This window comes from Novosphingobium sp. (genome assembly GCF_024642085.1).
Classification (GTDB): domain Bacteria; phylum Pseudomonadota; class Alphaproteobacteria; order Sphingomonadales; family Sphingomonadaceae; genus Novosphingobium.
Map to the genome: position 1 here is coordinate 57,672 of NZ_JAHEBV010000006.1, position 45,626 is coordinate 103,297.

Genomic DNA, 45,626 nt, shown 5'->3' on the forward strand with positions numbered 1-45,626 from the left:
GCAAACGATCGGTGCACGCCACGGCCTGGGTCTGATGGCGCGCAACGTCGCCTCGAATCTGGCGCGCAGCCTGTGGTCGGAGCCGCATATCGATCGCCGCGGCCGCCTTGCCGGCAATGCAATCGGGTTCGCCGATCTGCTTCGCGGGCGCGTAGATCCAGGCCGGGTGGAGCGGCTCTGACCCCGCCATCCCCGGAACAAGTGGCGCCGCGCAGTCAGGTTCTGATCAACGGGCGCTTCTTGACCAAGACCCTCGCCGGAGTCGACCGGACGGCGCAAGAGCTGGTCAGGGCACTGGCCCCGCTAGCGTCGGGCAGGGGCTGGTCGCTTGTCTGTGCAGTTCCGGCGAACGCTCCTGACGATGCCGAAATCCGGGGCCGGCTGGGTTTGGGCGATGAAAGCCCAATCCTCCGCTCGGTTCTGCGCGGATACCTGTTTGAACAAGTCGCCTTATCCCGTGCGATGCCAAGCGCAATCCTGCTGAGCCTGTGCAATATGGGCCCGATCCTGCGCCGACGGCAGCTAGTGATGCTTCACGATGCGCAGGTATTCGACGTGCCGCGAAGCTATCCGCTGGCTTTCCGCCAGGCCTATCGCTTTTTGCAGCCGCGCCTTGCCCGCAGGGCTGGCGCAGTTGTGACGGTCTCGGAATATTCACGGACACGCCTGCGCGCGAACGGAGTGACGACAGGTGTGCCGGTAGACGTCGTCCATAACGGCACCGATCATTTCGGCCGGGTCGAGCCGGATGACGCCATTCTCAATCGCTTCGGGGTGGCGCGAAAAGGCTATGCTTTTGCGCTCGGCCACCCGGCCTCGCACAAGAATCTGGGCGTGCTGCTACAAGCATATTCCTGCGCTGACATCACGCTGCCCCCGTTGGTACTGGCAGGCCACGCCCCCGCAGGCCTGGCTGCGGGTGATCAATCTGTCATCGCGGTCGGCCGCGTCAGCGATAGGGAATTGAAAGCGCTGTATCAAAATGCGCGAATGTTCCTGTTCCCGTCTTTGACCGAAGGGTTCGGTTTTCCGGCGCTGGAAGCGATGGCTTGCGGCTGCCCGGTGATTGCAGCAGACGCGGGTGCAATTCCCGAAGTCTCCGGCGCTGCGGCAATTATGGTCGATCCGGGCAATGTGCGCGCTTGGCGCACGGCAATCATGCGGTTGCACGCGGACGATGAAGAACGGGGGCGGATGATCATTGCCGGAATTGAGCAGGCGAACGAGTTTACCTGGGACAGAGCCGCAAAGAAATTGGCCGACATTATCGGGCGGCTTCACCAAGCCATTTAAATGGGGCTTGCCGACAATCAGAGCTGTGTCAGCGCCTTCATCTTTTCCGCAAAGTGATGCGGAGCAAACTCGCGGGCTCTGGCAATCGAATCGCGCGGATCGAAATCTGGCAGGAAGCGCTCAAGCCGCTCCGCCGCATCGACCACTGCGCTCGCGCTCTGCTCAGCAAAATAGAGCCCGGTCTGACCATCGATTACACTATCGAGCGCGCCGCCGCGCCCATAGGCGATGACCGGGCGGCCCGATGCCATCGCTTCAACCGGGGTGATCCCGAAATCCTCCTCGGCAGTCATCACCAGCGCCTTGCACCGGGCATAAGCCTGTCGCAGCTGGTTGAAATCCATCCGGTCAACAAAGGTGATATTGGGACCGGCCCTTTTCATTAGCGCGGCAGCCATACCACCTGCGCCGACCATCACCAGCGGCAGTCCCGAGCGGGTGAAGGCATCGACGGCAATATCAGGGCGCTTGTAAGGGACCAGCTGACCCACCCACAGATAAAAATCGCCGGTTTCGACCGATGGGGTAAACAGGTTCGTTTGGACCGGCGGATGGATCACTTCGGCATCGCGGCGCCAGACTTTTTCGATCCGTTGCTTCACGAAATTGGAGTTGGCGGCAAAGCGATCAACGCGCGCGCTGGACGCAAAATCCCATTGCCGCATCCGGTGATACATCGCCGGCATCACGGCACGGGCAAGCAGGTTCGCTTCACCCTTGTACTGGTGATAGTGATCCCAGATATAGCGCATCGGCGAGTGGCAATAACACACGTGCAGGCTGCCGGGCCGCGTGATCACGCCCTTGGCAGGGCCGGATTCGCTACTGATCACCAGATCGTAATCCGACAGATCAAACTCTTCGAGCGCGATCGGCATGAGCGGAAGATAGTATTGGTAGAACCTCCGCGAAAAAGGCAGCCGGTTGATGAAGCTTGTCGTCACCTTTGCCGCCCTGATGCGCGGCGCCATGCGATCTGCATCAATCACGTGGGTGAACAGGTCCGCCCCGGGATAAAGGTCGAGCAAGTGTTCGACCACCCGCTCGCCGCCGCGCATCGCAACAAGCCAGTAATGGACAATTGCCACGCGCGGCTCGGAAAACTTCAGTCGCCTGTCCAGCGGCGCATGTGTGACGCCGGCGGCTTCGATCACGCGTAATACTCGCTGTATTGCTTGTAGTAGTAGGCCGGATCGTAACGACCGAAATAGGCGCGGCGGCGCAGATCAACCTGATTGAGAGCGATGCCAGCAATCCGAACGTGATCTTCAGGCAGACGGCGCAGCGCAGCCTTGAGCGCGAAGGCCGAAGTCTTGCGCCAATGGGCAGCGATGATGGTCGCATCGGCGCGGCTAGCCAGAGTGCGAGTATAAGCTACCGGCAGGACCGGCGGAAGATCGAGCACTATGCGGTCGAACTGGGTGCGCAATTTGTCGAGAAGTGCGGTAAACTCAGGACCTGACAAGAGGTGCTCGGCATCTTCCGATCCGGGCAGCAGCGGCAATGTCCAAAAAACGTAATCGTCGCTGTGCAGACTGGTAAAGTTGAGCTTGGCATTGCCCTCGAGCACCTCGATCAGGCCGCTCTGTTTTTCGTCGATATTCAGCAGGCGGCTAATCCCGTGGCGGCGCAAATCACAGTCAATCAGGATCGTCTTGAGCCCGCTGGTGGCATAGATGTGCGATAGGCAGCACGAAATAACCGTCTTGCCTTCGCCGGGCAGCGCGGACGTTACCGCAACAACCTGAGCGCCCCCGTTCGTCGCCATATCGACCGAGGTACCGAGTGAACGGAACGCCTCCGTAAAGATGGAGAACGGCTCATCGCGCACAGCCGCCATGGCCCCAACGTGGTTCGAATTGATCGACGAAAGCAGCGGGATCGACGTGAGGAATTGTTCACCAGTCAGGTTTTCGATCTCTTCCGGCGTTGTCAGGCCCTGGAACATAGCCTCGGCAACGTAGGCCCCCAGTATCCCAAGACCCAAACCGATCACGGCAGCCAAAGCTAGATTTAGCTTCAGGTTGGGGCTGATCGGGTTCTTAGGCAAACTTGCCAGGGTCAGGATTACCGCGCTGGGTCGTTCGCTTCCGCGCGCCGCCAGCAGCTGTTTGTAACTGTTGAGATAGGTTTCATAGATTGCCTGCGATGCTTCCGAATTTCGCTCCAACTCACTCAAACCGACCATCGCTACGTTGTTCTGGGTAAGTTTCGTTTTCGCCCCGCCCAGACTTGCAGAAAGTGAACCAAGGCGCTGATTCGAAACGTCAGCCTTTGCCTTGAGGTTCGATACGACCCGACCGATTTCGGCCTGGATTTGCTCTCGCACCTGGTCAAGCTGACTGCGGGTACGGATTAGTTCGGGGTGATTAGGGCCATAGCGCGATGCCATGTTGGCGACTTGTCCGGCAAGTTCGCTTTCCTGGGTCCTCAGATTTGAAATCACCTGCGAGCCGAGGGCCTCGCCGACATCGTCACCGTTCGATCCGGAACGCAGCTGTGCCAGCGCCGTATTGAGGCGCGCCTGATCTTCGGCTGCAGAGGCCTTGGCGGCTGCAACCTGCTGGTTGAAGTTCGATATTTCCTGCTCGGTAAGCGAACTGCCCGATGTCGACAGGAGGTTGTTCGCGACACGGTATTGTTGCAGCGCTTCGGTATCTTTCTGGGCTTGGGCGCGCAGCGCGCTGAGCTGAACTTCGGTTTCACGACGTGCCTGGTCGTTGCGGTCCTGATCGGCATGAAGCTGCCATTGGGTAAACTGCGTGGCAAATGCATTGGCCATCCGTACGGCATCGCCCGGCGATGAAGCGTCATAGGAAATGGACAGCGCATAGCTTTCGCCGCTTCGCTGGGCACTGACGCGGCGCTGAATGTCTGACAGCAGGTCGTCGCGATCTGACGGCGAAAGTTTGTCGCCAATACCCAGAGCCGTGACCACGCGGTCTGCCATGTCGCGCGATTCGATAACCTCGGATTGTGTCTCGACCAGCTGATTGCTGATCGCGGCCTGGCTGTTCTGGGTGGTCGCGGTCTGCCCGGCCGCACTTGCATCGTTTGTCAGCATTACCGCTGACCGCGCGCGGTAGGTCTTGGGCATAAGCATCGAGGCGACAAGGACGATCGCCATGATCGCGGCTGTGGTTGCAAGTATCAGCAGGGCATGACGCCGAAAGAACGAAAACGATTCGGTCAGATCCAGGCGATCCTCGCTGGGCATGCGATTGCCGCCCAGGTGAGCCAGTTCGCGGCTGCTGGTTACAGCAGGCACTGCGCTTTTTTGCGTCATGTCAGGCGTTCTCGTTTGATCGGTGCGTCCGATGGAAAAGGATGGGCGGTGCGGGTCATCCGACGACCTTCACCCCTATACCGGCCGCAAATCCGTTGAACGAGCGGCCGAGCAGGCCACCGTCCTGCTTGCGATACCCGGCATCGAATGTGACCCCGATGTTGCGGGTCAACCGGTAAAGCGCGGTTGCATCGACTGCGTAGCGCGAATCCACCCGGCCCAGGCCGCGGTATTCTTCGCGCACATGGCCGGCCTTTACCCCGACGAGCAATTTCGGCGTAATCAAGTGCTTGGCTTCGAGCGTGAACGAAGTTCGAAAGATTGCCGGAGAATTGATCAACGGGCTGGGATCCACATTTCGCGATGCTCCGGCAATAAGCTGCCAGGTTGGTCGCGGAAGCCACGAAGCCGTCAAAGCAAAGTTTACCGCATTCAGGTTGCGAAAGGCGGGGTTGTCGAAACTGCGGTGGATCAGCCCGAAGCCGGCCTCTAGATCGATCAGGCTGGTAACCCTGATCCGTCCTCCGGCCAGGGCGTCGTATCCGGACGAGTTCAACTGCCTGGCTGCGGGATCGCGATAAGACAGGCTGCTCAACCGAAAACGCGAATATACCTGGATCCGTGATCCGAGATTGTAAGCCAGACGGGCAAATGCCGAACGATCGATCACGTTGCGCTGGACCAGCGATACGGGCACGCCCCCAATCGAGGCGTTCTCGTAGTCGGTCTGGCTCAGCTTTCCTCCCAGCGCGATTTCAAGTTGATGTTCACCGCGCGACACCTCGATCCCGTATTCCTTGCGGTTGAATGCGACCGGACGATCGGTCAGAAACTGGTCTCCTGCGGTGCCGCGCTGCTCGATGCCGCGCATAAGGACCACTGATGGCCGCACGTCGATCTGGCTCGCCAGCTCCAACAGACCCCTGAGACCCAATTCGCCAGCTTCGCTGTTTTCACCGGTATTGCTCGCATAGCGGCGCAGATTTGCGGCGCCGAACAATTCAATCTGGTGACGGGAAAAATCGGTCGAAAGGGTGAAGCGCGGCTGCAAGTCAAATACTGCATCGCTGCGTTTGGGCGCAGCAATGTTGTAAATGTTGCTGTCGTACCTGCCCTCGGCCAAAAGTTCGGGGTAAAGCACCAGCCCGCCACCAATACGGATGCCATCGGCCTGCACCGGATCAAGCAGGGTTACCGGGGTGGCCACATCGGCCTCCTGCGCAAAGGCAGCCCGTCCGCTTAACGAAAGGGCGACCAGGGCGACCCGTATCACCCAGCCTGGCGCTGCTTTGCCAGTCCGGCCAGGCCGCGCATCGCCCATCCGGATAATCGCTGCAGCCTGTGACCGGCTGTCCATGTCCCTGCTGAACGCCAGCACTATAAGACGCAGCGACGCGAAGATCGTGCCGAGCCAGTTGGCATGGTGAAAACTGCGATTTTGCAACCGATCGGCAGGTCGCGCGTTGGCACCTTTGGCCAGCTTGTTCAGGCTATGGCCTTTTCTATCCGAAAGGGGTAAGGAATTACCTATTGTGAGTAGCGCAGCGACGATGAAGCGGATCGATTCCCACAAGGCGAAGGCCCCTTGGCCGCGGCGCAGCTTTGCTTTGGGCCTGGTTATTGGCCTGCCGCTTTCTGTGGCGGTGTGGTTGGCAATTTTCTGGCTGATCTGATTTTGCCTGGGCATCTTAGCAGGATCCTTCAGCGCTAAGGACGGCTGGCAAGGTGCCCAGCAGTATGCGGGTATCCAAAAGGAAAGAGCGGGACCTGACATAATAGACGTCCGCTGCGACCCTGCGGCGATACGTCGTCATGCTTCGTCCCGATATTTGCCACAATCCGGTCAGGCCCGGCCTCACACTGAAATAGTGCAGAGCATAACGGCCATAGTGATGCAGCTCCTCACGCACGATCGGTCGCGGGCCGACAAGCGTCATGTCGCCGCGCAGCACGTTGACGAGCTGCGGAAGCTCATCAAGGCTGGTCGCACGCAATATTCGGCCAAAGGGGGTGACGCGCGGATCGTCAGCCAGCTTGTGATCGCGTTCCCATTGCTCGCGCAAACCGGGATTGCCGGCAAGAATGCAGGACAGGGTCAATTGCGCATCGTCGCGCATGGTGCGGAACTTGAGACAGTCAAAGGTCGTGCCGTCACGCCCCAGACGTTTATGCGCAAAAATGACCGGGCCCGTGCTGGTCATCGCAACCATCAGCGCGATGATCAGAAGCAAAGGGGCCAATATTACCAAAAGGATGATGGAACAGATGATGTCCATCAACCTGCGGACATCCTGCCGGCGTCCTTCGTGCACCACGGCCGACACCATCGCCGGGCGCTCCGTTACCGTCAGCGCAGCTTCCACGTCCGTCGCCATCGGCATCGCAATCAACGCTTTCGCGCCCTCTGCCTGGTTGTATTCAAGTCCGCCATCAAGCTTTTGCATCGCGCTTTCGCTAAGAACCGTCCAAAAAGATGTGCCGCCACGAACACGGTTTCCACGTGTCCCTGTTAGCTTCAGGATTTACGATTTCCGGCCCGGTCACAACCGAGCATTGGGCTTATCGGCCGACTACTCGGATGAGTTAATTTATCGTTGCCACGCAGCGGTTTTCACTCATCTGGGTAATAGGACGATGGCCATCGGAGCCCTATTTTCGAAGTCTGTGCAGTGGCGTGATTCGCCTCGCGCGAACCTGGAACCGGGAGCCAAGTCATGTCGCATGCAAGAACCAGACTATTCGCTGCGCTGGCGGCGACAGCGCTGGGCACCGCAGGTTTGCTGAGCGGACCGCTGGCAGCGCGAGAGCCCACTCTTCTGGCGTCACAGCTGAACCATGATTTTGCAGTCGGTTACCGGGTCGCTGCCGGTGACAAGTTGAAAATTACCGTTTTCGATGAAGCAGCGCTGACCGGCGAATATCAGATTGGCGGAGCCGGCGAACTAGCAATGCCGCTCATTGATCCGATCGCGGCCCAGGGCCTGACGCCAAAAGAAGTGGCGGCAGCCATTGCGGCAAAATTGCAGGCAGGCGGCTATGTGCTGGTCCCGCGGGTGACGGCAGAGGTCGTCATCAACCGCCCGTTCTATATCCTAGGCGAGGTCAAACTGCCGGGCGAATATCCGTACAGCGGTGACATGACCTTTGAACAGTCCGTCGCGCGGGCTGGCGGTTTCACCCCGCGGGCGAACCGTTCGACGATCCTGCTGCGCCGGCAAAATTGGGCGAGCGCACAGAGGGTCAAACTGGATGGACCGTCGCTGAAGATAGCCCCGGGCGACACCATCACCGTGCGCGAGTCGTTTTTCTGAAGGCTTACGCAAGCGCTCCTTTGAACCGCTGGCAGGCGCTGCCGAAACAAGAAATCCACATCATTTTGTACCGTTCTGGGTCGGTGAGCCCCGGCACGCCGTTAGACGTGTTGATTAATCCGTTAGGTTGAGGCAGCTTACAGTTCTGACCCCAAGTCAGTGAGTCGCACCCGTCTCGTTGAAAGCCATAAGGCTCTGCAAGACCAAGATAAATCAGGGGAGCGACAATTGATTTCAGGGGATGATCATGTGCAATCAGGTACAAATTCTTAGTTCCAGCGACATATCACGCGAAGGACTGGCGCATTTCCTGCGCAGCGACGGATTCGAGATCCTCGCTTCTGGTCGCGTAGCTGGCGATGTTTCTTCTACCGAGAAAAGTTTTCTTGTCGTGGTCGACGAACCCGACACGACTCTGCAATCGGAAACTGTGGGTGAAATAAAGGCCAATTCAGCCTCTGCCATGCCCGTGGTTCTGGCCGAGCGGTTCGACCTCAACTCCATGACCGAATGCTTTATGGCGGGCGCACAGGGTTACATTGTCAAGTCGATCCGGTCACAGCCGCTTGTTACCGCGCTGCGCCTCGCGGCCCAGGGCGAACGCGTCATGCCGTCCGATCTTGTTGATGCGCTTGATTTCCGGTCGGCCTCCAAGGTTAGCCAAGCCCGATCGTCGAGCGAGATGAACGCTGCCAACCTGTCACCGCGTGAGCGCGATGTGCTGTGCTGCCTGATGGCAGGTTATCCCAACAAGACCATCGCGCGGCAGCTCGACGTATGCGAAGCGACGGTCAAGGTTCACGTCAAAGCGATCCTTCGCAAGCTCAAGGTACGCAACCGCACCCAGGCGGCTATCTGGGCCAGCTCGAACGGCATGATCGAGGCGGCTGGCGAAAGCCATTGATTGGCACGGCAGATTTCTGGGGAACGCGGGACAGCTGATCTGCAGCTGACGTTTTATTCTCTTCTGGCCGCTCCCTCATGCCAGACCAAGCCTTGGCCGGCGCAGAGCAGCCCATTTCCCGCCTTGCCCGCCTGCGATTGCATCGCAAAGACGTAGCCGGCGGACAAGCGGCAGGCGGCCGCTTGATTGCAGCCAGCTAACAGCCCAGCGTTATGGCCGACGGCGTTGTTCCCCCCCTGGGAACCTGGGCATTCGCGTGCCGCGCCGCGGTGGTGACTGGATCGCGCCGTCAAACCGTCGAAAACGAAAGTCTCGGTCAACGCCATCGCGCCGGAAATGGCGATGCGCGTCGCGGTGATAGCGAAGCTCGTTATCGCGTAACCGGAAATAAAAGACGTTGTCGGTCCCCCAGTACCCGTCGAATATCGAGCCATAATACCCATCGTACCAGCCGCTGTAAGGGTAACTGGTCCAATTCAGCCCGCTGCGGCCATAGCCATCATCGGCGCAAGCACTGAGCGGCAAGCCCGCAATCACCAAAGCGAGAGGCGAAAGAAGTCGTTTCATGGTCTTCTCCATTCCTTATGGCCCCCAAGTGCAGCACTCGTTTGCTCTGAAGATCGACCTGCGGTTGGCTTCACGTGCGGTTGGCTTCACGAGCGGTCGTGGCGGACATTCGCTAAGCGCAGCCGATGCAGCGGGTAGCTGTGGGGAGAGCGTCAAGCCGGGCGGCGCCGATCTTGCCGCCGCAAACGACGCAAATGCCGTAAGTGCCGTTTTCGATGCGCAGCAGCGCGTGGCGAATGTCTCGAATCTCTACACGCAAGACCTCGTCGACACCGGCCAAAGTCTCGTCATCGGACAAATCGATCGCCTGCTCCGACCAGTCTGCATCCAGTGGCTGGCGCAGGTCATCTTCAATCGCACCGGCGCGCCGGGTAAGCTCTACCAAGCGTGCGCCGAGTTTTTCCGCGAGTTTTTCATGTTCTTCCATTCTTGCGGCTCCTGCCCGTAAACCTGATCCGTCCGGGCCACACGAAGAATGTAGGGTTCCAACCGGCCGTGCCGCATTGACTTTGGTCAAGCGGCGATGCGGATGACGGAGTAAAGCTGCTTGGGAAAATGAGCCGGGGAATGGAAGGTCCTTGATGAAAGTCGCTGTGTTCAGCGCCAAAGACTACGACTGCGACTTTCTGACAGCAGCGAATGCGTCAGACGGCAGCCGCCAGGAACTCAGCTTCTTCGAAACTCGGCTGGACCACACAACTGCAGCCCTCGCCAAAGGAGCGCAGGCAGTGTGTCCGTTCGTCAACGATAGCTTGCAGCGGCACTCGCTCGAAGCTCTGTCGCACTTGGGCACTCGTCTTGTCGCGCTGCGTTGTGCCGGTTTCAACAATGTGGACCTGGTCGCTGCTGCCGATCTTGGAATCGCAGTTTGTCGGGTTCCGGCCTATTCGCCAAGTGCTGTGGCGGAACATGCTGTTGCTTTGATCTTGGCCCTGAACCGCAAGACCCATCGCGCCTTCGCAAGGGTGCGTGAAGGAAACTTCGCCCTGGAAGGTTTGCTCGGTTTTGATCTGCAAGGCCGAACTGTCGGACTGATCGGCACTGGACGGATCGGTTTGGTGGTCGCCCGGATCATGAACGGTTTTGGATGCAAGGTGATTGGCCTCGATCCGATCGAAAGAAATGAGTTCAGGTGGTTGGGAGGTCAATACACTGACTTTGCAGAGCTGCTGTCCGATGCAGATATCATCAGCTTGCATTGCCCGCTCAATCCGCAAACGCATCACCTCATAAATGCTGCCGCGGTCGACCGGATGAAACCTGGTGCTATGTTGATCAACACCAGCCGCGGCGCCGTGATCGATACCAAAGCCGTGATTTACGGACTTAAGTGCGGCAAGATCGGTTATCTTGGGCTCGATGTTTACGAGGAAGAGGGCGACCTTTTTTTCGAGGATCTTTCATCACAGGTCATTCAGGATGATGTATTCGCCCGACTGCTGACTTTCCCCAACGCGCTGATCACTGGCCATCAAGGTTTTTTCACGCAAGAGGCAATGCAGGCCATCGCAGAAACGACGATAGGCAATATCAATGCGTTCGAAACGGTCGGGATGCCGTTGTACCCGATCTGTCTACATGCCAATCAAGGGTCAGGTTCATATGCGCCCAGGCCGTCCTGACGGACTCGTCAGCCGGTTACAAACCTGTTCTTTCGCCTGAGGCCACAAAACAGCTAAGTGAAGCGGCGGAATACACAGCAAGTCAGCGCTCATGCCCCGACCTATGGTTGCGCTCATCGCGAAAATCGGCGTAGTCGTCGAGGATCCTGCGCATGTCGGCAACTGCTTTTTGCCGCGCCGCCGTATCCTGAATTGTTACTCCAACTGAAGCCGGTCAGACTGCGGCTCGATTAAGCCTCAAAGCGTTGGCCACCACGCTGACCGACGAAAGCGACATCGCCGCCGCAGCGATGATTGGTGAAAGCAGTATCCCCGTGAATGGATACAACGCGCCCGCCGCCACGGGAATTCCTGCGGCATTGTAGGCAAAGGCCAGGAACAGGTTCTGGCGAATGTTGACCATGGTAGCGTGACTGAGCCGGCGAGCACGAATAATGCCCGTCAGATCGCCGTTCAGTAACGTCACCGCGGCGCTCTCGATTGCTACGTCAGTGCCCGTGCCCATCGCTATGCCGACATCAGCAGCAGCAAGTGCAGGGGCATCATTGACCCCGTCCCCAGCCATTGCGACCGCCCGGCCTGCGGCCTTGAGCCGCAGGATTACTCGGACCTTCTCATCCGGCAGCACATCCGCCTCGATTTCGCCGATACCCAGTTTGCCGGCCACAGCAGTTGCAGTTGTGTGATTATCGCCTGTCAGCATCACAATCCGCAGGCCTTGTTTGCGCAGGACCGCAAGGGCTGCTGCCGCAGTCTGCTTGATCGGATCCGCGATTGCGATGAGGCCCGCAACCTGGCCGTCAACGCCGACATAGATCGCTGCGCTTCCATCCCGGCGCATCACGCTGGCCCTTTCATTCCAGGCGTTGCAGTCGATTCCGAGTTCACCGAGGTAACGTGCATTGCCCACCACGACGCGCTTGCCCGTAACGATACCTACGGCACCTTTGCCAGCAGGGGCGTTGAAAGCAGTAGCTGCCGCGAAACCGAGATTGCGCGCGTCAGCCGCTGCAACGACTGCGTGCGCAAGGGGATGTTCGGACAGGCGTTCAACCCCTGCGGCGAAACGGAGCAAATCGTCCTCGTCCAGCCCGCTAGCCGAAATGATGGCCGCTACTGCGGGCCGTCCCTCGGTCAGCGTGCCGGTCTTGTCGATTACCAGCGTGTCGACTTTTTCGAGCACTTCGAGCGCCTGGGCATCCCGGATCAGGACACCCAGGCCAGCAGCCCGTCCAACGCCAACCATGATCGACATGGGCGTTGCCAGGCCAAGGGCACACGGACAGGCTATTATCAACACCGAAACAGCTGCAATCATGCCATGACCCAACCGTGGCGGCGGCCCCCACAGGCCCCAGGCGAAAAATGCAGCAACCGCTATGGCAAGCACGGCCGGCACGAACCAGGCTGCCACCCGATCTGCCATTCGCTGGACCGGTGCGCGTGAACGCTGTGCCCTGGCCACCATTACCACTATCCGCGATAACAAGGTTTCCTGTCCGACCTGCTGTGCTTGCATGATCAGAGCGCCGGTTTGGTTCATCGTCCCGCCGACGAGATGGGCGCCAGCCGCCTTGGTCACAGGCATCGATTCGCCTGTAACCATTGATTCATCAAGAGACGAACGACCATCTACTACCAGACCGTCAACCGGTACTGCTTCCCCGGGACGGACTCGCAGAAGGTCTCCGACGGCAACATGCGCGAGTGGTACGTTCTGATCGGAGCCGTCTGGAGCGACCCGGTGCGCCGTTTTGGGCGTGAGGTTCAACAGTGCTTTGATCGCTCTCGATGTACGCTGACGCGCACGCAGTTCTAGCACCTGGCCAAGCAGAACCAACACGACGATGACGGCGGCGGCCTCGAAATAGACGGGAACTGTACCCATGGCGTTGCGGAATTGCGTCGGGAATGACCGCGGAAAAAGCGTCGCGGCGACACTGTAGACCCAGGCAACTCCGGTCCCCATGGCGATCAACGTGAACATGTTGAGCGTGCGGTTCAACAGCGAAGTCCAAGCCCGCGTGAAGAACGGCCAGCCCGCCCCAAGCACGACCGGGGTTGCGAGCGATAATTGTGTCCAGGTCGAAGTTGCGGGATCGATAACCCGGTGCAGCGATGAAAAAACATGGCCGCCCATTTCCAGAACGAAAACCGGTAACGCCAGCATCAGGGCGAAGAAGAATCGCCTCCGCATGTTGATATATTCCGCACTGGGACCGCTTTCGCCCGAGACCAGCTCGGTTTCCAAAGCCATGCCGCATAACGGGCAAAGGCCGGGGTTATCCTGCCGCACTTGGGGATGCATCGGACAAGTCCAGATCGCGCCTTCGACCGGTTGAGCTACTTTCGGCGACAGCTGCGATAGGTAGCGCAGCGGATCGGCTGAAAAGGCATTCAGGCAGCCTGCACTGCAAAAATAGAACACCTGTCCATCGTGCTTGGCACAAGACGCAGAATGCAAAGGATCGACCCGCATGCGGCAAACTGGATCGCGCGCATCTTCGCGGCCTGCGGCATCACCGCGGCGCCGAGACGGATCACCAGTCGTTGCCGTCACCAATCAAGACTTGGCAACCAAGCGATAGAATCGCTTGATATCCGCAGCTTGGCTAAGGCCTGTGCCTGGATTAAGCACAGCGGCAGCACCGGCAGCAATTCCATAGCGAAAAGCCTCGACCGGATTGCACCCGTTCGACAGTTTGAAAACCATTGCGCCTAGAAAACTATCACCAGCGCCAACGGCGCTGCGGGCTTCAATGCTGAGCGCTGGCAAGCGCACGATGCCTTGGCGGCGAGCCAGAAGTGCTCCCTCCGCGCCAAGCGTTACCGCGACCGTTTCCGCTCGTCCGCTGCTTACTAGTGCCAATGCAGCAGCGCCAATCTCCTCTTCGCAGTCGAGTGGCTCACCGGAAATCTGCCGCAGTTCTGCCAGGCTTGGTTTGACCAGGAACACGCCGCTACCCTTCTCCGCGGCAGCGAGCCCGCCCTGCAGACCTGCGCCCGAACTGTCGAGCACAAAGCGAAACCCGTTGCATTCGGCGATCCTGGCAACGCGGGCATAGAAGTCCGCAGGCACCCCAGGCGGGAGCGAACCGCTGGCGACCAGGTAGGTGCATGATGCTTGGCCGATCTGCTCCAGACATGCCTGCCATTCGTTTGCCTCAACGGTCGGGCCAGCCGGGACGAAACGATATTCCTTGCCGGATTCAATTTCGAACACGTTGGTACAAATCCGCGTCTCACCTTGAATGGTGATCCGGCTGCAAGCCAGTTGGTGCAAGTCAAGCAGCGCGTCGAGTGCTCGTCCGGTAGCGCCACCTGACAGGTAATAACACCGCGCAGCGCCGCCCAGCCGGGCAACCACTCGCGCGACATTGATACCGCCGCCGCCCGGATCGTAATGCTCTGCATTGGCACGGATCTTGTCGGTATGCCGCACCCGATCAACGGCATATGCAGCGTCGATGGTGGGGTTGAGCGTCAGCGTGGCTATGGCAGGCATAACGCACGCTCCGCTGCGGCTATCGCCGTCAAGGTCCTCACGAAACTGTCTGGATTGAGGGAAATCGAGTCGATGCCCTCATGCACGAGGAAGGCAGCAAACTCGGGGAAATCGCTTGGCGCCTGGCCGCAGATTCCGATTTTGATACGGGATTTGTGCGCTTTGATAACAGCATCTGCGATGGCAATGGTCACGGCAGCGTCGCGTTCATCGAACAATGAGGCGATCAGCTCTGAATCGCGATCAACACCCAGTATCAATTGGGTCAGATCATTGGATCCTATCGAAAATCCGTCAAAGCGCTTGGCAAACTCTTCGGCCAAAATGACGTTCGACGGAATTTCGCACATCATGTAGACCTCAAGGCCGTGCTGGCCACGCTTCAGACCGTTGGCCGCCATGGTTTCCAGCACCTCGTCAGCCTCGGCAGGCGTCCGGCAAAAGGGCACCATGATCACAACGTTGGTGAAGCCAAGATCTTCGCGCACACGCCTGAGCGCGCGGCATTCTAGTGCAAAGCCCTCGCGGTAGCGCTCGTCATAATAACGCGATGCGCCGCGCCAGCCGAGCATCGGGTTTTCTTCGGCTGGTTCAAATGGTTTGCCGCCGATCAAATGGGCATATTCGTTCGTCTTGAAATCGCTCAGTCGGACAATCGCGGGCTGCGGATGATACGGCGCGGCCAAACGGGCAATGCCTTGTGCCAGTCGCTCGACGAAATAGTCAGGCGGCGATGGATAATCGCTTGTCATCTTGGCGATTTTCCGCCGTTCATCCCTGTCCAGACGGTCCGGATGCAGCAGGGCCATCGGGTGGATCCTGATCAGCGTATTGATGATGAACTCCATCCGGGCAAGGCCGACACCTTTTGCCGGCAGTCGCCACCATTTGAAGGCGGCCCCGGGTTCGGCCAAGTTGACCATCACCTGCGTGCGGGTTTCTGGCAGCGAACCCAGGTCGATCTCCTCATGTTCGAACTCCAGAAGGCCGGCGAATACTTTGCCTTCTTCGCCGGCGGCGCAGGAGATCGTGATTTCCTGCCCCTCGTGCAGCATTGTGGTGGCCGCGCCCGTGCCAACGATCGCAGGCACGCCCAGTTCGCGGCTGACTATGGCCGCATGGCTCGTGCTGCCGCCGTGATCGGTGACGATACCGGCAGCACGTTTCATCACCGGCACCCAGTCCGGGTCGGTGTTGGCGGTCACCAGGATCGCCCCTTCAGGGAACCGGGCAATGTCCGAAGCGTCCCGGATTACGCAAGCCTTGCCCGCAGCGACCGCGCTGCCGACGGCTGCGCCAGTAAGGATCGGTACGGCGTCTGTCTTCAACGTGTAATTCTGCAGGACAGATGCACCAAGTTCTGACTGCACCGTTTCGGGCCGGGCCTGCAGAAGATAGAGATAGCCTGTGTTCCCATCCCTTGCCCATTCAAGGTCCATGGGACAGCCATAGTGTTTCTCGACAGCGACCGCCCAGCGGGCCAGTTCCAGCACCTCGTTATCGCCAAGCACCAGTGTTCGGCGCTCAGCGCTGCTGGTATCGGTGATGCGCGTGTGTGTGCTGCTGACCTGATCGTAAACCATCTTGATCGCTTTTGCGCCGCAGGTCTTTTCTATGATCGGGCTGATGCCGGGCGTATCCAGCAATGGCTTGAACACCACATATCTATCCGGATCGACTGATCCCTGGACCACAGTTTCACCCAGTCCCCACGCAGCGCTGATTATGGCAACCCGTGGAAATCCGGTTTCGGTGTCGATCGTGAAGATAACCCCCGACCCGCCAAGATCCGCGCGCACCATTTGCTGCACGCCGATCGACAGGGCGACATCGAAATGATCGAAGTGGTTGGCGTCGCGGTAACTGATCGCCCGGTCGGTAAAAAGCGAGGCATAGCAGCGCCGACACGCATCCAGCAGGGCGCCGTGGCCAGTCACGTTCAGAAAGGTCTCGTGCTGCCCGGCAAAACTGGCGCCGGGCAGGTCCTCTGCCGTAGCGCTGCTGCGAACAGCTACCGCTAAGGTGTCTACTCCGACCCGCACAGCCAGTTCTTCGTAGGCGCCGCAAATGGCATTGTTTAGTTCCTCTGGGATCGGCGCGCCGAGAATTAGGTCTCGGATGCTTCCGCCAGCCTGCTGCAGGCTCGCCTTTCCCATATGGTAGCGCTCTATCTGCTCCCGCATCGCAGGCTCTATGTTGCTTGCCGAAACAAAGCTGCGAAAGGCGGCAGCGGTCGTGGCAAAGCCGAATGGAACGCGGACCCCGGAACGTGCCAAAGCGCGCACCATTTCGCCCAATGAGGCATTCTTCCCGCCGACCGAGGGTACATCCTCAATACCGATGTCTTCGAACCAGAGGATTGCGGAGTTGGCCATGGACACAGTTACTGGTCTGGATTGGCGAAAACACCTTGATTGTGATCAATGTGCATCCGCGATGACAAGCCGACAATCCGCAGGTCCTATCGAACAAAAGGTCCAGCCCCGTGACGGTCCACAAGCGCATCCGCATTCAGGATGCCGATCTCTCCCGCAATTTACGCGCTGCAGCCGAGCTTTTGCCCAATCCCGACGATCCCGGGTTCGGTAAGTTCTTTGACCGCTTCGGAGACGCCCGCATCGTCCTGCTGGGCGAAGCAACACATGGCACGCACGAGTTCTATACCGCCCGTGCGGCCATCACACGGCGCCTGATCGAACAGCACGGCTTCTCCATCGTTGCAGTGGAAGGCGATTGGCCAGACATTGCGCGCATTGACGACTATGTCCGTCATAACGCCCCGCGCCCGCGCAAGGGTCAGGCCTTCGTGCGGTTCCCCACCTGGATGTGGCGAAACGAAGAAGTGCTTGCCTTTGCTGACTGGCTGAACGGGTGGAATGCGGCACTGCCAGGTGCAGAACGGGTCAGCATTCGCGGACTTGATGTCTATTCATTGGGCGAATCCATCCATGCCGTTACCGCCTATCTTGACACGCATGATCTGCGCGCGGCCGCATTGGCGCGCGAACGTTACGGCTGCCTCTTGCCGTGGCAGGACGACCCCCAGACCTATGGACGTGCAGTAGAGTTCGGAGAGCTGGCCGGGTGCGAAGCTGCCGTGGTTGCGCAGCTCGGCGCGTTGCTGGAAAAGCGCATGCAATGGATCGCCGATGATGGCGAAACCTTTTTCGATGCCGAGCATAACGCGCGCATCGTCCTCGCTGCTGAACGCTACTACCGCGCCATGTACCGCGGATCGGCGGCTAGCTGGAATCTGCGCGATCGGCATATGTTCGATACGCTTCAAGCCCTGATGGCACATCATGCCGATGCCCGCGCGATAGTCTGGGCGCATAATTCGCACATCGGCAATGCGGCCGCGACCGCAATGGGTTGGAACGGAGAGTTCAATATCGGCGAGCTTACCCGCCGCAGCTATGGGGATCAGGCGGTGCTGATCGGCTTCGGCACCGATCGCGGCACCGTTGCAGCGGCATCGGACTGGGGTGGAACGATGCAGGTGATGAAAGTGCAGCCAGCTCGTGATGATAGCTGGGAAGCAGCATTCCGGCACACCGGCTATGCCCGCTCTCTGACCGACTGGCGAGGGACCAAACGGCGCGATTTGGGAAGCCTTGTCTCCCAGACTTTGCTCGAACGTGCGATCGGGGTAATCTACCGACCGCAGTCCGAGCTGGCGAGCCACTATTTCGAAGCGGTCATTGCCGATCAATTCGATGCTTATGTCTGGTTTGAAGAGACTCGTGCGGTCACCCCGCTTGGCATTGAGCGCCCGCACGGCGCGCCGGAAACGTGGCCGTTCGGGCTATGAGTTTGCCGCTTTCCGATCCCCCCTTACGCGATCTGGCCATTGCCGGTTCACCGCCGCTCAACGCAGTTCTTGGCATTCCGGATAATGCACAAGGCATTGTCATCTTTGCCCATGGCAGCGGCAGCAGCAGGCGAAGCCCGCGTAACACCTACGTCGCGCAGCAACTCCGCGAAGCAGGACTGGCGACATTGCTTCTCGATCTGCTTTCGCCCCAGGAAGAACTGGACCGGCGTAACGTCTTTGACATCGGCCTGCTTGCCTCTCGGCTGAAGCGGGCGGCGCAATGGGCGTCTGTTCAGCCGCAAACCGCCGGGTTGCCGCTCTGCTATTTCGGCGCCAGCACAGGCGGCGGCGCGGCGCTTCGGGCGGCGGCGGGCGATCCGCACGTTGCCGGCATAGTATCGCGCGGCGGGCGGCCCGATCTGGCCGGAGGCGATGCGCTGGCGCGGGTGACCGCGCCGACTCTGCTTATCGTCGGCGAGCACGATAAATTGGTCATCGAATTAAATGTCGCGGCGCGGGACGCCATGCAATGCGAATGCTCGTTAGTCATCGTCCCTGGCGCAGGGCATCTTTTCGAGGAGGCCGGAACGCTTGACGTGGTAGTCAGCTTGGCGAGGAACTGGTTCCTAAAGCATGCGGGAAGCCAGCTATGACCGGCTTGAGCGCCCGATTTGCCAACCGCCGCGACGCCGGGCGGCGGCTTGCTGCTGCTTTGAAGCCCTTGGGCCTGGGGGATGCAGTGGTGCTGGCCCTGCCGCGCGGCGGAGTGCCGGTGGCGTTTGAAGTTGCCCGTGCGCTCGGCGCGCCGCTTGATATCCTGATGGTGCGCAAAATCGGAGCGCCGGGACATAGTGAATACGGGATAGGAGCATTGGTCGATGGCGCTTCGCCGCAAGTGGTCATCGACGAACCGGCTGCCCGAATGGTGGGTGCAGACAGGGCCTATATCGAACGGCAAGTCTCCCAGCAGCTTGCCGAGATCGAACGCAGGCGCGCAGTTTATCGAACGGGCCCTGCCGAGCCGCTGTTCGGCCGCACCGTAGTCGTTGTCGATGATGGCATCGCCACCGGCGGGACAGTCAAGGCGGCGCTAAAGGCGATTTCCATGACAAATCCGGCACGGATAGTTCTGGCCATCCCGGTCGCTCCGCGCGAAGCGCTGCCCGAACTGCGCGCTTTGTGCGACGATCTCGTTTGCCTGTCAGCCCCGCAGCCGTTCTTTGCAGTCGGCGCGCACTATGACGATTTCACGCAGACTGAAGATGATGAAGTCATTCGCCTCCTTTCAGCGGCCAAGGCAATGGTATCGGGTGACTGATTGCCGCCTATTTCCAGGCAAACAGCAGCCTTCCTGGTCCAAGTCGTTCCATCATCTCGCCGATGTCCGTTTGCGACACGGCAAAGCACCCCTGGCTCCTGCCAACCCGGCCTTGCGTCTTCGCAATAGCGTTGTTGACGTAGCTTGCCGCATGAATGACGATGCCCCGACTGTCCGCCTCATCATTCGACTGATCGAGGCCGATCAGGCGCTGCGACCTGCCGTGTTTGCCAAAATAGATATCACCGGTCACAAAACTGCCGTTGCACGAAGCGTTCGAACCGGGAAGATTGGAAAAGCGTTCGACCATGCCGACATTTGCTGGGTCCGAACCGCAGCCGTGCGCGACAAGAATGGTATCCATTATTCGGCCGCCAGCGATATCGACAAGATGGAACCGCGGCTGGTCCGAAGCCATACTGAAATCGACCATGCCAACGATATCGCGGTGGGCGATCCGCGAGTTATGCGTTTGAAGGGCATCCATTGCACGCGGCAGCAGTCCTGGCCTTTCGCCGATCTTGATCTCCGCGAAACCCGGCGGTGCGGCCAAACCTGCTGTGCCAGCAGCAACGACACCGATAAACCGGCGCCTGCTGAAGTTCATTCGATGTGTTTCCCGAATAGCTTTGACACGGATGTAAGTTAGGCGTCCTGATATGCAAAGGCGGTGGACAAAAATGTGGATGAAGCGTTGCCTGCTTGCGATAGCCCTGATCGCTTACTCTGCACCCGTTACTGCGTCGGTGTCCCGATGGACGCCGGGACAATTGGCCAGTCTCAGGCATTGGATCGCTGCTGCACCGCAGGACGCTCTGCCGCTGCTGGATAGCAAATCGCTGGACCGTGCAACTGCGAACAGCGACACCGCCGCCACTGATAAAGCCGCAAATGATCTCGCCCTTGGTCTGGCACGCCTTCACCTGCTCGGATGCGCTACGGCTGCACAGCGGAACGGCTGGACGATCGCAGATACCGACACGTCACTCGATCTTTCAGCCATGCTAACCCGGGCGCTCGCCTCTAACAGCCTTGACGCGTTTTTCGCGGGGCTTCGTCCGCGCCATCCCGACTATGCCGTGCTGCGCGCGGCTTACGAAAATGAAGGGGATCAGACCCGGAAGCTGACATTGGCCCGCAACCTGGAAAGGTGGCGGTGGATGCCGCGATCGCTCGGCCCCGATAATGTGCTGGTCAATGCCGCCGCTTTCGAGGTCCAGCTTTGGCGCAATGCCACAAAGGTGGGAATCTGGCCAGTGATAGTCGGCAAGCAAGCTACGCCGACGCCTGTATTCGCCGCGACTATTACCGGTGTCACGCTCAATCCGTGGTGGTTCGTTCCGCAAAGCATTGTGCGAGAGAGCGTCGGTTCGTTTGTACGCCGCAATCCGTCGCTGGCGCGTAAACGCGGCTATGTATGGGCAGGTGGCAGTTATCGGCAGCGCCCTGGTCCGGGCAATGCACTTGGTTCGATGAAGCTGGCAATGGCCAATCCGTTCAACGTCTATATGCATGACACGCCAAGCAAAAACCTTTTCGAGCGCCAAACCCGGGCGTTCAGTCACGGATGCATCCGTACGGGCAATGCGCTGGGGTTCGCCGCGACATTGCTAACGGGCGTCATGACGCGCGAACAGATTGACCTTATCGTGGCAACACGCACCACAACCGACGTCGCGCTTGCGTCCAGCTTGCCTGTCTATGTCACATACTTCACCGCTACCGCCGGTGCGGACGGTTCGGTAGCCTACCATCCTGACATCTATGGGCGCGATGCGCAGGTCGGTTTCATGTCCAATCCCAGCCGGGCCTGCGGGGCATAGTTCAGAGAGACATCGCCTTGCGGTATCGCAATTTGAGACTGGCCAGCACGATGGCCAGGATAAGGACCATCGTGATGATCGCTGCCGACCCTTGCCATCCAAATGGGGCAAAGCGAAACAGCCGGGCAAACCCGGGTGCGCAAAAAAGCACAATGAACACCAGCGCGACCAAAGCGGTTATGACCAGAAGTGGCAGATTGCGCCACATAGCCGATGAGGCTGCCGCTCCGCCGTAGGTCAGGTCCGTCGCAACAAGAACCAGCACTGCCGCAACCAATCCGGTGAACGCGATCGAGCGCATTTGGGGCTCAGTCATGGCGGATTGGCCGTGCGTCCATATCACTAGGCCGACTAGCAGCGCGATCGTCACCGTCCCTTGGAGGGCCGACCACAGCAGGAGACGACGCGGGAACAGGGGTGCCGCGGGATCACGCGGCTTACGGCGCATAATGTCATTCTCTTCAGGTTCCGCTTCAAAAGCGACCGCGCAAACAGGATCGATTACCATTTCGATCAAGGCGATATGCGCGGGACCAAGAATGATCGGCCATCCGGCCAGCAGCGGAGCCAATGCCAATCCGCCGATCGGAATGTGAACGGCAAATATGAAAATCATCGCCTTGCGAACGTTGTCATAAATTCGGCGGCCCAGCCGAATTGCATCGGGAATTGCGCCAAAGTCATCATCCATCAGCACGACCGACGCCGCCTCGCGAGCAACGTCGGTACCGCGCTGGCCCATGGCTACGCCGATATGAGCAGCCTTGAGTGAGGGAGCATCGTTCACGCCATCACCGGTCATCGCGACAATCTCGCCAGCGGCCTTTAAAGCCTTGACGATCCGCAGTTTTTGCTCAGGCATGATGCGCGCAAAGACTGCTATCTTCTGCACACTTTCCGCAAGGCCTGCATCATCAAGCGCAGCAAGCTGTTGTCCCGTCATGACTTCGCCCTCGCCGATGCCGGCTTGCGCCGCGATGGCCCGGGCTGTGACCGGATAATCTCCGGTAATCATTGCCACCCTTATTCCCGCCGTCTGCAGGCGCTGCACCGCATCGGGCACGCTTGGACGGATCGGATCGGCCAGGCCTGCCAGGCCGCGAAACCTGAAAGCGAATTGCTGCTGGCTTGAAGGTAGTGTCAGGCCCGGCCACCTTGCTTCGGCAATGCCCAAAACACGCATGCCGCTGGCCGCCATTTGCCCAACGCACCGTTCCATCGCGGCGTATGATTGCTCGGTCATTCCGCAAAGTTGCCCGATTGCTTCGGGAGCGCCCTTGGCCGCGACCAAAAAGGGTTTTCCCGCCATGGCCCAGACATGCGTGACAGCGAGCAGATCTGCGCTCAACCCATATTGACGGCGCATCGTCCAGCCGCAGTGCTGGCGCCACTTCATGTTTTCGCCGCGGTTTTGTGCGCTCAGCTCATGAAAAGCCTTCTCCATCGGATCGAAGGGCTGCTCGTCGCAGGCAAGCAGGCCCAGACCGGCAAGATCGGCAAAGGCTGGTGGCAGATCGAAGGAAGCCTGACTGCCGGGAGCAAAAACGTTGCCGCCGGGCAAGCGCAACTCGGCAATCTCCATTCGGTTTTGAGTCAACGTGCCGGTCTTGTCAGTACACAATACGGTTGCCGCACCGAGCGATTCGATGGCCGACCCGCGTCGTGCCAGCACCCGCACCCGCGCCATTCGTAATGCGCCCATGGTCATAAAGACCGTCAGCACCACGGGCAGTTCTTCGGGCAGCATCGACATCGCCAAGGCAATCCCGGCTAGCAGGGCATCGATCCAGCTGCCCCGCAAAACACCGAACAGGATCGTCGCCAGCACGCTGACACCTAATCCAATCAGGGCAAACCAACCGACCAGGCGACGTGTCTGCGAAGTTAGGCGTGGCGACTGCGTATCCAGTGCAGCAAGTGATTGACCGATAACACCAATCCGGGTGCGCATGCCGATCGCATCGACCAGGATGATCGCATGGCCGCGCACCACGAGCGATCCGGAAAACACATAGGGCAGACCGTCGCCACCCGGCAGCGGGGGTTCAAGGGAATCGTCCTGCGTTCGCGCGCGTTTGACAACGGCGATCGATTCGCCAGTCAGCGTCGCTTCGTCCGTCTGCAACCCTCCAGTTGTGACGATCCAGCCGTCCGCCGCGATACGGTCACCTTCGGCAATCACCAGCAGATCGCCGCAGACCAATTCACGGGCTGGAATCCGCCGCCTTGCATTGCCGCGGATGACAAGTGCGAGCGGCGCTGCAGAATCGCGCAGGACGTCGATTGCCCGCTCGGTCCGTCTGCCCTGCACTATGGTTATGACGATCGACAGCCCCGCAAAGACAAGCAGGACCAGCGCGTCACTAAGTTCGCCCAGCACCAGATAGATGCCTCCTGCTACCAGCAACAACAACAGCATCGGTTCGCGAAGGACGTCGAGTATGAACACAATTACGCCGCGCCGGGATGCAGTGGGGAGTTCGTTGAATCCATCGCTAGCTAGTCGCGCCCGCGCATCCGCTTCGGTCAGTCCTGTCAGGGCTGCGAGTGCGTCTTGGGCGGCCATGCGGGCACTCTACAGGCATTCGGCATTGGTAAAATGACATGGGTCAATCAGGTTCGGCGCCGTAAGACTAAGGTAACGGGTGGTCCCGTTCGCATGATCCTGGACCAAATTGGAACGCCTCCCGATGATCCAGCACCGCCCACTGCCGCAACGTAATGAAATGATCCTGCTGACCGCAGCCCTTATTCTGGGGTTCATTATCTGTTTTTATATGACGCGCCCTTTCCTGCCCGCTCTGGTCTGGGCAATAACGCTGGCGATGCTGTTCGCCCCGATTGAAGCACGGCTGCGCCGCAAGTTTGGCAAGCCTACGCTTTCTGCGTCGCTGGCGATGGTTCTGGCAGCGGTAATCGTGGTTGCTCCAGTGCTTTTTATTGTCGGAGCGCTGCTGAACAAGGCGGTGGAAAGCACCAGCTTGCTGCATGCACTTCTGTCGACTGAAAATTGGCCTGGCCTTACTCGCGATTACCCTGAAATTTATCCGGCAATGACATGGATCGCTGCTCATCTGGACCTGCCGAAGATGATGCAATCGTTGAACACGCAGTTCACACAATGGGTAGCCAGCCTGGTGCAAGGATCACTGTCAGGGGCTGTTACGCTGCTGCTTACGTTCTATTTTCTGTTTTACCTGCTGCGCGATCGGAACACCGCAATCCGGGCAATAGAAAGGGTGCTGCCACTATCGGACACCGAGTTTGCTATGGTCCGAACCCGTCTGCGCGAAACAGTCATCGCGTCTGTTTATGGTCTTGCCACGGTGTCAGCTTTGCAAGGGTTTCTGGGCGGGTTGATGTTTTGGTGGCTCGATTTGCCGTCACCGGTATTCTGGGGAGTTATCATGGGGCTGCTAGCAATCGTGCCCTTCCTGGGTGCATTCGTAATCTGGTTGCCCACCAGTCTGGCCCTTGCATTCGCGGGGCAATATGTCCCGGCAGTTACGCTTGCGCTGTGGGGTACGCTGGTAGTCGGGTTGGTGGACAACATTGTCTATCCTGTCTTGGTTGGCCGGCGGCTGGCCCAGCATTCGATCATGGCGTTCATTGCCATCGTCGGCGGCTTGGTGGTTTTCGGGGCGCACGGAATCGTTCTTGGGCCGATTGTCCTGGCCGCCTCTCAATGTCTGCTGGAAATATGGCGCAGTCGCATGGATCGAATACCCATTGCACAACAAGGCAAAACGCAAGCGCCCGCGATTTGATGATCCCTGTACCAAAGCGTGGCGGTTTCTTCGCGGCAAGATCGCGCTAAGCGATGGTGCCTGTCAGTCCGTCGGTACGGGGAACCGGGTGTAAGCCGCGCGAGGCTCGTGCCGAACTAGCAGGCCGGTGATTTCATCAACCGGAAGCCCGGTGTAATCCTTGTCGATTTCAGCAATCAGCCGTTCCTTGATGGCCGCGTCGTAATGCTGGCGCATGACACCGAGAGAGCCGGCTGGCGCAACCACGACCAGATCTGCATCATTGTCCCTGGCGGCCTGTATCAGCACCTGGGTGACGGCGGCGGCAAACTTGTCTTCACGTTCCTGATGCCGATCCGGCTGCTCATAGGCACTGCGCTCTGGGCCCTGGCTGGAAAAGCTGATCCCGGGCGCGTCGGAAAGCTGTTCGCGATTGGGCGGATTTTTCAGGGAGTCCTGACCGATCACCTTGAGATCTGGGTTGACCGCGTTGCCATCGTTGCGGAGCAGCATCATCCGCGCACCATCTGCAACGATCACGATCGTTCCTTTTGCCAGTTTCATAGGTTTCGCCTTTTCTCTTGTTGCGATCAGGGTCAATCCGGTCCGGCAATGATCCGTTCTGGCCAGATATGCGTAGTGTGCAGCGTCCTGTCGAAAACCACGGGGCCGGTCGAACTTATTGTCACGCTCCGTAATTTTCACCGCGGATCGCCTTACAATAGGCCGGTAATCAAGCGGCGCTCTAGGTAACCTTACGGATCGGCTGGCGCGCCGGATTGGCGCTCAAACATGGCAAAGATCGCGCGCGGAAGGATAGTGTCACGCGAACGGCAGTAACTGCTGCTTTCTGGGAAAATGGATCGCCAGAGCTTGCCGGGGCTCGACCTTTCGGCACGACTGGACTGACCAGCACCGAAGCCAACGCACGATTAGAGCGCGATGGAGCGAACCGGATCGGAAAGTCCGGCCAATCTGGTATTTTCCGGCTTCTGTTAAGTCAGCTGTCGAACGCGTTGGTGATCGTCCTTGTCATCGGAGCCTGCATCGCTTTCGTTCTTGGCGAATGGATCGACGCGTCGATCATTCTTGCGATCATCACGGGTAGCGCCCTGCTTGGCATGGCGCAGGAAGCCAAAGCATCACGCGCGATTGCCGAACTTGCGGCAGGCCTCTCGCTTAAGGCCCAGGTGTGGCGCGACGGCGCCCTGGCCAGAGTGATTTTCGATCAGATCGTACAGGGTGACCGGATTTTCCTGGCACCAGGCAGCATAATCCCGGCGGATGGGATCATTCTGGAAAGCAACACGCTTTTTGTGAGCGAAGCTGCGCTCACCGGCGAATCCCTGCCGATTGAAAAGCACGCATGGACGCAGGCCTGCTCAGACCGGTCTTCCGCTCTGTTCATGGGCACATCTGTTCGAAGCGGCACGGCAACCATGATCGCCTTGGTAACGGGTTCCCGGACCCAGATCGGTTTTATTGCCGGCGAACTTGGCGAGGCACTGCAACAAACTGAGTTCGCCCGCGGCATCTCGGATTTCGGTTACTTGCTGGTCAAGATCATGGTTGCGGTGAGCGTGCTGGTATTGGTCGCCAATCTGGTCGCTGCGCGGCCTTTGGTCGATTCGCTGCTTTTTACCGTGGCGCTTGCAGTCGGGCTTTCACCAGAGCTTCTGCCGGCAATAGTCAGCGTAACGCTGGCTGCCGGTGCGCGTGAAATGGCAGCGCACGGCGTGATCGTCCGGCGCCTCCAGGCGATTGAGGACCTGGGCAGCGTTGATATCCTGTGCACCGACAAGACTGGCACGCTGACGCACGGATCAATCGCGCTCAGCGCCGCGCTGACGCCTGAAGGCATCATTGCGCCGGCAATCATCGAAGCGGCTTTGATCAATGCAGACCATCAGCGCAAGGGTGCCAACCCGCTTGATGAGGCCATCATCCGGTCGGCTGGGGCGGCTGGCTTGGACAGCAGCCACTGGGAACTGCTGCGCGCGGTGCCTTATGATTTTGAGCGCAAGCGATCGATGGTAATTGTCCGCGAGAGTCTTACTGGAACGTACTGCGCAATTGCCAAAGGTGCATTCGACAGCATTCTTGCCATCTGTGACCGGATCGAAATGTGCGATGGCATCGCGCGCCTCCGACACAGTCGCCGCAGGCAGCTTCAGGACTTTTACCGGCAGAAAGGCGAAGACGGGTTTCGTGTGCTGGGATTGGCGCGCCGCATACTATCACAAGGGCAGGCCCCCGACACAGTTGCGGAGGAGCATTTCGCCTTCGCCGGCTTCCTGTTGTTTGTAGACCCGATCAAACGCGGAGCGCGTAAAGCGCTGCGCGAGCTTGCCCAAATCGGCATCGAGACGCGAATGATAAGCGGCGATAACCGGTACGTTGCAACCTATGTTGCGCGCAAGGTCGGACTGGCCGGCATCCTGGTGCTGACCGGCGATGCCATAGCCGAACTGGATGATTCCGCACTTGCCCGGGCAGCGGAAAAAGCGACCGTCTTTGCCGAGATTTCACCGCAGCAAAAAGAACGGCTGGTTATCACGTTGCAGCGCAACGGGCACGTGGTTGGCTACCTTGGCGACGGCATCAATGATGCTCCCGCACTGGCATCGGCCGATGTCGGAATCACCGTAGAAAGCGCTGTCGATGTTGCGCGCGAAAGCGCGGATTTTGTGCTTTTGCGCCGTGATCTGCACGTCATCCGCCAAGGCGTAGAGGACGGCCGCAGGACCTTTGCCAACACGATGAAGTATGTTTCGATCACGATCAGCGCCAATTTCGGCAACATGATCAGCATGGCCATCGCCACGCTCTGGCTGCCGTTCCTGCCGCTGCTTGCCAAGCAGATCCTGTTTAACAATTTTCTTTCGGACATACCGGCTGTCGCGATTGCCGGAGACCATGTCGATGCTGAAAATGTGCTGTCCGCCCAACGCTGGGACATTGGTGAGATCACTCGCTTCATGATCGTATTCGGGCTGCTCAGCACCGCGTTCGATCTTGCTGCCTTCGTATTTCTGCACTTTGTGCTGAATGCCGATGCCCAGACTTTCCAGACGACCTGGTTCACGCTTTCGCTTTTGACAGAACTGGGCATTGTCTTCGTGCTTCGAACGCGCCGAAGCTGTTTTTCAAGCCGGCCGGCATTGTTGTTGACTGGGCTCAGCGTGGCCGTCGCAGTGATTGCCTGTGCCCTTCCCTATTCCGGCGCGGTGGCCAGATTGTTCGGCTTCGTGTCTTTGGCTCCGGCAACATTTGTTGCCATCGGCTTTGTACTGACTGCCTACCTGGCCGTCAGTGAAGGGGTGAAGCGTGTGTATTACCGTTTTCTATGGCAACGCCGCTGATCGCCGACCCCGGCTGACCGGCTTGACTGGCAACCTGGCCCTGCGCGATCACCCGCCGGGCCGCGTTGAACGCAAAACTGCGGGCAATATCGCCAGCGACCGCCCGGTTGTTTTCATGCAGCCGCATGTCGTCGTTCGGCTTTGATACCCAAAGTGATCGCGTATCGCGCAAATCCGCACCGCTGCGGACCAGCGCCTTGATCAATTTCTGCCGGGCCCGTTCTGTCGCTCCGCCGCCAGCCATGATTCCGATTGTCGGCACACCGTTAAGGTCCGACCTGTTCAGATAGCGCATGGTAGGCCAATCCGGCTGCCAGAAGAAGGTGTTCGATACGATTGCTATGATCGCATAGTTCCTGGGTTTGACCGGAGTATCTTTGGTCATGGTCTGGCGGTCCACAGACAACCCGGCATCTTCGAATCCGCGCGCAATAGCAAGGGTCAGATCATCCGAAAACTGCGCGTCGCGGCTAGGGTGGTAAAGGATTAGGGCGCGCTTGACGCCTTTGGCGCCAAGGCTATCGCTGCGAAACGGCGCCTCACGCTGTACAAAAATCGTTACTGCCAACGTTCCGATTAGCACGCTGATAATCAGAGCCAGAATGATCCATTTCAACATGACCATTTCCATCTATGCTGATCGTCCGGTCGCCTCGTCGCTGCGGCTGGACAAAGCGTGCACTATGCGTCCTGCCCGCAGCGCCCGGTGCAGCCTGTTTGCCTTTCGGCAAAGCACCAGACGCCAATCACTGCGGGCATAGTCAGACGGGTCTTCGCTGTTCAGCTACGCAGTCTCGGGATGTTGTTGCTTCGACTGGCAGTTGGCGACCCACCATCTGACGGTTTGAGCATCGCGTATGGGCGCGCCTGCTTGTTGACGCCTTTCAAGTGTGATGTGCGGAAACTGCCCGCAAAGTTTCGCTGCACAGCGACGGCGCGGCCTTGCTGGCCACATCGCCTAGGCTGAGCATACCGACCATGCGCCGGTTTTCATCAATCACTGGCAGGCGGCGAACCTTGTTGCGCTCCATAATCCGAACCGCATCCTCGATATCTTCGTTGGCATTGCAAAAGAAGATTGGCTTGCTCATCACTTCGCGAGCCGTCAGCTGCAGCGGATCATCCCGGCCGCTAAGGCCCCGCACGGCAATGTCGCGATCGGTGACCATGCCGATAAGTCGGTCATTTTCGCCAACAGGGATGGCGCCGATATCCTCTTTCTGCATTCGCTCGGCCAGATCGGCAAGCGGCGCTTCGGGATTGGTCCAGCTTGCACCTTTGTGCATGACGTCTTTGACTTTCATGGCAAACCTCCATGCTCGGGAACGACCGCAATAGGCGGTGTCGGCCATTGCTGCCTTGAGCATCGTCAAGCGCCCGAGTTGGTTGGCAGCAAAAAGGACCGGCTACGTAGATTCCGCATAGGTAGAAAACACAGTATTGCCGCTCATCGGGAAGCTTAGCCTCGGCAGTACGAAGCCATCTCGTGAACGGAGCCACCATGTACAGTCCAGCGTCCCGGTCGCCGATTCAATCGCTAGCGATTGCCATGCCCGCGGATGCGGGAGAAGTGCTGTTCCTTGAAGGCGATGCCTGCGAACACGTTTATGAGCTGCGCGACGGAATTGCCAGGGGTGTGAGCATTTCGCCAGATGGCGAGCGCCAGGTGACCGCCTTCTTTTTTGCCGGGGATCAGATCGGCCTTCCCGTCGCGCACACCTATCGCTTTACTGCCGAGGCAGTGACCAGCCTTCACTATGTCCGTCATTCGCGGCACCGCTGGAACGAGGCGTTGATTACCAGCTGCCGCGACGAGGGCAGGCTGCTGCCCTCGATCTGTGCTGAACAGGACCCGATCTTTCGGCGCGGAATCATAATCGGACGCAACGGTGTGCTGGTCAGGATCTGCGCCTTCCTTGTCTCGATTGTTGACCGTCTTCCGCAGATCGACGGACAGCTGGACTTTCCGCTGACCCAGCTCGACATCGCTGCCTACCTCGCGACAACGCCCGAAACTGTTTGCCGCGGATTTCGCCAGCTACGCGAGGCCGGCGTAATTTCAATGCCGCGCCGCGACCGGATGCTGATCCGCGCGCCAGCCCGGCTTCAGGCAATTGCAAGTGGCGCGGCAATCTGACGGGCTCTTAAGCGGCGCACAGCCAGGCTGAATCTGAAAGGCAGGCGGCGAACACCCTTGTCGCGCGTCTCCTTCACGCCGAACGGGCTGTGACTGTGACCGCCAAAATCTTCGCGCCAGCAATTATTACAATTTCGCAGTCCGTTCCGGTGCTGGGCGTTCGCCGCGCACAACAAAAAACTCCGGCGGCGAGCGTCGCCGCCGGAAAGTGGGGGGTTTCTGTGGAGAAACCAGAGCAGCTGGGTCGCAGCGCTGCTCTCGAATTGCTTGTGCCATGAGCTTGGGGATGACGGTTTGACGCCGATCAACACGGGGCGATTTTTTTGGCCGAACTAACGCTTTTTCAGGTCCGGACCAATCCTGTGACCCTGTCTCCAGCGGTTTCGGTTTCAGGTTGCGCACCTCCCGCATGGCCGCCGATAGTCAACAGCACGCGGCTGGTCCTCCCGCTTCCCGGGAAGGCAATTGGCGCGCGCGGCGCTGGCGCTCCATCGACCGCGAAGCCCTCTGTTTCGCCGCGCGTTACGCTGACTTCTATCGTTCCGGCTCCTCGCAAGGTTGCGGTAAAGCCCGGCCAGTCGGCTGGCAGACAAGGCGAAAGCGCGATCTGCCCATCGACCAGCGACATGCCAAGAATATGCTCGACAGCCAGCCGCCAAGCCCAAGCAGCAGCGCCCGTATACCAGCTCCACCCACCCCGCCCAAGCCAGGGGTCGGTACCAGCTATGTCTGCGGCCACCGCATAGGGTTCAACCAGATAACGGGATGCCCTGGCTTTGTCTGCGGAATGCAGGACCGGGTTGATCCGGTCGAATATCGCTTTGGCCCGGTCGCCATCATTCTGCATTGCGGCGGCAATTCCAAGCCATGCCGCAGCATGACTATATTGCCCGCCGTTTTCGCGGATTCCCGGCGGATATGCCTTGATATACCCCGGATCGCGCTGCGTGGCGGCAAAGGGCGGATCAAGCAAGCGGGCTATATCGTCATCAGGGCGAACTAGGTGAACAAAGGCCGAATTGATTGCGGTGCGCGCGCGCGCATTATCCCCGCCGCCTGCAATGACAGCCCACGATTGTGTCAGGGAATCGATCTTGCATTCATCGCAGTTGCTCGATCCCCACGGACGGCCGATATCGTCGAAGGCGCGCATATACCATTCGCCGTCCCAGGCTTCCTTTTCAATTGCGGCGACCAGCTTCTTAGCCCGGCCAAGCCAGCGCTTTCCGAACTCGCCGCGCCCATGGCGATCAGCCACCGGTGCAAACGAGCGAATAGTCGCGGCCAAAAACCAACCGAGCCACACGCTTTCGCCCTTTCCGCCAAGGCCGATGCGGTTCATCCCGTCGTTCCAGTCGCCCTCGCCAATAAGCGGCAGCCCGTGCTCACCCAGGCGCCAGGCGCGGTCAAAGGCGCGCAGGCAGTGCTCATAAAGGCTCGCCACTTTGCCCTGCGGGTATTCCGCAAACCGGTCGTGCTCATCGTTGCTTAGTTCGGCGGCATGCAGGAACGGCACGCGCTCGTCCAGCAAGCCGGTCGAGCCGGTCGCTTCGGCATATCGAGCGACGGCCAAGGGTAGCCACAGCAGATCATCGGAATAACGCGTGCGAACGCCGCGTCCGCTGGGCGGGTGCCACCAGTGAAGCACATCGCCCTCTTCAAACTGGCGCTGAGCGGCGCGCAAAATCTGTGCCCGGACAAGCTCCGGCTCTGAATGCAGCAGGGCGAGCACGTCTTGCAGCTGGTCGCGAAAGCCATATGCCCCGCCGGCCTGATAGAATCCTGCGCGCGCAAAAAGTCGCGAGGACATGGCCTGATAGGGTAGCCAGCGATTGACCATAAGGTCGAAGGCCGGATCAGGCGTCGCCACTTCGACAGCACCGCAGCGCTTGTCCCACACATGCGCCACATTGGCCGTTTCCGCCTTTACCCTGCCAAGGTTATTCCAGCGCGATACCAGTCCGGCGGCATCCTCGGCGGAATCTGCAGCGCCCAGGATAAAAGCGAACTCGGCAGATCCTCCGCCAGCGATGTCGGCGTGGACCTGCAAGGCGGCGGCAGCGTCCGCGCCATTGTTTCCAACCCGGTTGCCTAGCTCCCATTCGGTCAGGCCGCGCGGTTGCCGCCAGTTCGCCGCTGCCCCAATGAACTCACTGCGCGATGTGGTCAGGCTATGCGGCGGCAATGTCGCGGCAAGAAACGCGGTTTGCCCGGCAAAATCATGATGCCAGCCATTGGAAGCCATCAATGCCTTGTCGGCGTGGCTGTACCAAGCTTTGCGAAACGGACCTGGTTCACCCTGAACGGCTCCTAGCAAGAAGTCGGCAAAAAAGGTTGCAGTGATGCGCCGCGGCACTCCGATACGATCGGTTAGCCTGACCCGCACCAGCTTGACTGATTCAGTGGCGGCAACCATGCAGGATTGCTCCTGAAGCAAGCCATTGCTTTCGCGCGTCCAGCACGTTTCACCCAGCCTGTGCTCAACCCGGATTTGGCCGCTTCCGCCTGATGGCAGCGGCGTAATCGACCAGATTTCGGCGGTTTCCTCATCACGCAGATAAATTGCTTCTCCTTGGGGATCGCATAGGGGATCATTATACCAGGGAGTAAGCCGGTTTTCCCCGCTGTTGCCCGCAAAGCTGAAACCCAATCCGGCCTCGGTAACAATGGCTCCGAAACCCTCATTGGCAAGCACGTTGCACCACGGAGCCGGGGTGTTGTGTCCTGGCGCAACGTCGAGCCGATAATTGCCCGTCGGGGTAAAACCGCCAAAGCCGTTGGCAAAGCGCAACGGTAAACTGTCGACTGCAAGGAGCGGGGGTTCTGAAACTGATCGCCCTGTTGCGGCAAACGGCGCACCGATCGGGGCATCGGGCAGCCATGCGGCAAGCTGCGCGGCTACCGGACCCCCGCCATCAATCAGGGTCGCCCCGGCTGCTGCACGCAGTGCTGCAATACGGACCGGTTCGATCTGCTCACGCCCAAGCAGGTGTACACCGCCACGCTCGCCAAGTTGTTCGCTGCTGCCCATTTCACGCAATACGTCGATCAAGCGGTCGCGCAACGGCTCGATGTAGCCAGGTAAACCTGGATGAAGCAGCGCAAGATCCACCGGACTGCCCCGCCAGCGCCACAGCCGGTGCGCACCGAGCAGGAAACGGAGCTGGGCGCCGTCAAAATCCTCTTCAAGTTCGCTCAGAAGAATTGGCATATCGCCTGATAAACCCATCGCCCAGAGCGCATCCCGCGTGACCGGGCCGGGATCATCTCCGCGCGGTCCCGGGCGGCCATGCAAAGCTGTGTAAAGAAGCTGCGCATCGGCCAGCTGGTCACTTGCAAGACCAAGACCATGAACTTCGCGCGCAGTTCGCGCAGCGGCATCATGCTCTGCCCAGTCGAGTGACGCGATTGAACCATAGCGCCGCATAAGGTCGAGCGCCTCGTCGCGCGACGCGGCGATGGTTGTCACGATCGCCAACTCGGCCTCGCCATGCGGCGGGATTGTCACATCAGCGCGCAGCGCTGCTATCGGATCAAGCGGGAACTGCGGATACATTGCGCGCTGGTCCGCAAAGACAGGATATTCAGAAGCATCGCCGTGACGAACGCGTGTTTGTTGCCGGGACACTTCCTTTCCGCTCAGTTCGACCAGTGCCGGGTCCCCGATCAGCCGCACGATCATTGATGGCGGACTTTCCACTGCATCGCGCGTGCGCCGCTCGAACAGCAGTGCAGCGGTTTCTGGAAGCACCTCTGCACCGACGAACAGCTTGGCAAAGGCCGGATGTCGTAACCATTCGGCGGCCGGCGCGAGGGCAATTTCTGCGTGCGAGGCAACCTCGATCCGCCGCTCATGAGGCGATCCGTTGACTAGCCTTAACCGGCGGATTTCGACGTCTTCGGCAGGGGCGACAAGGATTTCCAGAGTCGAGGAAATGTCATGGGCCCGGCAATGGAGTTCAGCTTTGTAGGAATGGAACACCGCGTGCCGTTCACCGTGGCTGTCCAACGCTCCCTCCGTGACACACCAGGTTGCCCCGTCTGCCTTGTCCTTCAGATAGATAAAATGGCCATTGCCGCCATGCGCTTCGCCCGGACGGGTAAGTGCGTAACTCTTCCAGCGCAGTTCTCCAGTGCCATCCTTGCCGATCTGCGTCGAAAGCCTGCCGTTGCCCAATACATGCAGGGCTGGTGCCGGCCCTGCACTGCGCGGCGCCCACGGCAGCGGGCGAGGTACTGCGACACCTTCTGCAACAGGCGCGACAGGCGGATCGAGACGCTCAATTTCTGGCGGCAGTTCCTTAGGAACGCGTTCGTTCAGCAGCAAATCGACCGTTTCGACCCTGGGATCGGCATGGAACCAGGCTACGAACATATCGTCGAACAAGGCATTGGCGATGGCCGCGATACTCATGCCGTGATGATGCGCCATGTAACAGCGCACCTGCGCGTGGGTGCTGCCTTCGGCGCGGCGTTCGCTGGTAAAGTCGATCGCTTCATAAAAGCCGCAGCGCCCCAGCGCTCCGATCGATGCAAGATGGCGCAAGTTGTCGACGGCGTCGCCTGGGCGTAGCGACAGTGCCAAGGCCGTTGCGTAGGGCGCGATTACCAGATCTTGAGAAAGGCCCCGGCGCAGCCCCAGCGCGGGGATTCCGAACGCACGATAACGCCATGATCCGTCCGGTCCAATCGACGCAAAAGCGGATTCCGATATTCCCCAGGGTACCCCGTTAGCCCGCCCATATTGACGCTGGATATCCACTGAATTGCGGTTGCTTTCGCCAAGCAGCGTGTGCGGATCACTGCGCAGGAAAAGGCACGGCATCAGATATTCGAACATGGAGCCGTTCCACGAAGCCAGCGCAAGGTCGCCTGCCTGCTTGACGATCGGCCGACCAAGCTGGAACCAATGCTCGGGTGGGACATCATTTTTGGCGATGGCAAAAAAGCTTGCCAGCCGCGCTTCGCTCGCCAGCAAGTCATAATGATGCTGGTCAAGGCGGTCGGCGCTCAGGTCATAACCGATGTAGAATAGCCGCTGATGGGGATCGTAGAGCGCCGAAAAATCCATGCCATCTGCAAATTCGCAGGCGCGTAACGCGACACTCGTCAGGCGTTGTTCCAGCTGCTGCCAGGCTTCCAGACCGGCCTTCACCTCACCCTTGAGTGTGTCCAGCCAGCGCCTGGTCGCAGCCGTGCGGCGCTGCCCTTTCACGTCGGCCATTGCGGCGTCCGCTGCACGGCCAATAGACGGCCAATCTGCCAATGGCTGCGCGGCATCCAAAATGCCGGCAAGCTCTGCTGCAAGTTCCCGGCAGTCCTCAGGAGCGTCGGCAAGCGCTGCCTGCCAAGGGAGCATGACGGTAACATCGCGCCGCATCGCCGCGATGTGGTGCTCGCTTCGCTCCAGCCAGCTGCGCAAGCCGCGCACACTGCCTGGCGGGGAGGTCAGCGGCGCATCAAGCTGGATCGTCAGTTGGCGTTTTATTTCGCCGAACTTTTCTTCGCACCACGACAGCATTGCCGGCCAATCGCCAGGGCCAGACGCAGAACGCGCTTCATCGCGCAATTGCACGATTGCTGCTTTGATTAGCGAAGGATCGCGCAGCGCAGCTGCTTCGATAGCCTCGTCAAGCAGCGCCAGGCAATCATTCAGCCCAAGCCAGCGCTCGGGGTCCACAGGCGGCCGCGCGGCGATCTTCCTGCATCCCTTGGCCAGGGTGATCAGGCTGACCGCAAGATTCCCGCTATCGACCGCAGAAACATAGCGCGGTTCAAGCGGGGCAAGCGTAACGGTATCGAACCAGTTGAGCATATGGCCGCGCCAATGCTCGAGCCGATCAATGGCATCGAGCATGTCGCGCATCCGCACAGCCAGTTCGCTGGCGCCGATGTGGCCCATCCGCCAAGCCGACAGCGCGGCCAAAGCCATCATCCCGACGTTGGTCGGGGACGTACGGTGCGCGGTCGCCTCGATCGGTTCTTCCTGGTGATTGTCAGGCGGTAGCCAGTTGTCTTCAGGCCGGACATAGTCTTCAAAAAACAGCCATGATCGCCGCGCGACCAGCCGGAGGAAGGCATGGTCGGCATGATCCAGCTGCTGTTGATCCTCGACGCGCTCTCGACCTGTCAGACGCGCCAGTTCAGGAGCCAAAAACCACAGGGCGAGCAGCGGAGCAGCGACTAGCAGGGACCCTGGACGGGCCAGAAGGAATGCAAGGAGGACGACTGCCACAGCTGGCGAAATCCACATTCTGCGCCAATGCGACGTCCTTGGATTGCTGGCGCTTTGCTGCTTGGTGACATGGGCCGCGCTGGTCCACTCAAGGAGGTTCCGACCGGTGCCAAGACGCAGCAGCGTTGCGCCAATCGCGTGAAGTGAAACTGCCGCATCCGAAATAAGGAACGCCAAGGATAACACCCAGCGGGCCAGGTCCCCGCCAAGCCGGTGTCCCGAACCGGTCCGGACACCGCGCCGACGGCCACGGGCAAGGCCGGTAACAAGGTCGGTAAAAAGATAGGCAGCAGGTGCTGCAACTGCCAGTGCCGTCCACACGATTGGCTGGCCAGGCAAAACAAACCACCCGCCCAAGAGCAGCAGCACAACGCTGGCCGGAACTAAACTTCGGCGCATTGTGTCCCACACCCGCATTCTGTCGAAGACGGTCAGCCGGTTGCGAAGCCTTGTCCCGCCAGCGCCTGGAACGGTCGGAAACAGCCATGGCAGCAGCTGCCAGTCGCCGCGCACCCAGCGATGCCATCGGCGCGAATATTCAACATAGTTGGTCGGGAAACTCTCGTAGACCATGATATCGCTAACCAGCCCGGCCCGGCCATGCAGCCCTTCCCAAAGGTCATGGCTCAGCAGGTTGTTTTCCGGCACCCGCCCGGTCACGCTGCGTTCGAACGCCGCAACATCATAGATACCCTTGCCGACATAGCTGCCGCTGCCGGTTAGGTCCTGAAAGACATCGCTGACCGCACGCGAATAGATATCAACCGCGGTATCTCCGCCAAAAAGCCGCGCGAACAGACTGTTGCTGCCGTGCGGCGCCAGTTCAACCCGCGGCTGAAGCACAGTGTAGCCGCTGACAACCCGCCCTTCGGCATTGAAAATCGGCCGGTTAAGAGGATGCGCAAGCGCCGCAGCAAGGCGCGCCACTGAACCCGGCGGAAGCCTTGTATCCGCATCGGCGGTGACCACGAAGCGCGCACCTGGCAACCGCTTGATCTTTCCGCTAGTCAACGCAAAGGCCTGGAGATCCCCGCTCAACAGGAAGTGGTTGAACTGCGCCAGCTTGCCTCGCTTGCGCTCCCAGGCCATCCAGCAGCCTTGCGCCGGATTGAACTGCCGGAAACGATGGAGCAGGAAGAAGGGGCCACTATCGGAGCCTTTGCCATACTGCCGGTTGAGCGCTTCGATCCCGCTCGTCAGTGCGCGTTCTACTTGAGCATCGGCTGTGCAGCGCTCCTGATTTGCGTCGGCAGGATCGCTTAGCAAGGCAAAGCCATGCGCGGCGGGATTGGCCAGCCGGTGGGCTTCCAGCCGGCGAAGCAGTGCAGGTACTTCCTCGGCGTGACCGACAATTACCGGCATCGCCACCACGGTTCGCCAGGCAGGGCCAATCGATTTGGAAAAATCGAGCTTTGGCAGGCGGGTGGGTTTCACGGTCTGTGTGACCAGCCAATTGACGACCGTGACGCTCAGCACCGTGGCGGGAAGCGCTGAAAGCGCCAGACCGATGAGCCATTGCGCCGCTGTTGCGTCCCATAGCCAAAGATAGGCGGCCGGAACGCTCAGCCCCGCAACGCCAAGCAGCAGCAAGCCGATATTGTAGACTGCACCCGGGTGTTGCAGCAAACTGCGGCCAAGGCGCAATGGCACCGGCGGCACGGCGGCGACCGCTTGCTCCAGCCTGGGCAAGCCTTGTCCGACCAGCCAGAATCCGACATGGTTTTGCGGTTCCTCAGCGTGGCTCAACGCAAGGTTCACAGCCGCTTGTGCAACCGAAGCCTCGTTATGTGTGGAGCGCTCGGCCAATCGCTCCACGGCGCGCCGGTACCGATCACGTGTCTCGAAATCCATGACCGGATAGATGCCAGCCGGATCCTCCGCGAGGCGCTGCTCCACGCGGCTGGCCGCATCGAAAATGTCTTTCCAGGCAATACTTGAGATTACTGCAAGATTGGCGACACCGCGCGAAACGCATTCTGCCGGGTCGGCGCCGTCAAGGTAGGCGCGGCAGCTTGCACTCGCCGGGAAAGGAGCAGGGACCGCGACGAAAACTTTTGCGAACCCACTGGTCAGACGTTCCAGACAGGCGACCCGCAGCATCACCGGAAATGCCCACAATTCGGCAATATCGAGCGGATTGTGTTCCTGGTAGCCTTTTAGATATGCGAGCACTGCCTGGCGCGAAAGCTGGAAATGGGCCGCTTGAAGCATATCGTGCGCCAACGCGAGCACCACCGGTTCGCCCTTGGCGGGGCCGTTGGCCAGCGGGCGCAGACGGCGATAGAAACCTGGCGGCAAATCCTGATCGATTAGCAGCGTAGCGCGTTGAACCTGGTAGGCATTGTCGAGCAGCCATTCAGCCGCCGACGATTCCGCCGGTTCGGCACCGACGGCCGCTGTCATTGCCCGGTTCAGCCACTTTTCGGTCCGGTCCACTCCTTCCCAGGCCGGGACCGGCGTAGGATGGCCGGTTCCGCAATTGGCAGCATGCACCTGCCCGGTTTCACGCGCCCGGGCTAGAATCGGATCGTGCACATCCCCGGTCATCAGGCTGCAAAGGCAGATGCCGAATTGCGGATTTCCGGGGCTTTCTGCACAGGCCGTTCAGCAATCGTGTTCGCCGGGCTGACCAGAAGCAAGGGACTGCGCAGATGTGCTAGCAAGTACGCAGCAGTTCCCCCTACCGACAAATCTCGGCACCGTCGCCCGCCCTGGCCTCTTGCCGCGATCACCACCAATCCGGGTTGCTCCTCGGCAATTGCACGCAGCAGCGTCGAGCGCGTATCACCCTTCAAACAGCGATTGCGGACGGCCAGGCCCTGGTCAGCATATCGGCGCTGCGTCCGTTCCAGAAAATTGCACGCGGCCTTCTCGTTGCGCAGATCCAGACGCAGTCGCAGCTCAAGGTCGTCTGCATCCGGCGGACCGATGAGCGTCAAGCCAGGTTCGGGTACGACATGGATCAGCACCATTTCTGCCCGGGTCCGGTGCGAAATTCGCGCAGCTTCGGCCATCGCAGCTTCGCAAAACGCAGATCCGTCGAGCGGAACCAGCACGCGTTCAAACGACAGGCCCTCACCGGCTGGAATCGTCGGAACCAGAAGCACTGAGGCGGCACCGCTTTCCAGCAAGCGCTGTGCCGTAAGGCCGCAAGTGCGTGCCGGGTTGTCATTTCCCCTGGCACCCAGGACCAGCAACGATCCGGTTACGGCGGCACGGTCCAGAAGCGCGCGCACGCAGTCCCCCATTTCAATTTCAAGCTTGGCACATGAACCCGACAGGAAAAGGCTCTCGCTCAGCTGGGCAAGTCGGCGGCGCGCCTGATGGCACCGCAAATCCCATTCAAGCGGGTCCGGACGAAGGCCGGCATCTCTGTGCGGCTCTACCACATGAAGCAGCGTCAGCGGCAGCCCAAGCGTCTCAGCCAGTCGGCCAGCCGCTGCCGCGATGTTCACGGAATGTGCTGTCAGGTCAATGCAGGCAACCACTTCAGAGGGTGATGGACTTGATGCGGACGGGCTGAACTGGAACGGCATTGCTCTTTGCTTTCTGTTCGTATTGCCGGGCCGAAGCTGAAATCCGCCACGCCCGAACCAAGGCGCAGAAGATGCCTCTTCAGGCTCCGCTCGCGAAAAGCAGGGTGGATGAGAATCGATAGCTTGCGGAACCCGGCAGGGTTTGAAACGGGCCACCATTCAAGCCGGTTCGGCAATACTTGGAATAAGGATTGTTACGCATTCCGCGCCGTAACGGGCGCTCTGCATGCGGCTCACCGCAAAGGCGGCTCGGCTTGACGGAAACATTTGCAAATCCTTTTAAGTATGCCCGCCAGTGCCGATTGTGCTAGCTATCCAAGGATGGCGATTGCACCAAGCGCCTCGGTTGAAAAGTCGTCCACCCCGATTGCACCGGTCAGGGCAGCTGAAGTGCACGACAGTTTCGTGCGGTCGCTTCTGGACAGCATTCCCGAGGGTCTGGTGGTCATCGATCAGACAGGGCGGATTCTTGCGTTCAGCCGCGCTGCCTGCGAAATGTTTGATTACACCGAAGACGAAGTTCTTGGCAGAAACGTATCCATGCTGATGCCGCCTGCCGAAGCTGCGCATCATGATGACTATATCCGCGCCTACCTGATGACCGGGCGGAAAAGGATCATCGGGATTGGTCGCCGCGTCATGGCCCGACACAAACTTGGCCACGACATTCCCGCACGGCTTGAGATTGGTGAGGCAACGATCAGTGGGACGCAGCTGTTCCTCGGCTACTTGCGCGACGTTAGCGAACGTGAAGAGCAGCGGCGCAAGCTGAAGATGGTCAACGAACAACTGGCCCGTGCCTCGCGAATTTCATCGATGGGCATGCTGGCCGGGGCGATTGCCCATGAAATCAACCAGCCGCTGACAGCCATCCAGAACTATGTCGAGACGTGCGCGGCGCTTGTCAGTGCAGAGGGGCCACTGGACCGGGAAACGCTGCGTGACACAATGGAAACCTGTTCTCAAGAGACTGCCCGCGCAGGCGAGATTATCCGCAGATTTCGGCACTTCATGGCAAGCGGCGAAACTGAGCCCGCTCGCGAATCGCTGTCAAAGCTGATCAACGACGCATTGGTGTTGATGCTCGCTGGCGGCGAAGGGACGGATGTCCAGATCAAGATTGAACTCGACGAAAGCTGCGATGACGTGCTGGGCGACGGAATCCAGATCCAGCAAGTGGTCTACAATCTGGCCCGCAATGCGTTGGAAGCCATGGCCGGGCTTGAAAACCGCATTCTGCAGATCACCAGCGTATGTCACGCCAAAATGATTGAAGTGACCGTCGAGGATTCCGGACCAGGACTTGACGAGGATCACAGGAAACGGCTGTTCACGCCCTTTGGCACCAGCAAGATTGACGGTATGGGTCTTGGCCTGTCGATCAGCCAGACCATTATCGAGGGGCATGGAGGCCGCCTGTGGCCAGCCGCGTCTGCCCTTGGCGGTGCCGCCATGCATTTCACGGTACCGCGCATGGCAGAAACTGGACAGACCGAGTCATGACCGCGGCGCCGCCAGTCTATATCGTCGATGACGACGCCAGCCTGCGCAATTCCCTGCGATTCCTGCTGACCAACGCGGGGCGTGAAGTGCACAGTTTTGAAAGCGGCGAGCAATTGCTGTCGGCAGTTCACGATATCGAACCTGGCCCGATCCTGCTCGATGTCCGCATGGCCGGCGTCGACGGGCTGGAAGTGCAACAGGAACTGGCCAATCGCGGCTGCACCATGCCGGTGATAATCATCACCGGCCACGGCGATATTGCTATGGCCGTGCGGGCCATGCGGGCCGGCGCGGTGGATTTTCTGACCAAACCCTTCGCCCGCCGCGACTTGCTGAACGTGATCGACCAGGCAGACGCACGGCTGGCAACGATGGAGGCGCGCGACAGGCAATTCGCCCGTGCCCGTGACCGGCTGGAAGTCTTGACTCGCCGTGAATACGAAGTGCTCAACGAATTGGCGCGCGGCCTGCCGAACAAGTCTATCGGTTACGATTTGGGGATCAGCCCGCGGACTGTCGAGATTCATCGCGCCAATGTCATGCGCAAGCTGGACGTGCACAGTTTCCCCGATGTGCTGCGAATTGCCTTTGCCGCCGGCATGCCCCTGGCGTCGCCAGATCCAAACGGACCCGAAGACACAAAGGCCGTCCCGCTTAGTAAGGCGCGCGACCATTCCGAAGAACTCGTGATGCGCCCCGATCCGACGCGGGACCCTTCCTGAGCGCGACCGCGCGGCACCCTCCGTAGGATTGCGGATAGAGCAAAAGGACCGACAGGCTGAACCTTGGCGCCGGGCCGGATAGATGGCCGGCCCTTGAGGAGATATGCCATGCCACAGGAAAGCACCGCCAAGCCCGCGACCGGTGACGCGTCAATTGCCATCAAGTCCGAAGCCGGACTGCCCGGGAGCGGACCGTTCGACTGGCTTCGCCAGGAAGTCGATCATTTGTTCGAGGAGTTTCATCACCACCAACGGCGCAGCCTGTTCGATTGGCCCGGGCTCAGCATGAACCGACTGCCCAATGTTGATCTTGATGACAAGGGCAAGGAGTTTTGCCTGACGGCCGAGCTGCCTGGATTCGAAGCCCAGGACGTGACGCTTGAAATCAGGGACGGATCGCTGCGGATCGCTGCGATGCGCGAGGAACGCAAGGAGGAAAGGCGCGAGAACATGTTGCTGTGCGAACGGCAAAGTGGGATGATCGAGCGCGCCGTGCCGCTGCCGCAAGCCATTGACCCCGCTTCGGCCCAGGCCAGCCTCAAGGACGGTGTGCTTACCGTGACCCTGCCAAAGCAGCCAGCCACCCAGCCTGCCGTTCAACGGATCCCTGTCAGAACCTGACGCAAGCCTTTGGCCGGGCCGGTCAGTGAAAACGTTCCGGCCCGGTCAAGGTATGGCACATAGGCAGATAACCGGGATCGAAAACGCCGCGCAAGGCGGGCAGCATGCCTGATGATGATCCAGCGCAACTTCGAAAATGAGGCCGCAGAGCGGATCGACGGCCTGCGTACCGAACTGATCCATGTCGCCCGCCTCAGCGCCATGGCAACAATGGCGTCGACACTCGCGCATGAGCTTAACCAGCCTATCGCGGCCATCATGAATTACCTTGAAGGTGCGCGCGAACTGCTGGGGCAAGGACACCTCCCGGTCGCCGATGCACTTGATCAGGCCATGGTCGAGACGGTCCGTGCCGGCAGCATCTTGAGCGAGCTGCGCGGGTTCGTTCAAAACGGGGAAGCCGCTACAGCGAACGAGTGCCTGTCATCTCTGATCGAGGATGCGCTGATGCTCGGTGTTGCCGGAGCGCATATCGCGATAAGCTGCCATTTCGCAAAGGAATGCGACCTGGTGCTGGTTGATCGTGCGCGGATTCAGCTGGTGATCGTCAATCTTGTGCATAACGCCATTGCCGCGCTGGACGGTCAGCCCGACCCGCAAATCACCATTCGCACCCGAAGCGATAATCCCGTTTTTGCATGCGTCACCATAATTGACACCGGCTTCGGAGTGCCCGCAGACATCGTTGATCCGTTCCGTGCCTTCTCTGCCAGAAACGGCCGCGGCTTTGGGCTTGGGCTGCCCGTCTCCCGCACCATAGTCGAGGCGCACGGCGGACGCATCTGGTTCGAAAGCGTCCCTGGCGCAGGTAGCGCGTTCCACTTTACCTTGCCCAAAGCGAACCAGCCAGAACCAAGCATTCTGTTGGGCTGACAGCGTGACACACTTCAAACCGCAACAGCGGCGAAACGATAATTCGGATGGGTCTTTCCGAAAGCCTGATTGAACCAAGCTTGCGCTTGATCGAGGAGCCGGCGTGGTCCGGCCGGCGCCATGCTCCGCCAGGCCTGCGTCATGGCAGCCTTTGGGTGGGTAGAGGGTGTCTAGGTTACGCTTCTGGCTGGACAGGAGCCGTGGACGGCCTTGCGGTATCAAAGTTGCGCCGGACCAGATATTCTTTCCGAATTGGCGAACGATCGTCTCAAAACGATGCACTTCAGTCTATTTTCCGGTCATATCTTCGAAATCGGCACTTCATTAGCTAACTTTTGTAGTTAAGCAGCTTGCAATCCCACGCGCGATCAATCAGCCGTACGCAAAATAACAAATTGTTATGGGTCGGTTTTTCTTGAAACCAGCGTTTTTGGGGGCAGTTCGTTATGGGAAATATTCCGTCAGCCGGTGGGACAACCACGTCGTTCGGTAACACACCGCAAGCCAAGGACGATTGGTATACGCTGACTGAGGATGCCCTGAATACTGCGACCAGCAGCTACAATTCCTCAAATTACATCCTTGCTCTTGATGTCATGGCAAATGATCTGGGCGGCAATGCCAAAAGTCTGTTTTCTATAGATGATGCAGAAGGCAACCCGATTACTGACCTTTCCAAAACCGATCTTTGCACCAATACCAATTACAGCAAGTGGGAAACCACCGACGACGGAAACTGGATCCGGATCAACAACGGAAAGATTGAGTTCAAGCTGGCCGACCCGGCGCATCCCAATGACTTCACCTTTGCGCGCGATATCAATTCACTGGGCGCGATGGAAATGGTGGACGACAAGTTCACCTATGCAATAAAACTTGGCAACGGCACGTTGAGCTGGGCGACAGTGCATATAAATATTGCCGGGCTTAATGATGCCGCCTCGATAACCGGAACAGCGTCCGGCTGCGTGGTTGAAGCCGGCGGTGTCAATAACACGATCCCGGGGAGCCCAATTGCCAGCGGTGATCTCGACGTTACCGATGCCGATACCGGAGAGGCCGGTTTCAGAGCGCCTGGAACAGGAAGCCTGTCGGGACCTTACGGCGCTTTCACTTTTGATACGGCGACCGGTAACTGGACCTTCACTCTCAACAATTCCAGCCCTCAGACCCAAGCACTGGCCGTGGGCGAGATTGCACACCAAACACTTACCATCACGTCGCTGGATGGAAGCGCCACACAGACAATCGACGTATCAATCAAGGGCACCAACGACGCGCCGGTCATCACCAGCCAGGCGCAGGCCGGGACCGTCACCGAAGACAGCGTGCTCAGCGTCACCGGCCAGGTTACCGCCAGCGATGTCGACCACGGCGCCCATGCGACCTTCACCGGCAACGCCGCCGACACCTACGGGACCTTCACGGTCGATCCCGATACCGGCGTG

The 45,626-nt window shown here is 59.6% G+C and carries 34 protein-coding genes (1 of these 34 only partly in view); 18 read left to right on the forward strand and 16 right to left on the reverse strand.

All coding sequences use genetic code 11. The features are described from left to right. A protein-coding gene (locus Q0L62_RS04070; RefSeq protein WP_296676797.1) for a glycosyltransferase crosses the window boundary here: on the forward strand, positions 1-181 show its 3' end. Its footprint begins 704 nt before the window's first position; the window shows 181 of its 885 coding nt (coding positions 705-885); its start codon lies off the left edge, out of view; the stop codon is at positions 179-181. A 59-nt stretch (positions 182-240) separates the two neighbouring features. Next, entirely contained in the window at positions 241-1,293 is a 1,053-nt protein-coding gene (locus tag Q0L62_RS04075; RefSeq protein WP_296676800.1) for a glycosyltransferase family 1 protein, read from the forward strand. 17 nt (positions 1,294-1,310) lie between these two features. Here the strand turns inward: Q0L62_RS04075 and Q0L62_RS04080 are convergent, their stop codons facing one another. The 4 genes from Q0L62_RS04080 to Q0L62_RS04095 form a co-directional block, all read right to left on the reverse strand. Next, complete coding sequence (locus tag Q0L62_RS04080; RefSeq protein ID WP_296676974.1) at positions 1,311-2,351, reverse strand: glycosyltransferase; 1,041 nt, start codon at positions 2,349-2,351, stop codon at positions 1,311-1,313. Positions 2,352-2,443: 92 nt separating this feature from the next. Continuing rightward, the gene (locus tag Q0L62_RS04085) at positions 2,444-4,579 is read right to left on the reverse strand and encodes a Wzz/FepE/Etk N-terminal domain-containing protein (RefSeq protein WP_296676802.1); all 2,136 of its coding nucleotides are present in this window, start codon (positions 4,577-4,579) and stop codon (positions 2,444-2,446) included. A 55-nt stretch (positions 4,580-4,634) separates the two neighbouring features. Next, entirely contained in the window at positions 4,635-6,266 is a 1,632-nt protein-coding gene (locus Q0L62_RS04090) for an outer membrane beta-barrel protein (RefSeq protein WP_296676805.1), read from the reverse strand. Position 6,267: 1 nt separating this feature from the next. Further along, positions 6,268-7,023: a sugar transferase gene (locus Q0L62_RS04095; RefSeq protein WP_296676808.1), complete on the reverse strand. Its 756-nt coding sequence runs from the start codon at positions 7,021-7,023 to the stop codon at positions 6,268-6,270. A 270-nt stretch (positions 7,024-7,293) separates the two neighbouring features. Between Q0L62_RS04095 and Q0L62_RS04100 the strand changes: the two genes are divergently transcribed. After that, entirely contained in the window at positions 7,294-7,890 is a 597-nt protein-coding gene (locus Q0L62_RS04100) for a polysaccharide biosynthesis/export family protein (RefSeq protein ID WP_296676813.1), read from the forward strand. Positions 7,891-8,137: 247 nt separating this feature from the next. Continuing rightward, a complete protein-coding gene (locus Q0L62_RS04105) occupies positions 8,138-8,794 on the forward strand; it encodes a response regulator transcription factor (protein ID WP_296676815.1) in 657 nt (218 codons plus the stop codon). Positions 8,795-9,004: 210 nt separating this feature from the next. On the opposite strand, the gene Q0L62_RS04110 is transcribed toward Q0L62_RS04105, so the two are convergent. Further along, the gene (locus tag Q0L62_RS04110; protein ID WP_296676817.1) at positions 9,005-9,361 is read right to left on the reverse strand and encodes a hypothetical protein; all 357 of its coding nucleotides are present in this window, start codon (positions 9,359-9,361) and stop codon (positions 9,005-9,007) included. A 112-nt stretch (positions 9,362-9,473) separates the two neighbouring features. Further along, positions 9,474-9,788 carry a TraR/DksA family transcriptional regulator gene (locus tag Q0L62_RS04115; RefSeq protein ID WP_296676820.1) on the reverse strand — a complete coding sequence of 105 codons (315 nt, stop codon included), beginning with the start codon at positions 9,786-9,788 and terminating at the stop codon, positions 9,474-9,476. Between the two features lie 154 nt (positions 9,789-9,942). On the opposite strand from Q0L62_RS04115, the gene Q0L62_RS04120 reads away from it, so the two are divergent. Then, complete coding sequence (locus Q0L62_RS04120; protein WP_296676823.1) at positions 9,943-10,983, forward strand: 2-hydroxyacid dehydrogenase; 1,041 nt, start codon at positions 9,943-9,945, stop codon at positions 10,981-10,983. A gap of 214 nt (positions 10,984-11,197) precedes the next feature. On the opposite strand, the gene Q0L62_RS04125 is transcribed toward Q0L62_RS04120, so the two are convergent. From Q0L62_RS04125 to ppsA, 3 genes are read right to left on the reverse strand one after another with little or no spacing between them, the layout of a single operon-like run. Continuing rightward, positions 11,198-13,543, reverse strand: a complete 2,346-nt coding sequence (locus Q0L62_RS04125) for a heavy metal translocating P-type ATPase (protein WP_296676826.1) — start codon at positions 13,541-13,543, stop codon at positions 11,198-11,200. A 3-nt stretch (positions 13,544-13,546) separates the two neighbouring features. Continuing rightward, positions 13,547-14,488: a 1-phosphofructokinase family hexose kinase gene (locus Q0L62_RS04130; RefSeq protein WP_296676828.1), complete on the reverse strand. Its 942-nt coding sequence runs from the start codon at positions 14,486-14,488 to the stop codon at positions 13,547-13,549. Then, positions 14,476-16,863, reverse strand: coding sequence for a phosphoenolpyruvate synthase (gene ppsA, locus Q0L62_RS04135; protein ID WP_296676831.1), 2,388 nt, complete (start codon positions 16,861-16,863; stop codon positions 14,476-14,478). The genes Q0L62_RS04130 and ppsA overlap by 13 nt, the downstream gene beginning before the upstream one ends. A 110-nt stretch (positions 16,864-16,973) precedes the next feature. On the opposite strand from ppsA, the gene Q0L62_RS04140 reads away from it, so the two are divergent. The 3 genes from Q0L62_RS04140 to Q0L62_RS04150 are packed head-to-tail and all read left to right on the forward strand — an operon-like array spanning position 16,974 to position 19,620. Further along, positions 16,974-18,299 (forward strand): erythromycin esterase family protein, encoded by a 1,326-nt coding sequence (locus Q0L62_RS04140; protein ID WP_296676833.1) that lies wholly within the window; start codon positions 16,974-16,976, stop codon positions 18,297-18,299. Then, positions 18,296-18,955: an alpha/beta hydrolase gene (locus Q0L62_RS04145; protein WP_296676836.1), complete on the forward strand. Its 660-nt coding sequence runs from the start codon at positions 18,296-18,298 to the stop codon at positions 18,953-18,955. Before Q0L62_RS04140 ends, Q0L62_RS04145 begins: the two co-directional genes overlap by 4 nt. Continuing rightward, positions 18,952-19,620, forward strand: coding sequence for a phosphoribosyltransferase (locus tag Q0L62_RS04150; RefSeq protein WP_296676839.1), 669 nt, complete (start codon positions 18,952-18,954; stop codon positions 19,618-19,620). The genes Q0L62_RS04145 and Q0L62_RS04150 overlap by 4 nt, the downstream gene beginning before the upstream one ends. Positions 19,621-19,627: 7 nt before the next feature. Here the strand turns inward: Q0L62_RS04150 and Q0L62_RS04155 are convergent, their stop codons facing one another. Continuing rightward, entirely contained in the window at positions 19,628-20,227 is a 600-nt protein-coding gene (locus Q0L62_RS04155) for a murein L,D-transpeptidase catalytic domain family protein (protein WP_296676841.1), read from the reverse strand. 73 nt (positions 20,228-20,300) lie between these two features. On the opposite strand from Q0L62_RS04155, the gene Q0L62_RS04160 reads away from it, so the two are divergent. Then, positions 20,301-21,443, forward strand: coding sequence for a L,D-transpeptidase family protein (locus tag Q0L62_RS04160; RefSeq protein ID WP_296676845.1), 1,143 nt, complete (start codon positions 20,301-20,303; stop codon positions 21,441-21,443). A gap of 1 nt (position 21,444) precedes the next feature. Here Q0L62_RS04160 and Q0L62_RS04165 read toward each other — a convergent pair whose 3' ends face one another. Further along, positions 21,445-24,009 carry a cation-translocating P-type ATPase gene (locus tag Q0L62_RS04165; protein ID WP_296676848.1) on the reverse strand — a complete coding sequence of 855 codons (2,565 nt, stop codon included), beginning with the start codon at positions 24,007-24,009 and terminating at the stop codon, positions 21,445-21,447. A gap of 124 nt (positions 24,010-24,133) precedes the next feature. On the opposite strand from Q0L62_RS04165, the gene Q0L62_RS04170 reads away from it, so the two are divergent. Then, a complete protein-coding gene (locus Q0L62_RS04170) occupies positions 24,134-25,210 on the forward strand; it encodes an AI-2E family transporter (protein ID WP_296676851.1) in 1,077 nt (358 codons plus the stop codon). Between the two features lie 63 nt (positions 25,211-25,273). Here Q0L62_RS04170 and Q0L62_RS04175 read toward each other — a convergent pair whose 3' ends face one another. After that, the gene (locus Q0L62_RS04175) at positions 25,274-25,753 is read right to left on the reverse strand and encodes a host attachment family protein (protein ID WP_296676854.1); all 480 of its coding nucleotides are present in this window, start codon (positions 25,751-25,753) and stop codon (positions 25,274-25,276) included. Positions 25,754-25,968: 215 nt separating this feature from the next. Here Q0L62_RS04175 and mgtA point away from each other — a divergent pair, with 215 nt between their 5' ends. Then, positions 25,969-28,551, forward strand: a complete 2,583-nt coding sequence (gene mgtA / locus Q0L62_RS04180) for a magnesium-translocating P-type ATPase (RefSeq protein WP_296676856.1) — start codon at positions 25,969-25,971, stop codon at positions 28,549-28,551. Here mgtA and Q0L62_RS04185 read toward each other — a convergent pair. Together Q0L62_RS04185 and Q0L62_RS04190 are read right to left on the reverse strand one after the other, a co-directional pair. Next, positions 28,499-29,182 (reverse strand): hypothetical protein, encoded by a 684-nt coding sequence (locus tag Q0L62_RS04185; RefSeq protein ID WP_296676859.1) that lies wholly within the window; start codon positions 29,180-29,182, stop codon positions 28,499-28,501. The genes mgtA and Q0L62_RS04185 overlap by 53 nt on opposite strands. 253 nt (positions 29,183-29,435) lie before the next feature. Further along, positions 29,436-29,855 carry a CBS domain-containing protein gene (locus Q0L62_RS04190; RefSeq protein ID WP_296676861.1) on the reverse strand — a complete coding sequence of 140 codons (420 nt, stop codon included), beginning with the start codon at positions 29,853-29,855 and terminating at the stop codon, positions 29,436-29,438. A gap of 245 nt (positions 29,856-30,100) precedes the next feature. On the opposite strand from Q0L62_RS04190, the gene Q0L62_RS04195 reads away from it, so the two are divergent. Next, entirely contained in the window at positions 30,101-30,688 is a 588-nt protein-coding gene (locus Q0L62_RS04195; protein ID WP_296676864.1) for a Crp/Fnr family transcriptional regulator, read from the forward strand. Between the two features lie 95 nt (positions 30,689-30,783). Further along, positions 30,784-30,966, forward strand: coding sequence for a hypothetical protein (locus tag Q0L62_RS04200; protein ID WP_296676866.1), 183 nt, complete (start codon positions 30,784-30,786; stop codon positions 30,964-30,966). A gap of 65 nt (positions 30,967-31,031) precedes the next feature. On the opposite strand, the gene Q0L62_RS04205 is transcribed toward Q0L62_RS04200, so the two are convergent. Together Q0L62_RS04205 and Q0L62_RS04210 are read right to left on the reverse strand one after the other, a co-directional pair. Then, positions 31,032-39,470, reverse strand: a complete 8,439-nt coding sequence (locus Q0L62_RS04205) for a glucoamylase family protein (RefSeq protein WP_296676867.1) — start codon at positions 39,468-39,470, stop codon at positions 31,032-31,034. After that, positions 39,470-40,618 (reverse strand): universal stress protein, encoded by a 1,149-nt coding sequence (locus Q0L62_RS04210; protein ID WP_367183251.1) that lies wholly within the window; start codon positions 40,616-40,618, stop codon positions 39,470-39,472. Before Q0L62_RS04210 ends, Q0L62_RS04205 begins: the two co-directional genes overlap by 1 nt. 162 nt (positions 40,619-40,780) lie before the next feature. Here Q0L62_RS04210 and Q0L62_RS04215 point away from each other — a divergent pair, with 162 nt between their 5' ends. From Q0L62_RS04215 to Q0L62_RS04235, 5 genes are all read left to right on the forward strand, one after another. Continuing rightward, the gene (locus Q0L62_RS04215; protein WP_296676872.1) at positions 40,781-41,962 is read left to right on the forward strand and encodes a sensor histidine kinase; all 1,182 of its coding nucleotides are present in this window, start codon (positions 40,781-40,783) and stop codon (positions 41,960-41,962) included. Continuing rightward, positions 41,959-42,684, forward strand: a complete 726-nt coding sequence (locus tag Q0L62_RS04220; protein WP_367183252.1) for a response regulator transcription factor — start codon at positions 41,959-41,961, stop codon at positions 42,682-42,684. The genes Q0L62_RS04215 and Q0L62_RS04220 overlap by 4 nt, the downstream gene beginning before the upstream one ends. Before the next feature lie 108 nt (positions 42,685-42,792). Next, a complete protein-coding gene (locus Q0L62_RS04225; protein WP_296676874.1) occupies positions 42,793-43,305 on the forward strand; it encodes an Hsp20/alpha crystallin family protein in 513 nt (170 codons plus the stop codon). 111 nt (positions 43,306-43,416) lie between these two features. Continuing rightward, a complete protein-coding gene (locus Q0L62_RS04230) occupies positions 43,417-44,178 on the forward strand; it encodes an ATP-binding protein (RefSeq protein ID WP_296676876.1) in 762 nt (253 codons plus the stop codon). A 446-nt stretch (positions 44,179-44,624) separates the two neighbouring features. After that, positions 44,625-45,626, forward strand: a 1,002-nt coding sequence (locus Q0L62_RS04235; RefSeq protein WP_296676878.1) for a VCBS domain-containing protein, incomplete at its 3' end; no start/stop codon positions are given.

Excerpts from the sequence above, each read along its gene's own strand:
- Q0L62_RS04190 (WP_296676861.1), bottom strand. The coding sequence starts at position 29,855 with ATGAAAGTCAAAGACGTCATGCACAAAGGTGCAAGCTGGACCAATCCC.
- Q0L62_RS04195 (WP_296676864.1), top strand. The coding sequence starts at position 30,101 with ATGCCCGCGGATGCGGGAGAAGTGCTGTTCCTTGAAGGCGATGCCTGC.
- Q0L62_RS04215 (WP_296676872.1), top strand. The coding sequence starts at position 40,781 with ATGGCGATTGCACCAAGCGCCTCGGTTGAAAAGTCGTCCACCCCGATT.
- Q0L62_RS04110 (WP_296676817.1), bottom strand. The coding sequence starts at position 9,361 with ATGAAACGACTTCTTTCGCCTCTCGCTTTGGTGATTGCGGGCTTGCCG.
- Q0L62_RS04205 (WP_296676867.1), bottom strand. The coding sequence starts at position 39,470 with ATGACCGGGGATGTGCACGATCCGATTCTAGCCCGGGCGCGTGAAACC.
- Q0L62_RS04090 (WP_296676805.1), bottom strand. The coding sequence starts at position 6,266 with ATGCCCAGGCAAAATCAGATCAGCCAGAAAATTGCCAACCACACCGCC.
- Q0L62_RS04225 (WP_296676874.1), top strand. The coding sequence starts at position 42,793 with ATGCCACAGGAAAGCACCGCCAAGCCCGCGACCGGTGACGCGTCAATT.
- Q0L62_RS04160 (WP_296676845.1), top strand. The coding sequence starts at position 20,301 with ATGTGGATGAAGCGTTGCCTGCTTGCGATAGCCCTGATCGCTTACTCT.
- Q0L62_RS04085 (WP_296676802.1), bottom strand. The coding sequence starts at position 4,579 with ATGACGCAAAAAAGCGCAGTGCCTGCTGTAACCAGCAGCCGCGAACTG.
- Q0L62_RS04155 (WP_296676841.1), bottom strand. The coding sequence starts at position 20,227 with ATGAACTTCAGCAGGCGCCGGTTTATCGGTGTCGTTGCTGCTGGCACA.
- Q0L62_RS04105 (WP_296676815.1), top strand. The coding sequence starts at position 8,138 with ATGTGCAATCAGGTACAAATTCTTAGTTCCAGCGACATATCACGCGAA.
- Q0L62_RS04210 (WP_367183251.1), bottom strand. The coding sequence starts at position 40,618 with ATGGTGGCCCGTTTCAAACCCTGCCGGGTTCCGCAAGCTATCGATTCT.
- ppsA (WP_296676831.1), bottom strand. The coding sequence starts at position 16,863 with ATGGCCAACTCCGCAATCCTCTGGTTCGAAGACATCGGTATTGAGGAT.
- Q0L62_RS04115 (WP_296676820.1), bottom strand. The coding sequence starts at position 9,788 with ATGGAAGAACATGAAAAACTCGCGGAAAAACTCGGCGCACGCTTGGTA.
- Q0L62_RS04185 (WP_296676859.1), bottom strand. The coding sequence starts at position 29,182 with ATGGAAATGGTCATGTTGAAATGGATCATTCTGGCTCTGATTATCAGC.
- Q0L62_RS04080 (WP_296676974.1), bottom strand. The coding sequence starts at position 2,351 with ATGCGCGGCGGCGAGCGGGTGGTCGAACACTTGCTCGACCTTTATCCC.
- Q0L62_RS04145 (WP_296676836.1), top strand. The coding sequence starts at position 18,296 with ATGAGTTTGCCGCTTTCCGATCCCCCCTTACGCGATCTGGCCATTGCC.
- Q0L62_RS04095 (WP_296676808.1), bottom strand. The coding sequence starts at position 7,023 with ATGCAAAAGCTTGATGGCGGACTTGAATACAACCAGGCAGAGGGCGCG.
- Q0L62_RS04130 (WP_296676828.1), bottom strand. The coding sequence starts at position 14,488 with ATGCCTGCCATAGCCACGCTGACGCTCAACCCCACCATCGACGCTGCA.
- Q0L62_RS04165 (WP_296676848.1), bottom strand. The coding sequence starts at position 24,009 with ATGGCCGCCCAAGACGCACTCGCAGCCCTGACAGGACTGACCGAAGCG.
- Q0L62_RS04220 (WP_367183252.1), top strand. The coding sequence starts at position 41,959 with ATGACCGCGGCGCCGCCAGTCTATATCGTCGATGACGACGCCAGCCTG.
- Q0L62_RS04170 (WP_296676851.1), top strand. The coding sequence starts at position 24,134 with ATGATCCAGCACCGCCCACTGCCGCAACGTAATGAAATGATCCTGCTG.
- Q0L62_RS04120 (WP_296676823.1), top strand. The coding sequence starts at position 9,943 with ATGAAAGTCGCTGTGTTCAGCGCCAAAGACTACGACTGCGACTTTCTG.
- Q0L62_RS04100 (WP_296676813.1), top strand. The coding sequence starts at position 7,294 with ATGTCGCATGCAAGAACCAGACTATTCGCTGCGCTGGCGGCGACAGCG.
- Q0L62_RS04150 (WP_296676839.1), top strand. The coding sequence starts at position 18,952 with ATGACCGGCTTGAGCGCCCGATTTGCCAACCGCCGCGACGCCGGGCGG.
- Q0L62_RS04230 (WP_296676876.1), top strand. The coding sequence starts at position 43,417 with ATGATGATCCAGCGCAACTTCGAAAATGAGGCCGCAGAGCGGATCGAC.
- Q0L62_RS04175 (WP_296676854.1), bottom strand. The coding sequence starts at position 25,753 with ATGAAACTGGCAAAAGGAACGATCGTGATCGTTGCAGATGGTGCGCGG.